The organism is Campylobacter concisus ATCC 51562 (genome assembly GCF_000466745.1).
In the GTDB taxonomy this organism is placed as follows: domain Bacteria; phylum Campylobacterota; class Campylobacteria; order Campylobacterales; family Campylobacteraceae; genus Campylobacter_A; species Campylobacter_A concisus_B.
Genome location: NZ_ANNI01000006.1, coordinates 1 through 55,937 on the forward strand (window position 1 = coordinate 1; position 55,937 = coordinate 55,937).

A 55,937-nucleotide genomic window follows, 5' to 3' on the forward strand; every position below is an offset into this window, starting at 1 on the left:
TGGCTCAATCGATCACTTGTTTAGATTTCAAAGATTGACTAATAGTTTAACAATTGTAAGTTAAAAGAACTTTCTGCTCTGCGTTTTGCAAAACAGAAAGTGAAGTATATAGAAGTGATGCTTAAATGCAGATAAAAATCAGGCTAATTTTTTAAAAACCCATAAAGAAATTTTGAAGTCCAACTTTTCCATTAAATATAATATCTTTTTTGCTTGGATCATATTTAAAATCGCTTATTACTTTTTTGTCCTCTTCTTTAAAATATCCAGCAGATATCAAAGTAGGCTCAACAAAAGCTACTTCTGGCACTAGTGTATCAAAAAAATTCGCTAGACTTTCGTCGACGCTTATTTTTCCACTAAGAGATAATTTATCAAAAATTTCTGACTGATTTGTTCCCTTTTTAAAGCCATTTACCGCTGCATCCAAATTTAGCTTTAAAGCCTTATCTCCTTTTTTAAGGCTTAATGTATCTATTTTTATGCTTGGATTCTTTTCTAAGATTTGATCTATTATCTCATCAAAATTTAATCCAGCTAAAACATTATAATTTTCTTCATTATTTAAATTATTAAGCTTGTCTAATACATTATTTAATACAGGCACATTGATATTTGCGATTTTGCTATCAAAGACAAAATCTGTATATTTTACTTTATCAACTGCTACTATACCTATTTTTATAACATCGTCCGATCTTCCAAGATCATTTGAGATTTCAAATTTTGAATCATACTTAAAGTCATCTATCAAGATATTACTTATATCATTAGATGCGAAAGACACCCTTTTAAATTTAACTTTTGCCAAATAAGGTACAAGCTGACTCTCTAAAATTTTTGAAAACTTAACCGGCTCTTTATAACTTGAGTCAATATAAAATCCTTCGATATTTAGATCAACTTTGTTGTACTCACTAAAATCTTTCAAAGCAATCTTATCTGCTTCAACCTTTAAGCTGTTTATACTATCTTTTGAATCAAGCGTCATACCAATCTTTATATCTTTTGTATTAATGGCAGTTTTTTGCTTATCATTAAATTCAATATTGCTAAATTTAATATCCACATCTTTATCGCCAGTTAAGCTAACTTTTGTTTTAGTTGTTGCAATGACATTTGATCCCATGAATGTTGCGATAATATTTTTAATCATATCGTTTTGAATAGAAATTTTTGAGTCTATCTCAAAGCCATCTATAAAAGCAAGCACTGTATGAGAAATTTCATTTTCTACTTTAAAAACCAAATCCTCATTTACATTTTTACCAAATATATTTTCAAAAAGATCTTTTGAAACACTAAAATCAAATGATCCTTTTGAGCCAAAAAATCCTTTTTTATAATTATTATTAGAAATTTTAAAGCCCTTAATATTGTTTAGATCATTCACTATCCTTTGATAGTTTTTCTCTACCTCATTTGAAGCAAAATAAACCGCTCCAATGGCTACCACGATAACTACGATTAAAGCAGATATCACCTTTTTCATGCTTTTCTCCTTTTTGTAATATGTTGTAAAAAAAACCAAATTCCAAGCAACAAACAAACCATAGCAAGAGGCATAATATATCCATGCTCGCCAAGATAGTCGCTTGCACCTACAAAATAATCACCCGCTTTAAAGCTGGCAAACCCAATAATGACCGCCCAAAGTACTGACGAGATCAAATTTATAATACTAAATTTATAAAATGAATACTTCGTAAGTCCAAGCGCGATAGGAACCAAAGTTTTAACTCCGTAGATAAATTTTTTGATAAATATTATCTTATCACCGTGTTTTTTGGCCAAAATTCCTGCATAAGCAAGCTTTCTTTTATGATTTTTGATATAAGGCATAAGTGAGTTTTTATTAAATCTTGCGACATAAAAAATTAGCGTGTCACCGATTGTATTTGCCACAGCAGCGACAATTATGCTAAGAGTGATGTCCATTTTGCCTGCAAAGCTTAATATCCCAGCGGCGATTAATGCAACCATACCGCCACCAAGGCTATAAAAAAACAATACAATATAGCCGTATGTTGAAACTGAGTTTATGATATCTTGCATTAATCTCCTAAAAGTTTAGATGCAGAGGCTATTAGCTGTTCATAGGCATAGCCATTTTGCTTTAAAATTTCTTCCTTTGCACTGATGACTGCTCCACCAAAGCTAGCTCCTGCAAAAAACCCATCATTTGCGGCATATGCGTAGATATCACTTGAAAATTTAAAATCGCTTACTTTACTGTAATTGCGTCCAATATCACCAAAAGCTACTGATAGCTTTGTATCAAGCGTGATCTTGGCATCTTTAATATCGTGGATAATGCTATCTTTAAATATAAAAAGTACAAGTGAACTATCTTCATAACCAAGCTGTATACCGATACTGCCGCCACTTATGCTAACTGGTAAAATTTCACTTGGCGAGTTAATGTTGCCAACAACCATGATGCCATCTCCGCCCATGCCACCAACTACAAAACCGACCTTTTTAACACTTGGAAAGATGATCGTCGCTTTTGACTGCTCGATTAGCTCTTTTATAGGAGCGTTTCTAGCGCCTCTCATCGTTGTTATAAACGAGTTTGCCGAGTCCAGCACGAGCTCCTCGCTGGCAAAGCCAAGTGAGAAAAATAATAAAATTGAAAAAAGAAATTTCATATTTTGCCGTTATTTTGCAAAATCAACAGCACGAGTCTCTCTGATGACGCTTACTTTTATCTCACCAGGATACTGCACCTTGCTCTCGATCTCTTGAGCTATCTCTTTTGCTACAAGCACTGCCTCGTCGTCGTTTATGAGTTTAGCATTTGCGATGACACGAATTTCACGGCCTGCATTTATCGCATAAGCTTGTTTGATGCCATCTTTACTTTTTGCGATGTTTTCGATCTCTTCGACACGCTTTAAGAAGCTCTCAAGCACCTCACGCCTTGCACCTGGACGAGCTGCACTTAGTGCGTCAGCTGCGCAGACAGCCGCACTTTCTATACTTGTTGCCTCTTCGTGGCCGTGGTGAGCGTAGATGGCGTTAATGACAACTGGATGCTCTTTGTAGCGTTTGCAAATTTCAGCTCCAAGATCAACGTGGCTGCCCTCATACTCGTGAGTTAGCGCCTTACCGATATCGTGAAGTATGCCAGCTCTTTTTGCAAGCTTCTCATCTCCGCCACACTCAGCTGCAATGATGCCAGCAAGGTGAGCCACTTCAAGGCTGTGTGCAAGGGCATTTTGTCCGTAGCTCGCTCTAAATTTAAGCTTGCCTATTAGCTTTACGATCTCTGGATGAATTTTATTTAGACCAAGATCCATGACGATGTTTTCGCCCTCTTCTTGTATACTTTGCTCAAATTCTTCAGTCACTTTTTTGTGAAGGTCTTCTATCCTTGCTGGCTGAATTCTTCCATCCTCCACCAAAAGCTCGATCACTCTTGTTGCGATCGCACGTCTGTAAAGATTGAAGCTGCTTAGTATGATCGCATGAGGCGTGTCATCAATAATAATATCAACGCCAAGCACCATTTCAAGGGTCTTGATGTTACGTCCCTCTTTGCCAATGATCCTACCTTTTAGCTCATCGTTTTTAATATTTACGACATTTATCAGACGCTCAGCCGCAAATTCTCCAGCAAATCTTGACGTAGCCTGCGCCAAAATGTAATTAACCCTCTTTTTGGCTTCTCTTTTTGCTTCTTCTTCGTATTTTCTAACGATATGAGCGATATCCGCACGAGACTTCTCCTCGACCTTTTTAAGTACGACCTCTTTTGCCTCTTCTTCTGTTAAGCCAGCAGCGTGCTCAAGTACTCTTATCGCTTCTTCTACCTTGTTTTGATAAGTCGCTTTTAAATTTAAGCCCTCTTCGTAAGTTATCTTTGCATCTTGCTTATCTTTTTCAAAAAGCTCTTTACTTTCGTTTAAAAGCTCTTGCTCATTTAGCAAAATTTTCTCTTTTTTGGTTAGTTCATCAAATTTACTCGCATACTCTTTTTGAAGCTTTGTTGTTTTGTCATCGTACCTTTTTTTAGCCTCAAATTCAGCCTCTTGTACTGAAATTTTAGAATTTTTAAGCGTTAGCTCAGCCTCATACTCGATAGCTTTTGCCTTTGCTTTTGCTTGTTCTAAGAATATGTTGTAGTTTGCATCATTTATCTTTTTAGCGTATAGATACCCTGCTCCAACGCCCGCCACACCGGCTCCTAAGCCTATTAAAACCTCTATCATTTATTCCTCTTTTTATATAATTTTTATTTGGGGTTATATAAAAGTCTGCTACCGCATCTTGTGCATTTGAAAGCACATCTTTGGTATAAAAGTCTTTTATCTCAAGAAAAACTATCCGTTTTGGCTTAATAGGCAAAGAGTCAAAAAATCTATCATAAAATCCTTTTCCATGCCCTATCCTAGCCATAGCTCCATCAACCCCAATCGCTGGAACTACTGCCATATCAAGTCTAACATTATCCATTTTTTTGCCAGATGACTGTCTGACATTAAATTTATAAGTTATAAATGGCAGTCGCAATCTTACCATCTTTAAGCTAAGACCTACCATAAAAGGGGCAAAAATTTCACATTTACGTGATAAATTTCGCCTTATTTTAAGCACATCGACTTCGTAGTTAAGTGGCAAATAAAACAGTACTTTCTTAGAATTTGTAAAATTTATCAATTTCAAAAGCGTTTTTGTAGCTTTATAGTGCGAGCATTTGGCCTTAAATTTAGTAAGTTTCATCAAATTTGCTCTTGCATTTTTTCTAAATTCATTTTTTTCTAAATTAACGCTCATTTTATGCTCTTTCTTGTATAATCCTGAAATCTTATTCAAAAGGAAATTTATGACATTAAAACGAGCAATTATAACATCACTTTGCATTTTTGCATTTTTTGGATGCGGCGACGAGAACAAGCAAAAAAAAGAGCAAAATACAAGCGAACAAACGCAAGGCAAAATTTTAGATAAAAATGCCAGCAAAGATGAAAATTTAAGCAAAGACTCACTCACTCCAAAAATGAGTGAAAGTGCCCAAGATAGCGAGATAAAAGAGATAAATCTAAAGCTGCTAAGTGGCACAACTATGCAGATTACAAAAAGAAGTAATGGCTTTGATGTAAAAGATGGTAAAAAAGCAACTCTTTACGTATTTTTCGCCACTTGGTGCCCACCTTGCAAGGCTGAGATCCCTCACTTAAATAACCTAAGCGAAAAATTTAAAAACGAACTAGATATCGTTGGTGTGCTACTTGAAGACAAAAGTGAAGATGAAGTAAAAGATTTTGCTCAAAAATATAAAATCAAATACGAAGTCGCGGTTGGCGAGGGAAATTTTTTATTTGAAAAAGCGATGGGCGGCATAAAAGGCTTGCCTGCGTCAGCACTTTTTAAAGCAAATGGCGACTACGTTCAAGGCTACATCGGTCTTGTGCCTGAAGAGATGCTTGAAAATGACATAAATAGGGCAACAAAATAATGCTTGATTTTCTAAAAAAAGGCCTTGAGAAGACTTTTGGAGCGATAAGCTCGGCTAAAAAGTCAAAAAAGATCGACAAAGAGAGCTTAGAAGAGATTTTACTAGAGGCTGACGTGGCTTACGAGATCGTGGAGGAGATTTTATACTACTTGCCACCACAAGATGAAGTGAGCAGAGCCGATCTAAGACGTGTTATGAGCAGCTATTTCATCTACGAAAATGAGCGCGTGATCGAGCCCGATAAGCCATTTGTCGATCTCATCCTTGGCGTAAATGGCGCTGGCAAGACGACAACGATCGCAAAGCTTGCAAATTTATATAAAAATAATGGTAAAAGCGTTATTTTGGGCGCTTGTGATACATTTAGAGCTGGAGCGATCGAGCAGCTACGCCAGTGGTCAATTAGGCTAAATGTGCCAATAGTCGCAACACAGCAAGGTCATGATCCTTCGGCTGTTGCTTACGATACGATCAGCTCAGCCCTTGCAAAAGGCATCGACCGAGTCATCCTTGACACAGCCGGCAGACTTCAAAACCAGACAAATTTAGCAAACGAGTTAGAAAAGATCGTTCGTATTAGCAAAAAAGCTTACGAAAAGGCGCCACACCGTAAAATTTTGATTCTTGATGGCACACAAGGCAATGCCGGAGTAGCGCAAGCAAAGGCGTTTAACGATATTGTCTCACTTGATGGCGTCATCATCACAAAGCTTGACGGCACTGCAAAGGGCGGAGCACTATTTGGTGTGGCAAGAGAGCTTGAACTACCTATATTTTATATAGGCGTTGGCGAGAGCATGGATGATGTCATCAAATTTAACCCAGACGAGTTTCTAGACGAGCTAATGGACGCTATTTTTGAGTAGAGTAAAAATTCTAAGCCGTTTTTGTTTTTTTGCCACTCTTTTGGCGATCGATTTTCTTGCATTTACTCCAAAAAGTCCTGCGATCATCGAAAATTCGTGGGACAAAGCAAACCATTTTTTAGCTTTTTGTGTCCTTTATCTCCTGCTTTATCTTGGCTATGAGTTTAAAATTTTAAAAAATTTAGCCCTACTTTTAGCCTTTGGTGTGCAAATAGAACTCGTTCAAGCATATTTTTACCAAACAGGAGCTTTAGCCTACTTGACATCGTGGCTGATATGATCGGAGCGGCTTTTGGAGTGATAGTAGTTGAAATTTTAAAAAGGATATTTTATGGCAAAAGCAAAGCCAGTTTTTGAGTGTCAAGCCTGCGGTAATCAGCAGAGCAAATGGCTAGGCAAATGCCCACAATGTGGGGCTTGGGATAGCTTTATCGAGCTTAGTCAGCAAGAGATAAAGATAAGTAAAGAGATAGCAAAAAGCACTAGCGCACCTAGCAAAGCCATAAGCATAGACGAAGTTGAAATTCAAAATTTTACGAGATTTAGCACCAAAGATAGCGAGCTAGACCTTGTTCTTGGTGGTGGCGTAGTCGAGGGCTCGCTAGTTTTAATAGGTGGCAGTCCAGGCATCGGTAAATCAACCTTGCTTCTAAAAATCGGCTCAAATTTAGCAAAAGACGGTAAAAAAACGCTCTATGTAAGCGGCGAAGAGAGCCAAAGCCAGATAAAAATGAGAGCTGATAGGCTAAATGCGGTGGATAAAAATTTATACCTGCTAACTGAAATTTGCCTAGAAGATATCCTGCTAGAAGTGCAAAAGAGCGACTACAAGGTGCTTGTAATTGACTCCATACAAACACTTTATAGCCAAAATATAAGCTCCGCTCCAGGCTCGATCACGCAGGTTCGCGAGATCACATTTGAGCTGATGAGACTTGCAAAGAGTCAAAATATCTGCGTTTTCATCATCGGACACATAACTAAAGAGGGCTCGATCGCAGGGCCTAGAGTGCTTGAACACATGGTCGATGTGGTACTTTATTTCGAGGGCGATGCGAGCAGAGAGTTAAGAATCTTGCGTGGGTTTAAAAACCGCTTTGGCTCGACAAGCGAGGTTGGTATATTTGAGATGAGCCAGCACGGACTAGTGAGCGCAAACGAGGTATCTAGTAAATTTTTCACACGTGGCGGGGCGATGAGTGGCAGTGCGATAACTATCATAATGGAAGGCTCAAGAGCGCTTAGCATCGAGATACAAGCACTTGTTTGCGAAAGCGCCTACCCAAAAAGAAGCTCGACTGGCTTTGAGAGAAACCGCCTGGATATGCTGCTAGCCCTACTTGAGCGAAAGCTTGAAATTCCACTTGGGCACTACGACGTCTTTATAAACGTTTCAGGTGGCGTTAAGATAAGCGAGACTGCGGCCGATCTAGCCGTCATAGCAGCGATAATCAGCAGCTTCAAAAACCGCCCTATCAGCAAGGATAGTATCTTCATCGGCGAGCTAAGCCTAAACGGCGAGATAAGAGAAATTTTCAACCTCGATCAGCGACTAAAAGAGGCAAAAACGCAGAAATTTAAAAATGCGATCATCCCAAACAAACCGCTTGACATGCAAGGTCTAAAGTGCTTTTACGCCAAAGATATCACGCAAGTACTTGAGTGGATGTAAATTTGTCTTGCCAGCTATTTAACATCAATACTTTGCTGGCTAGGCCATGTTTTTTGAAATTTATCTTTTGCATAAGTCTTAGGACATCTATGCTTTTTCTTTGAAATTTAAATTATAAAAATTCCATTCTTTGCTTATAAAATACCTATGCCCTCTTATCCACTTTAAGCTTTGCCACTTTTTCTAAAATTTCAAACATACTCTTGCCACTATCAAATTCACTCTTTATAAATTTATAAAGCTCTTTAAATCTCTCATCGGCTTCAAGCTTATAGGTGTGAGATTTTTTAGTAACTTGTATAGGTGTAAATTTCTTCTCTTTGGTATTGTCTTCTTTTTCAAGATTATCTGTATTCTGAATACCTTTTTCGTTTAGCTCTTTTAATATATTAACAGCATTTTTAACATCTTCGCCAGATAAAGTTAGATCAAACCGCTCTTTTAATGCATATTTAGCCCACTCCTCTTTAAACTCATCAACGCTCATATCGCTATCAAGCAGATCAATAGTCCTTGAGTTTTTAGTAAATAGCAAATCTTGATTGCCACGATATTCATTTAAAAATTCATTTACAGTGTATGGGGTATCTCTTAAAATTTTTGGCTTATCATTGTCTGGTTTTGCTTGCTGACCTTGTATATATTCTACAAATAAACCCTTACTTTCATTTATGAAATTTTTAAGATCTGATAGCTGCTCACTTGTAAAGTCAGGATCATAACCTCTAAGCTTTCCTATGATAGTGACTTTTGCGTCATCGCCCTTTGTAAAGCCAGATAGTGGATATATATGTCTATCATAAGACGCAGCTTGAGCTTTTCTATCAAGCCTTGCGTATTTAGGAAAGCTCATACCATATCCCATATCGTTACTAAGTATCTCGCTTATATCGTTAAATTTAAATCCCATCTCTCTTGCTATGTTCTCTCTTGAGAGATAGTTAGAAGTTGGGAGGTTATTAGAAATTTGCATTTTACTATCCTTAGTTTCTTTGGCTCCATTAAATCTTAATTAAAGATATCGTCTTTTCTTTAAAAAATTTTATAAAAATACGTTTTTTAAATTTATCAGAAGTAGCTAAAAGATATTAAAAAGCTTTGTAAAAATGCATAAATTTTAGACAATCATCACTGCAGCTACGGCAAATCCGCCATCGTGAGTTATGCTAAGGCTTGCTTCTTTGATATTAAAATTTGTATAAATTTTTGGGCTAAATTTTATCTTTGGTGCGTTTTTTGCGTCTTTGCTAAGCTCAATGTCCAAAAAGCCACACTCTTTGCTGATGCCTACACCAAGAGCTTTGCTAGCTGCTTCTTTGGCCGCCCAAAATCCAGCCAAAGTCGCATCATTTTTTGCTAGCGCGATCTCGTCATCACTAAGAAATTTTTTTAAAAAAAGCTCGCCATAACGAACTTTAAGTCTAGAAATTCTATCTATCTTAATGATATCAATACCTATCATTGCACCACAAAATCAGTAAAAAATATATTTTTGATGTAGCCATCATTTAGCACTTCATTTAGCTTACCGACGATCTCGTCTTTTAGCCTATCCTTGCCCTTTGCAGTGCTTACTTCTTCGTAGGTTTTTGATGAAAGTGTTCTTATAATAATATCTCTTAAAAGTGCTTTTTTCTTATCAAGCTCAGGAGTTAGCAACTCATCGCTTTGCTCCATATCGATCTTAGTTTTAAGAAATCTTGAGCCATTTTCGCTAAGCAAATTTACAATAAACTGATCAAGCGGATATATCGGCCCCATATTTGAATAGTCGTTGCTACCATGCTTTGCTTTATTTTGAGCTGGCATGGACTGCGTTTGAGTCTGAGCTGGTGTTTGCGCCATATTTGCCTCTTTTGGCTCATCAGAACTAAGCATCAAAAACGCGACTAGCCCTCCAATAACTAGCAGCAAAACAAATATCGCAATGATAATTATCATTAATGCACCATTGCCACCTTTTTTTGCCTTTTTCTCTTCAACTTCTTCAGCCATCTTTCCTCCTTTAAGTTTTGGCTATAATTATACAAAAAATTCGCAAAAATGAGAAAAAATGATACATAAAACAAATGCGGCTAGAGCTTTAGACAAGCTAAAAATTAATTATGAAATTTTAGAATATGAAGTCGATTTAAACGATCTTTCAGCCATTCACGTAGCAGCTAGCACCAAGCAAAATATAAAGCAAATTTATAAGACTATCGTTTGCGAGTGTGAGCCTAAAAATTTCGTTGTTGCTTGCTTACAGGGTGATTTGGAGCTTGATCTAAAAGCACTTGCTCACGCGTGTGACGCCAAACGCTGCGAACTTATAAATTTAAAAGACCTAGAAAAGATCACCGGCTACATCAGAGGTGGCTGCTCGCCACTTGCTATGAAAAAGCACTTTGCGACCTTCATCGACGAACGAGCAAAAGAGCAAGAGTATGTGCTAGTAAGCGCTGGAGTAAGAGGCAAGCAGATAAAGATAGCTCCAAACGACCTTTTAAAGGCTTGCGAAGCGGATTACGCTGATATCGCCAGGTTAGCTCTTTAAAAACTCTATAAATTTAAACTTCTCGCCCAAAAACTCAGGAGAAAGTAGAAATTTCGCCTGTTTTGCAGCGTTTTCGTAGGCTTGCTTGCTGCCTTTTTCAAGCACTAAAGATAAAATTTCATCCACGCCAAAGTCGCAAACCAAAGCTTCGTTTTGTTTTTTAAATTTAAGCATCTCAAAGCCAGCCTCACAAAAAGCCTCTTTTACTTGCTTAAAGCAAAGGCTATATGTTAGATCCGATCTTTTAAAATATGGCTCAAGGTCTGAAATTTCAAATAAAGAAAATACTTGATGGTCTTTAAAAATCCTTAGGCTAAACTCATTTTTTGGCTCAAATTCGCCGTAGTCAAAGCTTAAAAATCTCACCTTTTTTGCCACATTTGCAAGCTGGAGTGCAAATTTAGCGTAGCTAGTTGATATCTCGCCCTTTTTTATGCCAAATTTCTTTGCAAGAGCTAGCAAGTTTTGATCTGCTTTTTGCCAGTAAAATTTTAGATCATCATCCACAAAAAGCATATTTTGCCCATCTATAATTTCGCAGCTAAACGCGTCAAGTAGCTCATTTGAGATGATAAAAATTTCATCAAACGAGCACTCGCCCAAATTTTCATAGTGTTTTATTTTGATGTCATCGCCAAAGCGTTTTGCAAAAGTCTCAAGCTGTCTTTTACGTAAAATTTCATGAGGCTCGATGATGATAAGCTCTAAATTTGGCAAAATTTCTGGCTCAAGCGTAAAAATTCCTTGCGCAAAATCAGCTAGCATATCGCCAGAGTTTGCGCCAATCTCCATGACCTTACAAGAGCTAGAAATTTCGCCGTTTTTAAGTAGTTTTAAAAAGTAGTTTGCAAGGCAGGCGCCAAAGAGATAGCCAACGCTTACATTTGTATAAAAATCACCCTTTTTGCCGATATCTACGCCAAATTTATAGTAGTTTTCATTGACCCAGATATCAAAAAACTCGCTAAATTTCATAGATCAGGTAACTTCCAACCTCTATAAAATGCAAGCATCCTAACTGTAATGCCAGCAGCAAGCAAGAGCATAGTAAAAAATATATTGGTAAGGCCTAGATGATATAGCACAAAGTAAGCAAGCCCCACGCCAAGACTTATCGTGCCGTAAAGTCCGGTGCGTAAAAACCATGGAATTTCATTTAGCAAAATATCTCTTAAGATACCGCCACCAACGCCGTTAAAAAAGGCGATCATCATCACACCAAAGATATTGTAGTTGTACTCAATAGCAACCATTGCTCCAACGATCGAAAAACAAATAACATCGATCGCATCGGCGAAAATAAATACAAATTTTCGCTCCAAACCTTCTCTTTTTATATGCAAATTTGCCGCTCTTGAAACAATCAACATAAAAATAACAACACTTACTGGCATATAGTGCGTAAATGAATAAACTGCCCTGCCAACGAGCATATCACGCATGATACCGCCACCAAGTGCGGTCAAAAATGCAGACAAAAAGACTCCAAGCCAGTCGCACTCCTTTTTTACTGCAAATAAAAACCCGCTAAGTGCAGCTGATGCGATACCGACGTATTCGACAAAAAGTATTAAACTCATATTTTTTCCTTAAAAGGTCGCATTTTATAATGAACTCTCATAAAAAATCATTAATAATTTTTTTACCATTAGTTTATTTTAGGCTATAATAACGAAAAATTTAAGGAAGGAATTTTAATGAAAAGACTATTAATAATATTTCTTGCTGGTTTATTTTTCACGCCACACTTAAATGCTGATGTGGTCCAAAATCAAAAGCTAAAAAATGCAATAAATATTTTAAACGCTTTTGGTACAAGAAATTTAAAGCCAAACACTAAATTTGAAGGCATAAAAGCGATCGCCATAATCCCTGATGCGACAAAAGCAGGCGCTGTTGTAACTGGATCAACAGGTAAAGGCGTATTTATCGCTAAAAACGATGATGGTGAATGGTCAAGTCCATTTTTTGTAAATTACACATCTGGTAGCATAGGCTTGCAGCTTGGTTACAGCTCAGCTGATATGATCATTTTATTTAAAAATTCAGAAGCTTATGCAAATTTATTTAATGCAAAAGATACGATCAGCCTAAAAGCAGAAGCAACTGGTGGCGTTGGTAATGAGGTAGCGATCACAAGTGATTTGCCTGAAATTTCAGCATTTGCTGAGGAGCGTGGCAAGACAAGTGGTGCCTTTATAGGCGTTAGCTTAGATGTGGCAAGGCTAAAAATAAATAGACAAGACACAAATGATTACTATGAGCGAATGTATGATTTTGAAAATATCTACAACAATAGCCCAAAAGCTAGTAAATACACTCTAAAATTTAAAGAAATAATCTCAAAATATTTCTTATAGCTCAAATTTCTTAGCTCATTAATTGAGTCAAGAGCTCTTTTTATTTTTACTTTTTTGATTAATTTTATAGAAGTTATGGCTTAGCTTTTTGCTAAACCATAAATAGTGAAACAAAGCGTTTTTTAGGGATTGGAGAAAATTGAGTCATATACTCAAACGCTTCTTCGTAATCGCCATCTGTATATTGTGCAACTTGTTCGATAAGCTCATAAAGCTCCTCGTCATCCATAGAATCAAAACTGCCTCTATTTTCTAAAACCTCTAACAAAACGGCGTCTAATTCAAGCTCGTCGTAAGTCATTTTATTCCTTAATTTTGATTTAAAAAATGCGACACTATACCAAAACAATCTTATAAAATACTTTACTTGAAATTCGTAAGAAATTTTATGCTTTTTTTATAAGTAAAGTTGTAAAATCCTTATATTCATTATCATTTTGGTTAGGTTTTTGTGGATAATTTTGAACTATTTTATAAGCATTTTAAAGAGTTTTTAGAAGCCTTTGGGCAGAAAAGCTCAGAGTTAAAAGAACAAATTTTGCATGTACTTTTCATTAGCAACTCTCATCTAAGTGCTCAAGAAATTTCTTCAGAAATTTACAAAATACACAAGAATGAAATTTCAATGACATCAATTTACTCGTTTTTAAATTTTCTAGAAATGCATCATCTTGCAAACTGCTTTGAAGAAAATGGAGTAAAGAAATTTGAACTAAATTTAAAATCATCGCACGATCATTTGATATGTGAAATTTGTGAAAAGATAGTTGATTTTGAAGATGAGATAATAGAGCAAAGGCAAGAGCAAATTTGCAAAGAAAAAAATTTTAGCGAGCAGTCGCATACAATGATACTTTATGGTATTTGCAGTGATTGCCAAGAGAAAAATGAAAATTAAATTTTATCATTTCATTTTACTTTTTGATAATGAAAAACAAAAAAATTTCAGATTTATTTAAGCTGTGAAATAGATAATACGCAATTAAAAAAAGGATGAAAATGGATATAAAAACACAAACTTTAGCACAAGTTGCAAGCTATTTTTCAATGATAGCTCACACAAACGGCAGACTAAGAGTAAGAGTTAGCCCAAAGATAAAAGAGCTAAGTAGCAGCGTAAATTTAGCTAGCCTAGATGATGTGATAGCTCAGATAAATGGTATAAAAAATGTAAAATTTAACAAGCTAATCGGCTCTGTAACGATCGAATACGATCATGAAATTTTTCCAAAAAATCTTTGGGAAGATCTTTTAAAAGGGCAAAATTTAGAAGAGATTTCAACTAGAGTAAATGAAGTTGCAAAAGAAGTGAAATATGCTTAATGAACTTTTAAATGCATCATATACCAGCGAAAAGAACGCACTTAGCTTATATGAAAATTTAGCTTCATTTGGTGATGTTTTTAACGAGATCGCAAATATCAGAAAAAATGCAATCATCTTGATAGAAAAATTTGCGAGTGCTCATGATTATGAGCTTGCTTGCGAAAATGAAGCTATATTTTTGCCGGCAAAAAATAAAGAAGATGCACTGATACAAGCTTTAAACTACGAGCTAGAACTAAATAAAATGTATGAAAAATTTTGTGAAAGCTTAGATGATGAAGAGCTAAAAGATCTATTTTTTAGACTTTGGGCTACTTCAAATAACGAATATGTCGCCTCTTTAAAGCAACGCTTAAAAGAAATTTATAGTGGCTGTGAAATAAAAAGTGAGCTAAATTTAAATGAAATTTCACAAAATTTTGAGCAAAATGGCATAACAAATATTTTAGAAAACTATCAAAATGACTTTAATGAGATAACTAAAAGCTTGCAAAATATCGCAAGTGGCAAGGCTGATAAAAGTGAGTTAGCAAAGATAACCAATAATCCAAATTTCTCGTTTTTTAGCGGACTTGCGCTTGGGGCATTAGGCATTTCAGTAGTTAGCAAAAATTTTAATAAGGATGAAGAAAATGAATAATTTACAAAATCAAACAAAGAAAGGATTTAAAATGGCATTACCATTTTTAGCAGGTTTAGCAGTAGGCGGTTTAGCAATAGCTGCTTGGAATAAAAGAGATAAGATCAAAGAGTACGCCCAAGATGGCTTTGATAAAGGCAAAGAGGCCGCAAAAGATCTTTACAAAAAAGGTAAAAGTGTTGCAAAAGATGCAAAAGACTTTATAGTAAAAGAAGAGAAAAAAGCAAAACGCGGTGCTAAAAAAGTAGAAAAAGAGGCTGAAAAAGTGGTAAAGAAAACAAGAAAACCACGCGCTAAAAAGCCAGCCGCTCCAAAAGCTATCACACCAAACGATATAGCTTAAGGATAGAGAATGCAAGAAAATAGTCTTTTTACACTTTCAAGCACAAGGCTTCCATTTGATCACTTCATCAGCGGTGCTTTAATCGCTGGCATGGGTGCAGCTGCACTTGGCTTTAGCGACTATCTAAATAATAGAGCAACTAAAAAAGATGTCGCTAAAAAGATAGCAAAATACGCTGTAACAGGTGGTTTTGTAGGTGCTGTTGGTATTCATGCTTCAAATTTAATAGCACAAAAAAAATATCTAAATGCAGCAGCTTTTACAGCAGCTGGTATCGGCGGTCTTTTGATAGCAGAAAAACTAATAAAATTGGAGAGTAAATAATGAATAACCCTTACATCAATGAAGAAAACGTAGCAAGCGAAACTACAGCTAACAATGCAGCAGCTACTCAGCCAAGCGCAATTGATAACGCAATAAATAATGCAGCTCAAAATTTACCATTTGTACCTGAAAATTTTAATGCTGCTGGCTTTGTAAAAGGTCTAGTTTTAGGTGGTATCGCAGCTTATGTACTGACTAATCCAAAAGCGCAAGAGTGCGTATTTAAAGCGATTATCAAAGGTGGCGAGCTTATAAATGCTGGCATAGAAGAACTAAAAGAGCGTTTTGAAGATGTCAAAGCAGAACTTGACTCACAAAAATAAGATCACTCTAGCTCACAAGAGTAAAAATAGAGCGAGGTTTATTTGCGAGAGCCTAAACGCTAGAAGCGACGTCAGCGCTATCGAGGCTGCGATCTCGGAGCGAACTGATGCACTAAGTGTTCGTGTAAATAAATACGCAAAAAGTATCATCGTTGAATACAATAAAAACTACGATAAAATTTTAAACTTTATAAAGAGCTATGAATTTCCAACAAAGGCAAAAGATCCAAATTTGCCAAGCAAGGCAAATATCTATAAGGCTGCTGCTGCACTTGGTATAACACCATTTATGAGCAATAAAACTCTAAAATCAGCCGTGACTCTTTATGCCACAGCGCCAAATTTAATAGAAGGTGCAAAAGAGCTAAGGCATGAGGGCGTCACTTCAAAAGTGCTTGAGGCAACTGCTATTGGTACTAGCCTAGCAATGGGCGATCATTTAGCAGCAAATAGCACAAATTTGATGATAAATATCGGCGAATATATGGAAGAAAGTGCTAGCCACAGAAGTGATGATCTCATCAAAGAGCTAGCAAAACCAAATATCGAAGAAGTCTGGGTCGAGAGAAATTTAAATGGTGAAAAGACGCTTGAAAAAGTAAAAACCGAAAATTTAAAAAAGGGTGACATCGTAGTAGTAGGAGCTGGTGAGACGATAGGTGTTGATGGTTATATCGTTGAAGGTAACGCCGATGTAAATCAAGTCTCAATGACCGGAGAGGCTGAACCTATACCAAAAGCTAGAGGCGACCGTGTTATAAGTGGCACCGTGGTTGATGAAGGTAGGATAAAAATTTGGGCTGAAAATGTAGGTAGTGACACAGCGACAGCTAGGATCAAAGAATACATACAAACTTCACTCAATGAAAAATCAGCCATTGGTGTAAAAGCGTTAAAACTAGCTGATAAACTTGTGCCTGTTACACTCTCGCTTGCTGGACTTTCATATATTATAAATAAAAATATGAATAGTGTTGCTAGCGTACTTCAAGCAGACTACTCTTGCGCATTAAAGCTTGCTACACCAGTTGCTTTTAAATCAAGCATCTCAAAAGCTGGTAGAAACGGCATTCTTGTAAAAGGCGCAAAGGCGATTGAGGCTTTAAGCTCAGTTGATACTTTTGTATTTGACAAGACCGGCACTCTTACACATGGGCGCCTAAGCGTAGTTGAAATTTACTCATTTAAAGAGGGATTTTCTCAAAATGATATATTAAATTTAACTGCGAGTGCCGAGGAGCACTACTTTCACCCGGTGGCTGAAGCAATAGTTGAAGCTGCAAATAAGCGTGGTTTCCACCATATTCATCACGATGAAGTTGAATTTATTGTAGCTCACGGCGTAAAAACTGCGATGCACGGTAAAGAGGTGGTTATAGGCAGTAGACACTTTTTAGAAGATGACGAGATGATAAGTTTTAAAGCTCATGAAGCTTTAATAAGCAAAGCATTAAATAGCGGCTTAACCTTACTCTACGTAGGATATGATAAAGAGCTAGTCGGCGTCATCGCTATGAAAGATGATATGAGAGAAAACGCAAAAGATATGGTTAAAAAGCTAAGAAGCCTTGGCGTAAAAGAGGTCGTAATGCTAAGCGGCGACATCAAAAGCAAGGCTGAAGAAGTAGCACGTGAGCTAGGGCTTGATAGGGTCTATGCAGAGTGCTTACCAACAGATAAAGCAGCTATCATTGAAGAGTTAAAGAGCGAGGGTAAAAAAGTAGCCTTTGTGGGAGATGGCATAAATGATGCTCCAAGCCTAACTAAAGCAAATGTGGGCATAAGTATGCACAAAGGTGCTGATATAGCTAAAGCGACGGCTGATATAAGTCTTTTAAAAGATGATATCATGAGCGTAGCTCTCGTAAAAGAGCTTGCAAATAAAACAATGGATTTAATTAGCTCAAATTTCCGCTCAACAGTTGGCGTAAACACAGCTATACTAAGCGCTGCGACACTTGGTATGTTAAATCCAATAGCAACTGCCATGCTTCATAATGGCACAACGATTTGGCTTTTATTAAATTCAATGAAGGGCATAAAATTCAAATCGAAATAAATTTGAAAGGGTAGATGGTGCTTGATATTTTCTTAAATTTTTTAAACGGCAAAATGGACGTAGCCAACGACTTTTTATATGGATATTTTTTAGTCATTATTCTTGTGGCTACGGGAATTTATTTTAGTTATTTGACTCGTTTTGTGCAGTTTAGGATGTTTTTTGAGGCTTGCAGGGTCTTAGTAGAAAAAAAGGACAAGTACAATAAGCACCATTTAACACCATTTCAAGCACTTATGATCTCGACTGCTTCGCGCGTTGGCATAGGCAATATCGCTGGAATTTCAGCTGCCATCGTCGCGGGCGGTCCGGGTGCTCTTTTTTGGATGTGTTTGATGGCTTTTTTAGGATCAGCTTCAGCTTTTATAGAGAGTACGTTAGCGCAAATTTATAAGACAAAAGACGTTTTTGGATTTAAAGGCGGTCCAGCTTATTACATCAAAAATGGCCTTGGCATAAAGTGGCTAGCTTCGCTTTTTGCAGTGATCCTCATCATCACCTATGCGTACGGCTTTAACGGACTTCAAAGCTACACCATGACATCAGCCTTTGAAATTTACTATGACAAAGCTGGTAGCAACGTTAGCTTTGCACAAAGCGGCCTACCTGTTGGCATTGGTCTTATCCTTACTGCATTTGCGGCGGTTATGTTTTTTAGCAAAAGTCACATCATCGGCAAAGTAAGCTCATACATCGTGCCTTTCATGGCACTTGCCTACATCTCATTAGCACTTATCGCTATTGTTTTAAATTTCAAAGAAATTCCTGATGTTGTTAAGATGATCTTAGAAAATGCCTTTGATTTTAAAGCGATATTTGGCGGATTTGCCGGTAGTGTGATCGTAATAGGCATCAAAAGAGGCCTTTTCTCAAACGAAGCTGGCATGGGTTCAGCTCCGAACGCAGCAGCTGCAGCACATACTAGCCACCCAGTAAAACAAGGCCTAGTTCAAGCAATGGCAGTCTTTATAGACATGACCATATGTATAGCATCTGGTATGATCGTGCTATTTTCACAGGCCTATCTTATGAAGCAAACTGGCTCAAGTGGTGAGGTGCTAACCGCTCTCCCTCTCGTTCAAGCCGCGATGAAAGAGTATTTTGGTGAATTTGGAGTTCATTTTACCACTCTTGCGGTCGTACTTTTTGCCATCACTTCACTTATTGGCAACTACTACTATGCTCAGGCAAATATGAAATTTTTAACCAAAAACCACAAGCTTACATTGCTATTTAAGATAACGGCTGTCGTTATGATATTTATTGGTGCTCAGATGAATTTAAAGCTTGCTTGGAATATCGCTGATATCACAATGGCTGCAATGGCAACTATTAACATCATCGCTATATTCTTACTTTCAAAAGTAGTGTTAATAGCAGTCAAAGACTACGAAGCTCAAAGAAGGGTTGGGCTAAATCCAGAATTTGACCCAGAAAGTCTTGGCATCAAAAATACAAGTTGCTGGAATAAAAACTAAATGGAGAAGAATTTGAAAAACGAAACAAAAATAAGTGGCAAACTACTTGACATAAATACTCACAGAAAGGTAGCAAAGGTCGGTATGGGCGTTACTTTAGCGACAGTTTGCTTAACGGCACTTTGCATGAATGGCAGAGGTATGAAAAAATTACATACAGTTTCGGGCATTGCATTTACTTGCTTTGCTCTTTATCATGCTGGACTTTATGACAATGGAATCTTTAAAAAAATGATAATAAAAGCAAAAAACGAGGCAAAAAAGGCATAAAATGATACTTAGCGACGCAGAAATTCTAAGCTATATAAACGAAGATATACCTTACTTTGATCTTACTACGTCGCTTCAAAATATCGATAAAAAAGCCTCACTTGAAATTTATTCACGTGATGAGATTTGCGTTAGCTGCGTTGATGTAGCCGCAAGTGTTGCGAGGCTACTTGGGTGCGAGAGTGAAATTTTTGTGCAAAATTCTCAAATTTGTAAGGCTGACGATGTAATCATAAAAATTTATGGCAGCTACGAAGATGTGCATAAAGCTTGGAAGTTAGCTCAAGTCGCACTAGAATATGCCAGCGCCATCGCAACTTATACAAACAAAATGGTAAATGCCACAAAGTGCGTTAATGAAAAATGTGAAATTTTAGCAACCAGAAAGAGCTTTCCATTTGCTAAGAAATTTTGCGTAAAAGCGGTACTTGAAGGTGGCGGTAAAATGCATAGACTTGGGCTTAGCGATAGCATTTTATTTTTTAAAAATCATATAAAAGCTTATGCGAATTTTGATGAATTTGTATCTCTTTTGCCAGAATTTAAAGCCAAAATGGTTGAGAAAAAAATCTGCGTTGAAGCTGAAAATTTAGACGAAGCAAGCAAGCTTTTAAAAGCAAATTGCGACGTTGTGCAGTGCGATAAATTTAGTCCAGAGCTCATCGAAAATGTACTCTCTTTAAGAGATGAGATTTCGCCAAATACCATTATCCTAGCAGCCGGTGGTATAAATTTATCAAATGCAAAAGATTACGCAAATGCCGATGCGATAGTAACATCAGCGATGTATTCAAAAGGCGTTGCTGATATCAGCACCAGACTTGAGATTTTGTAAATTTTTACAACGACGATACAGCAAAACATCTATCAAAGTTAAAAATTTACAGAAAATGCATTTTGGCTCTGGAATTTGAACGATACGCAACAAAAAATTAACATTTTTTATTTCAAATTTATTTCATAGCTACAAGCAAAAATACAAACTAATAAAGTTAAATTTTCTAATTTGTTTTCTCTAAAAAATAAGGACACTTATGTCTTGCTTCACACCACGTGTATAAAACTCAATCAAATTTTAAAATTTACAAACAAGTATATCACGCTTTTAAATTCAGTAACAAACGATAACTAGTGAGTAAAATTTAGAATTTGCCTAGAAATTTTCAAATTCCAGGCAAATTTCACTCAAATTTACTCTCTAACAACATGTAAAAACTGCATGTGTTTGCGGTATTGCTCGATGACGTCGTTTATCAGCGTGGCTTCGCTCCAGCCAAGCACGTCGTAGTCCTGACCGCCCTCTTTTAGATAGACTTCAGCTCTATAGTAAAGATCATCGCCGTCAAGCTCTCTGGTGTAGTCTGGGCTCTGGCTTTTGGTGAGATAGACGCCATATCTAAAGTCCATCTCATCGCCAAGTCCAACGTTTAAATTTACAAAATTTTCACCATTTGTGACCTTTGCTTCAAGCCCATTTTTGGCAAATTCCTCTTTTAGCTCGTTAAACGCTTTTAGCACGACTTCGTTTAAAAATTTCTTGCCATCTTTCTTGCCTGGAAGCGTGATGATCGCACTTAGGCGCTCTTGCCATGGCTTTGAAAGATCGCTAAGAGGCATGTTACTAAAGTTATTTGTCTCTTTTTTGGTTAGATCCACACGTAGCGCCTTAAATAGCCCGTAAATAGCGCCAAGTAGCACGATCGCAAATGGCAGTGCTGTGGTGATAGTAAGCGCTTGAAGTGAGGCAAGTCCGCCGGCTAGCATCAAAAATGCCGCCACGACGCCCACCGTAACGCCCCAAAAGACCTTTTGCCAAACCGGCGTATCATCCTTGCCGTTTGAGCAAAGCATGTTCATCACGATCGCCGCTGAATCGGCCGAAGTGACGAAAAATATGACGATCATAAAGACCGCGATCGTGCTTAGCACGCCTGAAAAGCTAAATTTCTCCAAAAACATAAAGAGCGCCGAAGCCGAGTCGGAATTTACCGTGGTCGCAAGCTCGCTAAAGCCGCCTTGAACAAGCGCGATCGCCGAGTTACCAAAAAAGCTCATCCAAGCAAATGTAAAGCCCGTCGGCACGAAAAGCACGCCGATCACAAATTCTCTTATCGTCCTGCCCTTTGAAATTTTGGCGATAAACAGCCCCACAAACGGCGACCAAGATAGCCACCAAGCCCAGTATAGCAGCGTCCAACCGCCAAGCCAACTCTCATTTTGCCTCTCGTAGGCGTAGAGATTAAAGGTGTTTGAAATGAGCGTCGAGACGTAGTCGCCGCTGTTTTGTACAAACGACTTTAAAAGCTGCGTCGTATCGCCCAAAAACAGTATCAAAAACATAAAACATATAGCTAGCGCGATGTTTGCGTTTGACAAGATCTTGATGCCCTTATCGACGCCACTTGCCGCTGAGATGGTTGCAGCTAGGCAAAGCACTATTAAAAGCGTGATGTGCATGGTCGGCAGACCAAAAACGTGCGTAAGACCCGCATTTACCTGAAGTACGCCGTATCCCAGCGATGTCGCCACGCCAAAAAGCGTCGCCACAACGGCAAATGTATCGATAGCATTGCCGATCTTGCCATAAATTTTATCGCCAATGATCGGATAAAACGCTGATCTAAGCGTGAGTGGCAAGCCATGTCTATACGAGAAAAAAGCAAGTATTAGCGCCACGATAGCATAGACTGACCAAGCGCCCATGCCCCAGTGAAAGAACGTGATATTCATCGCAAGCTTTGCTGCAGCGACGCTTTGCGGGTCGCCAACTGGCGGGTTTAGATAGTGCATAAGTGGCTCAGCCACACCAAAAAATACTAGACCTATGCCCATACCAGCGGCAAAAAGCATAGAAAACCACGAGATATTTTTGTGCTCTGGCTTTACGTGATCGGCTCCTAGTTTGATCTCGCCAAGCTTGCTAAAGCCAAGGATGATGACACTAAGAAGTATGACGGCGACGGCTAGGATGTAAAACCAGCCAAATTTTGCCGAGATGTAATCTTGCATGCCCTTAAAAAATTCATTTGAGAAATTTGGAAATATCGCTGCAAATGCTGTTATTAAAACTATAACAACAAGCGATGGGATAAATACTGAATTGTTAAATTTTGATCTTTGAAATTTGATCATTTTTCCTCCTTTTTGTAATGTCAGCTTCTTTTCAAACTAACAAAAAAGAGTAAATAGGTCAAATTTTATCTTTAAATTTTTTATGAAATTTTAAGCTTCAGCCACCAAAAATAGCCACTTTGAAATTTATCTCAAGTCTCTTTCATCTCTCTTTGGTTTTGCAAGAGTTGTTAGCACTATGACGAAAAAAGCGATGCCAAATGTGATGTACAAGATGATCTTTGGCGAGTCAAACTCTATCCTAGATCTAGCGACCTCTTCTCCGCTTGCCTCCACTAGCTCGCCACGCTTTATCATCTCGCTGATATCTTTTGCGCTAAGCTCTTTAGACGGCCTTGTTAAAATTTCTATGACGCTAAGATCAGCCACCTCATAAACGCTATGTCTAATGCCATAAAATGGCTTTATACTGCTAAAAAAATAGACCTTCTCGCCATTTGCATAGACCGCGCCATACTCGCCATCTTTTACCAGTCCTATCTCGCGCCATAATGAGCTTGGGGCAAATTTATATAAAGAGACGGTTTGCGCCACTAAGTGTCTGCCGTGCTTTGAGCGCTGCCACTCTTCGCCTTGTTGTAAAAAATAGGCTGAAATTTCATCTACAAAAACGTCAGCATAGAGCCTTTTTAGCTCGCCTTTTAGCTGGTAGTCTGAAATTTTAGCCTGCTCGTTTTTACTGCCATCCCAAAAGTAAATTCCATCTTTGCTTGCAAAAAGAGGCCAAAACGAATGCACGTTATCCACGCTATAAATGGCGCTATAAGGCATATTTTGAGCGCTAAATTTATGCTCATTTGCAAATGCCGCCCCACTTTTTGGCTCAAAAAGATATTCTATATCGTGCTTAGCATCGTAGCATATCCGGCGTGTCTCATCTGAATATCTTGCATCAAGCCTATAAAAGCCCATAAACAAGCTTTTGCCATCTGTGTAATATCCGCTAGCAGCGCCACTTTCTGTCGTGATGTATCTTAGCTCACTAGGATCTGCGTCAAGCTTTTCGCCCTTATAGTAAAGCGTGCTACCGTCTCTTGCAAAGCCAGCGTCAAAGATAGGCTCTAAATTTGTGCTTTCAACCCTTTTTGTCCTGTAAAAATAAGGGCTATCATCGTAGCTTTTTATAAAGGTGTGAGCAAGGTTTTTCATAATAGAACTAAATTCGCTAAATCCTGGCTCTTTCTCGCTTCTAGTAGCGCAATAATAGCTTATCTTGCCATCGCTTATATAGCCATTGCCAAGCACTTTGGCACTTTTTGGATCAAGACCTGGTAAAATTTCTCTAGCGCAATAGATATGATTTTTATCAGCTCCCACGTTTGAGTAGTCGTATGCGTGTTTTAGCTTTAAGACCCTAAAACTAGCCTCATCGACGCCTTTTAGCTCATACTTGCCACTGCCTGAAATTTGGACGTAAATTTTACCCTCAGGCGAGCGGTAAAACTCGCTATTATCAATGTTTGCAAAGCTTCTTTGATACTCGCCCTCATGCCATAGATAAAGCATTGCCAAAACAAAAAATAGCGTCAAGATGACTAAAAAATAAACAAACCTAATAGTAATTTTTCTCATTATCTATAGTCATCCACCCTTTTTTTAAGCTCGCTTTTTTGCTTTTTGTTTTTAAAAATAGCGCCAACTACCGAGACTATAAATGCAATGGCAAGAAATATCCAGTAGGTATATTTTTGCGAGTAATCATCAAAGTCGCTTATCGCGTCGATCACCACCTCGCCCTCAGCTGGCACCATAGCGCCTTGATCTACCATTTTTACTATCTCATCTAGTTTTAAATTCTTAACATTTGGGCCATAAGGACGAGTGAGAATTTCAACCACGCCAAGGTCGTTTATATCATAAACACTGCTGTTAAAACGCCAGCCGTAGCCGACGTTATCAAAATAATAGGTCTTATCGCCGTTTGCATAGACCGCGCCATAGCCATCGTTTCTTACAAGCCCTATTTTTCGCCACTGCTCTTTTGTATCGAGCCTTACTATACACGTGTGGCGTGAGCTTAGGCTGTGGTTATTTTTTGTGTTGTGCCAAATTTCATAGGTTTTTAAAAAATATGTCTTGCCATCACTTATCACCACGTCGCCATATAGCGGCGTTATCTCGCCTTTAAACGGATCATCTCCGTCTCTTACAAACTCACCCTCATCTATGCTGTTATACCACTGCCACTTTCGCTCCCAGTGATAGATACCGCCTTTACCACGAAAGAGCGCATGATAGGAGTGCTCATCTTTTAGGTTAAAAAGTGGCTCGTATGGGGCAAATTTTGGATCAAATTCATGGTCATTTGCATAGACCATGCCAGAATTTGGCTCATAAAGATAGTGAATGCGCCATATCTCGCCAATATCACGCATTTGTGGGCTAAATTTGATCCCTAGTTTTGTGCTGTCATAATAGACATTTTCTCCGTCAGTCGTAAAATGCATGCTCTTTCTGCCAGATGCCTGCTCGATATAACGCATCTTGCTGGCATTTGCGCCATCTAGCTCTTTGCCCTCATGATAGACCTTCACGCCGTCGCTTGCATAGCCAAAGCCCAAGATCGCTGCTAAATTTGCGTTATCAACCTGCCTAAATTTATAGATATGAGTTTGCGCTTTGGGGGTGTTAAACATTTTGTGCGAGACGATGTCCCAAAACTCTTTAAGTGCGGATATTTCGAGGTTTGTCTCGCTTACGCTATCGCAAAAATATGTGATCTTGCCGTCACCAAAATAGCCATTGCCAAGCGCTCTAACGCCATTTGGATCAAGCCCGCTCATCACGAGATTACCGCAATACACCGCCTTATCGCTAGCGCCAACGTTTCTGTTGTCGTATTTGCCAGTGTCAATGTATCTAAATTTACTGGCCCTCACGCCTATTAGCTCAAATTTACCGCCACTTGGCACCATGGCATAGACCTTGTCATCTTTAACGTAAAAAAAGCTATTATTTAGCTCTTTACTATCGCCAATGTCGTCATCTAAAATAGAAACTAACCCAAAGATAAAAAAGTAGGTAGCAAAAAATATCACAACAATGGCGATCACTACAGAGATTAGCGGATGTTTTTTTAGCATTTTAGCCTCGTTTCAAACAAATTTAGCGACCTCATCAAGCCGCAAACCTTTCATACATTTAAATTTCAAAGTTCTATCCAAATATAAAATATCTAAATATCAAAAACTTAAGATATGCAAATTTACCCATCAAAAACAAAAAACAAGCGGCTACTAATGTAATAATAAGCCTAATAATATTAAATTCCAACGTAACCCCATAATAAATAAAAACTGACGCAATAAAGCAAAAATAAAAACAACCAAGCATGAAGATCAAATTTTTAATCCTTGCAAAAAGCCCTGACTCTTCGCTGCTTTTTGCGATTAGCCTAATGGTCTCTATCTTATTTAAAAACCCAACCTTTTTATATTTTATCTGGACCAGATCGCCTACTTCATATTTATATATTTTAGGCGAAAATGTCTCACTAAACCTCATCTTATCAACGATAATGCTAAGGCTTACAACAGAATTTTGCCTAACAACTCTCGTATTTAGCGCGCTTATCCTACCGATCTTTTTCAAGCTACTCTAGCTCCTCGGCGATCTCAAGCACTTCAAAATACTCATTTTCTAGGCTTTCAAGCTCAGCTTTTGCACTTTCTAGCTCTTCATAAAGCTTGGTTAGCCCCACTTCTTGATAAATTTTTGGATCACTAAGCCCCTCGTTTAGCTCAGCTACCCTTACTTCAAGGGCTGAAATTTTATCTGGATATGTGTTTAAAATTTGCGTTTGTTTGTAGCTTAGCTTTGCGCCGGTTTTGCTCTTTTGTTTGGCTTCATTTTGGCTATTTGAGAGCTCTTTTTCAAATTTATCAAGCTCTTTCATCTCATCTTCAAGCTCCAAATAGACGCTATACTCTTCATGCAAGACATTTATCTTTGTGCCCTCAAACGCCCAAAGCTTATTTGCCATCTTATCGACAAAATATCTATCGTGGCTAACGAGCAAGATAGCCCCCTCAAAGCTTTGCAGATAGTCTTCTAAGATATTAATAGTTGCGATATCAAGGTCGTTTGTCGGCTCGTCAAGCACCAGCACGTCGTAAGTTTTGGTAAAAAGCATCGCAAGTGCCACGCGGTTTTTCTCGCCGCCACTTAAAACGCCTATCTTTTTATCCAGAAATTCCTTTGGAAAGAGAAAATTTTTAAGATAGCCATAGACGTGCATATTTCGCCCACGAACCAGCACGTGATCACCGCCGTTTGGGCAAAATGTCTCTATAAGGCTCTTGTCATCATCAAGGACATTTCTAGCTTGATCAAAGTAGCCGATGCTCACCTCTCCTCTTTTTATCTCGCCGCTACTTGGTTTTTCAAGTCCTAGCAAAATTTTAAGTAGCGTGCTTTTGCCGCTACCATTTCGCCCGACTATGGCGATCCTCTCGCCTTGCAAAACTCTTGCGTCAAATTTTTCAAAAAGCACCTTACCATCTATGCTTTTGCTTAAATTTTTAAACTCAAAGAGCATTTTTTTGCGGTTTTGACTCTGCGTTTGGTTGAAATTTTTACTCGCACGCTCCAGCTCAAGCCTCACACGCCTTATCACGCCTGGGTTTTTCTTAGCCTCCTCGCGCATAGCAAGTACCCGCTCTTTTCTACCCTCGTTTCGCTTTAGCCTAGCTTTCACGCCGCGTCTTAACCACTCCTCTTCAGCCTTTAGCTGTTTTAGCAGCGTCTCATGCGACTTTGCAAGACTTGCTAAAATTTCCTCTTTTTTGGTTAGATAGTTTGCATATCCGCCCTCGAAATTTTTTAAGCCCGCATCCTCAACCTCAACGCACCTAGTTGCCAGTGCATCGATAAAATACCTATCGTGGCTTATAAAAACTATGCTTTGATTTGAGCTCTTTAGCATATCCTCAAGAAATTTGACCATGTAAACATCAAGGTGGTTTGTCGGCTCATCAAGCAGCAGCACATCTGGCTTTTTAAGGATGAGCGCACCCAGTGCCACACGGCGGATCTCGCCACCACTTAGCGAGCAAATAGGCCTGTTTTCATACTCTTTTAGCTTAAATTCTTGCAAAATTCTCTCGATCTTGTGCTCGATATTCCAGCCGTCTTTTGCCTCTATAAATTTCAAAAGTCTCTCTTGCTCTTTTAAAATTTCTTTGTTTTCAGGCTCATTTGCTAGTAAGACGCCACTTTTTTCATACTCGCTTATCGCGTCAAATATCTCTTTTAGCTCGTTATTTAGCGCATCTCTTACGCTAAATGTGGCGTTAAAATTTGGATTTTGCGCTAGCATCTCGACGCTTATTAAGTTTTGCACTATGCGTCTGCCACTATCTACTGCTATCTCGCCGGAGATGATCTTCATTAGCGTGCTTTTACCGCTGCCATTTTTACCGATGATCGCTATCTTTTCATTTTCATTTATACTAAAATTTACAGCGTTTAAAATCTCATTTGCGCCAAATTTTTTACTTACGTCTATCAGGTCGATTAATGCCATTTTTCTCTCAAATTTTAAATTTCTCGCGATTATATCAAAAGGGGGCTAAAACCTAATTTTGGCTATAATCGCCAAAATTTTTAAAATAATTAAGGAAAATTTAATGAACTTATCTATGAGAAAACTCGTAGTTCCGATATTTTTGGATATGTTTTTACACTTCATTACGCTCATCATCAACACCTACATGGTGACAAAAGTGAGCGTGCATCTAGTTGGTGCCATGGGTGCGGGCAATCAAGTGATGGATCTTTTTATGACCATTTTTAACTTTCTAAGCATTGGCTGTTCAGTCGTCGTCGCCCAAGCACTGGGAGCTAAAAAGAACAATCTTGCTTCAAACGTCATACACGCAAGCATCACGTCAAATACGCTCTTTGGTATCTTCTCGGCTATCGTCATCTACGTCTTTGGCTACAACATCTTAAATTTACTAAACGTGCCAAAAGAGCTTATAAATGATAGCTTCTCATATCTTCACATCCTTGGTTTTGCCTTACTTTTTGATGGTATCGGCATGGTGCTAGCAGCGGTACTTCGTGTTTATAACCTAGCAACTGCTGTTATGCTAACTTCGGTTTTAATGAACGTAATTACGATTTTAGGCAATGCTATCTCTCTTTTTGGCTGGTTTAATCTGCCAAATTTAGGCCTACAAGGAGTCGCTCTCTCGACACTTGTTGGCAGACTAGTAGGCATTTTTGTGCTAGCTTATATGCTAAGTCAAAAGGCAAAAGTTAAAATTTACTTTAAAAAGCTACTTGTCGTGCCATTTGAAATTTTAAAGAAAATCCTCTCAATCGGCCTTCCAAGCGCAGGCGAAAATTTACTCTGGATGGCGCAATACATGGTCGCTTTTGGCTTTGTGGCAAGCATGGGCGAGGCTAGCCTTAGCGTGCAGACCATTTACTTTCAGATCACGCTTCTTATCTTGCTTTGTGGAGCGAGCATTAGCGTGGCAAACGAGGTCATTGTAGGACATTTAGTTGGAGCAAGCGAGTTTAACGAGGCCTATACAAGGACATTTAGGGCACTAAGACTTGGAGTTTTTATAACGCTTGTAGTCGTGCTTATAGCTTATGCGCTAAAGCATCAAATCATGGACGCACTAAATTTAAATGAAAATTTACGTGCGATCATGCTACCACTTTTTACACTTTCGATATTTCTTGAAGCGGGCAGAACCTTTAACATAGTCATCGTAAACGCCCTTCGTGCAAGCGGTGATGCAAAATTTCCTCTTGCGACTGGCCTTATCTTCATGTGGGGGCTTTCACTGCCACTTGGATATTTTTTAGGTATCTATCTTGGCTGGGGAATTATCGGCGTTTGGATAGGATTTTGTGCTGATGAATGGCTAAGAGGCCTTGCAAATACGTGGCGTTGGAGAAGCAAAAAATGGCAAGAAAAACGCCTAGTTTAAAGCAAAAGAGCATAAATTTAGACTTTTATGGGCTAAGCGTTTTAATAAATTTTAAAACAAATGTAAAATCCATGCGTCTAAGAGTTGGCAAGGACGCTAAGATCACGCTATCTATGCCATTTTACAGCACACAAAAGATGGCTCTTAGCTTTCTTGAGATGCACAGAATTTGGCTTGAAAATACTTACAAAAAAGCTCTTTTGAATTTACCAAAAGATGATGAGATAAAATTTCTTGGGCAAGCTTATAAGATAAAATTTGATGAAAACTTTAAAGAGCCATTTTTTGATGGCGAGATTGTCTTTACGCCAAATTTAAAAAGCCTTGAGCGTTTTAAAAAAACAAGAGCAAAAGAGCTATTTTTAGAGCTTGTGAGCCATTTTCAGCCTTTTATAAACAAACCAATCAAGCGCATCGTCATACGAAATAGCAAAACTCGCTGGGGCAGCTGCAATCACAAAAAAGGCTATATAAACCTAAGCCTAAGACTCATAGAAAAGCCACTCTCAGCCGTGCGCTACGTCGTTCTTCACGAGCTAACACACCTACTCTATCCGCATCATCAAAAAAGCTTTTACGATTTTATAGAAAAAATCATGCCTGATTATAGAAAGCAAGAGCAAATTTTAAAAGCGTAATTATTTTTCATCAAGTAAGTGTAAATTTAATATGATAAAATTGCGAGAAATTTTACAAAAGGAAATTTAAATGAAAAAAATGATTCTTGTTTCGCTTTTAGCTGCTTGTGCTTTCGCAGGCGATTTTGAAGATGGCTTAAAAGCGTATGCTGGTTCAAATTTTAAAGAAGCTTTGGCTAAATTTGAAGCAGGATGTTTGGCAAATGACGTAAAATCTTGCGTAAAAGTTGGAGCGATTTACCAACTAGGAAAAACAGCTCTACCTAATCCAAGCAAGGCCTTAGAGTACTATAATAAAGCTTGCGAAGCTGGTGAGGTTGAAGGTTGCTCGGCAGCTGGTGGACTTTATCTAAACACTGAGCCGCAAAAAGCAAGAGAACTTTTTAACAAAGCTTGTGATAAGAATGATGGATATTCTTGTGAGATGGTAGGTTCTATCTTGATAGAAGCTAAAGAATTTAAAAAAGCTTATGAATTTTTAGTAAAAGGCTGCGAATTAGGTGATAAGATGTCTTGCGAATTTGCAGGCGATCTAAGACGCTCAAAACAACTATAATTTTTAGGCTTACGAGCCTAAAAATTTCTTAAAACAAAAAAATCCAAAAAACACTTATTTTAAATAGAAATTACTCAAAGTATAAAGGTGGCTCTAAAAATTTATATTAGAAATTTAGGCAAGAGTGCTCTTGCCTAAGATTAGATTATTTTTATTTGATCAAGTGGTTTATCTTTAATGCCCCATTGAGTCATAAAAACAAATCCATAAAGTACAGCAGCTACGATATAAGCAGTGTATTCGTTTGGTATAAGATTAAATTTCGCACATATATTTGGTACAAGAGCTAGTGGCACAACAGGGATCAAAAGAATACGCTCCCAAATTCTAAGCTTTGTGACATAGAAGCCTTGAAGTAAGCTTGAAAAAGCAAACATTCCTACGATCGCCATACCAAAGACAAGTAAAATTTCAAGCGGATTGCTCATCCAAACGATCCCTTTAGAGTCAAGCGGATCTCCCTCATTTACGCTTTCTATTAGCATAAGTTTGTTGTTAAAGAAAAAGGCAAATGGCAAGATCGCCGTTCTTAGATCATAAAAGAATCCTTGAACGCCAACGGTTATAGGATTTGCTTTAGCAATACCAGCTGCTGCATAAGCTGCGATACCAACTGGTGGCGTATCATCAGCTAAAATTCCAAAGTAAAATACAAAAAGATGCACAGCAATGGCTGGGATCAAAAAGCCATTTTTGTGCGCTAAAAATAAAATAACAGGTGCTACAAGACTTGAAACTACGATGTAGTTTGCCGTCGTTGGAAGGCCCATTCCTAGTATAAGTGACATCATTGCAGTAAGAAGCAATATCATAACTATATTATCACCAGCAAGTAACTCAACTAGATCTGAAAGTACTTGACCAAGACCAGTTAGAGAGATAGAACCCACGATAATACCTGCAAGTGCGGTTGCTATAGCGATCGTTGTCATACTTTTTGCGGCTGCAACCATCGCCCAAAATATATCTTCAAAGCCTATTAACACATCATTTATTCCAACTTTTTCGCCACTTGCTAGTTTTTTAACTGGCTCTTGAAAGATCATTATTAAAAATAAAAATCCAATCGCATTAAATGCTGCAGCGATGGCTGACTCTTTTGCGATTAATAGCGTATAAAGCAAAATCAAAATCGGAGTTATATAGTGAAGTCCGCTTACAAAAATTTTAAATCTTGAGTGAAACTCGCTTTGATTTATACCTTTTAAGCCAAGCTTCACGCTCTCTAAATGAACGATAAAAAATAGTGACAAATAGCAAGCAAAAGCCGGAATTACCGCTGCCATCATGACATTTGTATATGTCATGCCTAAAAACTCAGCGATAATAAAAGCAGCTGCGCCCATGATTGGAGGCATAAGCTGTCCATTTACGCCAGCTGCAACCTCGATGGCTCCAGCTTTTGTGCGTGAAAGACCAGCTTTCTTCATAAGTGGTATGGTAAATGTGCCAACGGTTACAACATTTGCAGTGGAGCTTCCTGAAACCATGCCAGTTAGACCACTTGCGATGACTGAGGCCTTAGCTGGGCCACCTCTATATTTTCCAAGAAGAGAGAAAGCTAAATTTATGAAATATTGCCCAGCACCTGCCCTCTCAAGTAATGAGCCAAAAAGTACAAAAAGATAGATAAAACTAACGCTAACTCCGATAGGCACACCAAAGATACCCTCTGTCGTTAAAAACATATGACCTGCGATCTTTTCAAAGCTGGCACCTTGATGAGCAATGATGTCTGGCATATAAGGGCCAAAGTGATCATATATCAAAAATAATATACAAATAATTGGAAGTGCTGGCCCCATTACGCGCCTGCCAGCCTCAAGCAAGACAATGATCGCTAAAAACGATATGACGATATCTTGCGTGATGTAGTCCCCTGTCCTATCAGCTAGTTCATAAAAATAAACCGCCGGATAAAGCACAGCAACAACGCCTACCACACAAAAGACCAGATCGTAAAATGGCAAACTAGAATGTGCTTTTTTATGAAAAGTGACTGGATAAAGCAAAAATACAAGACCAACCGCAAAGGCTAAGTGTATCGAGCGCGAAATGTTTGTATTTAGCGGAAAATAAGCTATATAAAGCTGAAAAACTGACCAAGAAAAGCATACGATCGCAATGAAATAGTTGTAAAAATTGCTATTTATCTCCCTTGTTTTTACTTCGACAAATTGTTCTTCGTTGTCTTTGACTTCGTTCATCTCTCTCCTTTAAAATTTAAATATATAAATTCAAAAGAATTTGTATATTTAAATTTTATCCAGAGGCAAAAGCCTCTGGAAATGGATTATTTTAAAATACCAGCCTCTTTAAATGCAGCCTCTGCAGCTGGGTGAAGCGGAGCTGAAAGACCTTGAACAAGATCTTCTTTGTTTACTGATTTTAGCGCTGGGTGAAGAGTTTTGTACTCATCAAAATTATCTAAAATAGCTTTTATCACAGCTTTTACAGCCTCATCTTTTGTGTCTTTATTGGTTACCAAAACAGCCTTTACACCGATAGTATTTACATCGTGATCAACGCCATCATATGAGCCTTTTGGAATCACACCTTTTGCGAAGTATGGCTTCTCTTTAAGAAGATTATCGATCTCGCTGCCTTCGATATTTAGGATATCAATCGGTAAAGATGTCGCAGCATCAGTGATGTTTGCAGTTGGGTGTCCGACAACAAAGCTATATCCGTCTATCTTTTTATCTTTTAGTGCGTGTGGGCATTCGCCAACTGTCAAAACGCCGTGGTAGCCTAGTTTTGAGACATCAAAGCCCTTTGCTTTAAAGACTTCAAGTGTACTCACTTCGTTGCCACTGCCTGGGTTTCCGACGTTGTATTTTTTACCTGCAAATGAAGCAAGATCACTTGTAAGACCGCTATCTTTTGCAACAACAAATGCAAGAAGTTCTGGATAAATAGCAACTACTGAGCGTAAATTTTCATCTTTTGCTCCGTCAAATTTGCCAGTGCCGTTAAATTTATCATAGACGACGTCGCTTTGAACAAAGCCAAATGTAAGCTCTTTTTTGAGGACGTTATTTACGTTGTAGACTGAGCCGCCAGTTGATTGGACTGAGCATTTTACATTAGTATTTTTGTTTGCTAAACGGCAAATCGCTCCACCTATCGGATAATAAGTGCCTGTCATGCCACCAGTACCGATACTGATAAATTCTTTTGCTGAAAGAGTTGTTGCTAAAAGCAAGCCAGCAAGTGCCAAAGAAGTAGTTTTCATCTAAGATCCTTTCAAGAAATTTAAGGCTATTTTATTCTATAAATTTAGCTTTTTACCTTATTTAATATGATATTTTCATGCCGTTTTGGCAAAGTTGCAACCATTCTACACAATCAAGACTTAAAAAAATATTTTCTTAAGATTAAATTTATATTTCTTTATCAGCCAAAATAAATTTGATAAACCGGCTATTTAAATATCATTTTTTATTGTATAATCCACCGCAGTTCTAAGTTTTAGAAAAACTGTTGCAAATTTACAACTAATCAATAGCTTTTATAAATGTTAATAACAATCAAATTTTGGAGGTTTTTATGAAAAAATCACTTATGTTGGCTGCTTCTATGCTGCTTTTATCTTTAAATTTCGCTTCTGGCGCAGACGAGAAAACGCAAGTTAGCTTTAGTGGCTCATCTACTCTAGCTCCAGTCATCGCTAAAATTTCAACCAACTTTATCGAAAAGTACGAGACTTGGGACAAGGTTGATAACTCTTTACCAAACAAAAACATCACCATCTTTGTCTCAGCTGGTGGCTCTGGTGCTGGCGTAAAAGCCGTGCTTGATCATGTCGCTGACTTTGGCATGCTAGCTCGCGATATAAAAGATAGCGAAAAGGCAAAGATCAAGGATATGAAAGCCTATACGCTTGGCATAGACGCACTTTGTGTGGCTGTAAACCCAGAAAATGAGGTGATAAAGCTAAAGGGCGGAAATTTAAGCAAAAATGAGATCGTCAAAATTTTCTCAGGCGAGTACAAAAAGTGGAGTGACCTTGACAAATCCCTACCAAATGACGAAATAGTCGTAGTTACAAGAGATCTTGGTGGCGGCGCTCACGAGGTATTTCAAAAAAAGATCATGAAAGATGTCAAAGTTAGTAAAAACGTCATCCAATCACCATCAATGGGCGCACTTGTCTCAAAAATCATCGAAAATAAAAACGCTATTGGCTATGCATCTTTTGGTATCACAAACCAAAACAAAGGCAAGCTAATACCACTAAACGTTGACGGTGTGGAGCCAACTGTTAAAAATATAGTTGATGGCAAATACTACATCTCTCGTCCGCTCATCATCGTAAAAAGTGGCGATCTAAGCAAGAGTGAGCAAATTTTTGTAGACGTGCTAAATTCAGCTGAAGGTCAAAAGACTATCGAAAAAATGGGATTTATACCAGTAAAATAGTCTAATGACAGGGCAAATTTTTAAAGGCGGGGTATATCTTTTCACACTTTTATCCGCCATACTTTTGCTTTTACTCGTGGGGTTTTTACTGATAAATTCCACGAGTTTTTTTGCAGAAGTAAGCCTTTTTGACTTCTTGCTAAACGGCGACTGGGACGTTAGCACAGAGCCTTTTAGCTTTGGGCTGTTTAATATCCTAATCGCAAATTTCGCAGTTGCGTTTTTAGCTTGTATATTTTCATTTTTTATCTCGCTTGGTATCACTATATTTATATGCTTTTTTGCGAGCGCCTGGCTTAAACACGTGCTAGACTGGATGATACGAATACTAGCTGGCATACCATCTATCATATATGGATTTTTCGCGCTTTACACGGTTGTAAAAATTTTAGAGTCAGGGCTAAAAATGTCCGCTGGTGAGTCAGTTTTGGCAGCTAGCCTCATCCTTAGCGTCATGATACTGCCATTTTTTACCTCGCACTTACTCCAAAGTGTTGATCTGCTAAAGCAAAATTTCAAAACAAACTCGGACGCGCTTGGCGTAAGCACAGGATATTTTATAAGAAAAATAATTTTTAGAAAATCCATAAAAACAAGCATTTCAGGCTTTATACTCGCATTTTCAAGGGCAGCTGGCGAGACGATGGCTGTGATGATGGTCATAGGCAACACTCCACTTTTTCCGCACCTACTCTCAAAAGCTCAGACCATACCATCTCTAATAGCCCTTGAAATGGGCATGAGCGAGGCTGGTAGCTTGCACTATCACGCCCTAATAGCAAGCGGATTTGTCCTGCTTGTTTTTATATTTTTGCTAAATATTTTTATCTTTAAATTTGAGAAAAACAATGAACGCTTTTAAAGATCATCTAGTCAAATTTTACGCCTATCTTTGCGTATTTATAGTCGTTGCGGTGATATTTTGGATATTTTATTTCATCTTTGCAAATGGTATCTCTCAGATAAATTTAGACTTTCTAACCAAAAATCCGCAAGGTTTAAATTTAGGTGAGAGTGGTGGCATAAGAGACGCTATCATAGGCTCATTTTTGCTAATGATACTATCCATGATATTTTCTGCGCTTCTTGGCGTTAGCTGCGCCATTTATAGGCAAATTTACTGCACTTCTAGCACAATCAAACTTGGGCTTAAATTTATCATCCAAACGATGGCCTCCATACCCTCTATATTGCTTGGGATGTTTGTTTATGGGCTTTTTATCGTTAGTCTTGATATCCCTAAAAGCCTACTAACAGCTAGTATTACGCTTGCTTTGATGGTCTTTCCATTTGTTGAAGTAAGCGTTGAAAAGGTGATCTCTCAGATTGATGAAAAGATGTTAAGAGATAGCTTCGCGCTTGGCGTTGATAAAAATTTCATGGCTAGAAAGCTTGTTTTGCCAACTATTAGAAAAAATATAATATCTATTTTAATACTTGCTGGCAGCTACGCCATAGGGGCAACTGCACCGCTACTTTTAACTGGAGTCGTCTTCATGGCAAAGGCAGAAGGCCTGCTCTCGCCAGTCATGGCACTGCCTTTTCACCTGCATATGCTCCTAAGCCAGTCAGTCGCAACGCAAAATGCCTACGCCACGGCGCTCGTGCTCATTTTTATACTGATAATTTTGCACCTGCTTTCAGCCGTAGTTTTATTTGATATAGGAGAGAAAATTGCTAGATATTTTAAACATAAAAGATCTTAGTATCTCTTACCAAGATAATGAAATTTTAAAAGATCTAAATTTAAGCGTCGCCGAAAACGAGATCATCTGCCTAATGGGCAGCTCAGGATGTGGCAAATCGACATTTCTATCAGCGCTAAATGGCTTTTTAGAGCAAAAAGGCGGCAGATATAGCGGAGAGATACTATTTAAAGGTGAAAATATCAAAAATAAGGGCGAAATTTGGCTAAGACGAAAACTAGCCATACTCTTTCAAGATGCCACACTCTTTCCCTTTAGCGTAGAAAGAAATTTGACCTATGCGATGGAATTTTATGAAGGCAGCATAAAAGATAAGCAAAAAAGAGTAGAAGAGCTCTTAAAAAGCGTAAATTTACTGGGCGAAATAAGTGACCTTGATATGCCAGCTAGCAAGCTCTCTGGCGGTCAAAAGCAAAGACTTTGTATCGCAAGGATGCTAACTACAAAACCTGAAGTGCTCATGCTTGACGAGCCTTGCTCATCGCTTGATATGAAAAATATTTTGATCGTAGAAGATCTTTTAAAAAGCTTGTCGCAAAGATACACCATCATCATAACCACGCACAATGAAGAGCAGGCAAAAAGGCTTGGCGGCAGGATAGTTCGCATAGTGGATAAGAAATTTGCATTTTAAAAGAGCTAGAAATTCTAGCTCTAAATTTAGTCGATAAATCTTTTTATGATATTTGCGTAGGCATCGATCCTGCGGTCTCTTAAAAATGGCCAAATTCTTCGCACTTCTTCGCTTCTTTTCATATCTATTTCAACGATCTTGCATAACTCATCTGTGCTATTTGCACGGAAAAGCTGCTCGCCTTGTGGCCCAAAAACAAAGCTATTTCCCCAAAATTTGATCCCATCCATCACGCCGCTATCATCTTTTTCAAAGCCCACACGATTTACTGCGACCACTGGCAGGCCATTTGCCACACTGTGGCCTCTTTGCACTGCCACCCACGCTTCAAGCTGTCTTGACTTTTCATCGTCGCTATCGTCCTCAAACCAGCCAATAGCCGTTGGATAGATGAGAATTTTCGCCCCTTTTAGCGCCATTAACCTTGCTGCTTCTGGATACCACTGATCCCAGCAGACCAAAACGCCAAGCTTACCAAGGCTAGTTTCAACTGGCTCAAAGCCAATATCACCAGGCGTAAAGTAAAATTTCTCATAAAATCCAGGGTCATCAGGGATATGCATTTTTCGGTATTTGCCAGCCACACTGCCGTCACACTCGAAGACAAAGGCGGTGTTGTGATAAAGTCCGTCAGCCCTCTTTTCAAAGAGCGAAGTGACTAAAACCACGCCATTTTCTTTTGCCACCCTGCCCCAAAAAGCGACGTCTTTTTGCCAGTCGTTTGCATGATCAAAGAAATTTGTATCCTCGCTTTGGCAAAAGTACTGCGTCTGGTGCAGCTCTTGGCAGACGACTAGATCAGCACCGCCTTTTTTTGCCTCGGCAATTAGCTCAAGTGTCTTTGCGATAGTCGCCTCTTTTGTGCCTTTAAATTCTTGTTGAAGTAGCGCTACTTTCATCTCATTTCCCTTCTTTGTCGTTGTATGGGTCTAAATGCGTGGTTATCTGCCACGAATAATCCCTAAATTTCTCTCTTATCTCAGCTTCAAGCGAGTCGGCCACTTCGTGCGCGTCGTAAAGCGAGATATCTTTGTCAAAAACTAAATGCAGCGTTAAAAATATGGCATTTGCGCTCTGCCTTGTGTTTAGATAGTGAAAATCAGAAATTCTTTCTTTTGCCTTTATCATTTTGATGATCCCCTCTGTGACTTCAGGGCTTGCTGCATGATCCAACAAGATACCAAAGGCGTCTTTACCTAAATTTATAGCACTTTGAGCGATGTAGCCACTTATCACGATACCAAAGATCGCATCAATCATCACAAATCCGCTAAATTTAATGATAAGTAGCGAAATAATGACTGCTAGGTTGCTAAAAAGGTCGATCTTATAGTGCAACGCGTCTGCTTTTATGATAAGGTTTCCGCTTTTTTTAGAAATTTGGTTTAAAAATAGCACCAAACATAACGTCACTATGACCGAAAACACCATCACACCAAGGCTTAAGCCAAGGTCTATCTCTAAATTTGGCTCGCTAAATTTTTTAATACTCTCATAAAATATATATCCAGCAGCCACAACGATGATGACACACTCAAATAGCGCTGCTAACGCCTCTAGCTTTGTGTAGCCAAAGTTAAATCTCTCATCGGCTTGCTTTCTTGACTTTCTAAGCGCAAATAAATTTAAAAGCGAAACGATAAAATCAAGCATCGAGTCAATTGCCGAGCCAAGCACAGCGACCGAGCCGCTAAAAAGCCCAGCTGTAAATTTCACAAGTGCGAGCAAAAAGGCGCAAGCTCCAGCTGCGATAACAGCCTTATTTTCGCCCTGCGTGCACTCCTGCTTATTTATACGGTTAAACTCATAATCAAACGGACTTGACAAGACTAAGACCTTTTATATCTATTTTGGCTTGAGCAGTGAAGCGAGCCATTTTGACGCACAAAAACTAGCGAATTTACACCGATGATCTTTCTATCTGGCAGTGCCTTGGCTAGTAAATTTAGCACCTTTTCATCGTTTTCGTCATTATATGTTGGCACGATTAGCGCACCATTTATAAAGATAAAGTTTGCATAGGTGCAGCCAAGCCTTTTGCCATCATAAAATTTAGGTTTTGGTAGTGGCAAGGCAAGTAGCTTAAAGCCAGTTTTTTTAAGCTCATCCTCCATCTTTTTAAGCTCATCAAAGTGCTCATCGCTCTTGTCATCACAAGCTGCGTAAGCTATCGTATCAGGCGTGATAAAACGCGCTAAAGTGTCGATGTGACTATCAGTATCATCGCCTCTTATAAAGCCATTTTCAAGCCAAATGATACGCTTTAAGCCAAACAAACTCTTTAGCTTCTCCTCGATCTGCTCTTTGCTAAGAGCCTTGTTTCTATTTTCATTTAGCAGGCATTTTGAAGTGGTTAAAAGCACGCCATCTCCGTTAAACTCGATGCTCCCGCCCTCTAGTATCATATCAACTGGCTCAAGCTTGGTTTTGTAAATTTTAGCTACCTCCAAATTTATCGCATCATCTTTTGAACTCTTAAATTTACCGCCCCAAGCGTTAAATTTAAAGTCGTAGCTCTTTATGCCATCTTCAGCACAAACGTCGATCATGCCGTAGTCTCTGATCCAAGTATCATCAGTCTCAAGCTTAACAAACTCTACATTTTTAAATTTCTTAAATCTAGCAAAATTTGCCTCATCAGGGCAGATGAGCACTACCTTTTCAAACGGCGTAATAGCAGCCACTAGCTCTTCATAACTAGCTAAAATCTCCTCTAAATAAGGCTCCCAGTCGCTCTTACTATGTGGCAGCGACAAAAACAAAAGCTCCTGCTCTTCCCACTCTGCGTAAGCTCTCACGCTCTCTCCTTATAAATTTTATAAATTCCATAAATTGTAATGATTATCCAAAAGACCTCTATCAAAAATGAGCCAAGGTTAAAGTGCACAAAAAGCGAGATGATAAGTAGCACCGCACCTACTAAATTTATTATCTGATAGGCTAGATCGCGGCTATTTAGGCGGCCGATTTGAAGTAAAAAGTAGCCCAACACGATGCAAATCATCCCTAAAAAGCCGATGATCTGAAAAAGATCGATCAAATTTTATCCTTTTTGCAAGCTTAAATTTAAAGCAAGATCATATCTAATTAGTTTTAAATTTATGATTATAAGATAAAATAACTCCATTTTTCAGATTGGATTAAAGTTTTATGGATTTTGAGTTTATTGAGAAATTTTATCCGCTTTATGTTAAAGCCGGAGTGCTTACCTGTGAGATCGCCTTTTTAGGGATCATTTTTTCTATTTTGATCGGTATTTTTTGTATGGCCATGAAATTTTACAAGCTAAAATTTCTATCAAAAGTAATTGATTGCTACGTCGAGCTCTCAAGAAATACACCACTTCTTATACAGCTTTTCTTTTTATATTATGGCTTGCCAAAGCTTGGAGTGTCGATGGGCGGCTTTACCTGTGCGGTCGCTGGTCTTAGCTTTCTTGGTGGTAGCTATATGAGTGAGAGCTTTAGGCTTGGCTTTGAGGCGGTTAGAAAGTCGCAGATCGAAGCGGGACTAAGTATCGCACTTAGTAAAAATCAGCTCCTAAGGTATGTTATCTTGCCTCAAGCATTTAGTGTAGCAGTGCCAAGCATCAGTGCAAATATTATCTTTTTACTAAAAGAGACAAGCATCGTTAGTATCGTGGCACTTGCTGATCTAGTTTACGTCGCAAAGGATCTCATTGGGCTTTATTACAAAACAGATGAAGCGCTTTTTATGCTAGTAATTAGCTATCTCATCATCATCTTGCCAGTCTCGCTGGTGCTTAGCTATGTCGAAAAAAGGGTGAGAAATGCAAGGAGTTAGTATTTTATTTGACACGCAAAATTTACTAAGGCTCTTTGAAGGTCTAGTCGTTAGCACAGAAATTTCATTTATCTCTATTTTTATCTCTATAATCGGTGGCTTAGTGCTTGGCGTGCTTATGAGCATGAAAAACAAATTTATCTATTTTATTTTAAAAATTTGCCTAGAAATCGTTCGTATAATGCCTCAGATCGTTTGGCTATTTTTATTTTATTTTGGTGTCAGCAAGGCGTTTGATATTCACATTTCAGCATTTACAGCCTCACTCATCGTCTTTAGCTTGTGGGGAATTTTTGAAATGATGGACATCGTGCGTGGCGCAATAACATCAATACCAAAACATCAATTTGAATCAGCCGCATCACTTGGGCTTAGTAGATTTCAAATTTACTCTCACGTCATCATCCCACTTGCCACAAGAAGGCTAGTGCCTGGAGCAGTAAATTTACTAAGTCGTATGATAAAAACGACCTCTATAGTCGTGCTAATTGGCGTTGTAGAGGTTGTCAAAGTCGGTCAGCAGATCATCGAGCGAAATGTATTTACAAATCCTATGGCGCCATTTTGGATATACACGCTCATATTCTTTTTATATTTTGTGATCTGCTATCCAGTCTCAAAACTATCAAAAAAACTAGAAGAAAAATGGAGCTAAAATGAGCGAAAACATATTAGAACTTAAAAAAATAAATAAATTTTATGGAGAGCTTCACGCCTTAAAAGATATAAATTTAGAGGTAAAAAGCGGTGAAGTGGTCGTACTTCTTGGCCCATCAGGCTGTGGCAAAAGCACAACTCTTAGATGTATAAACGGCCTTGAGAGTATCGCTAGCGGCGAGATAATAATTGATGGCGAAGTAATTGATGCTAAATTTAATGATTGGCAAAGGATCCGCCAAAAAGTCGGCATGGTCTTTCAAAGTTATGAGCTATTTGATCATATGAACGTCATAGACAACGTCCTTCTTGGACCTTTGAAGGTGCAAAAAAGAGATAGAGCCGAGGCTGAAAAAACGGCTGATATGTGGTTAAGCAAGGTTGGACTTCTTGATAAGAAATTTGCCTATCCAAAGGAGCTAAGCGGCGGCCAAAAGCAACGCATAGCAATAGTAAGAAGCCTTTGTTTAAACCCTGAAATTATGCTATTTGATGAGGTTACGGCTGCGCTTGATCCAGAGATCGTTAGAGAAGTGCTTGACGTGATACTAAATTTAGCCAAAGATGGAATGACGATGCTAATAGTCACCCATGAAATGAGCTTTGCAAGGGCGGTTGCAAACAAGATCGTATTTATGGATGCTGGGGCGATCGTGGAGATCAGCGAGCCGGAGGAATTTTTTACCAACCCAAAGAGCGATCGCGCGAAGAAATTTCTAAATTTATTCTCGTTTTAGAAAAAATAAGAGATAATTTGCCGTTTTTTCAAAATGCGTTTAGAGCGAAATTTTAACGCTCTTATTTATTTAACTTTTTACAAGGAGAAAGAGTGAGAAAATTTAAATTTTTCTTATTAGCATTAATCGCTACCGTCTTTCTAACGGGTTGTGGTAATGACAAAGGTGCCGACACGGCAAAAGCTGCTTCAAACGAAGCTGATGCGATCGCAAAGATCAAAGAGCGCGGATATGTAAGAATTGGCGTTTTCAGCGACAAACCACCATTTGGCTATGTCGATAAAGACGGCAAAAACCAAGGCTATGATATTTACTTTGCAAAACGTATCGCAAAAGATCTACTAGGCGATGAGAGCAAGGTAAAATTTGAGCTAGTAGAGGCTGCTGGTAGAGTTGAAGTTTTAGTAGCTGATAAAGTAGATATCACGCTTGCAAATTTCACAAAAACACCTGAGCGCGCACAAGTTGTTGATTTTGCGCTTCCATACATGAAGGTTTCGCTTGGCATCGTAAGCCCTGAAGGTGCAGTGATAAAGAGCATCGATGAGCTAAAAGATAAAACCCTAATCGTAAATAAAGGCACAACCGCAGATGCGTTTTTTACAAAAAATTATCCTGACATTAAGCTTGCAAAATACGACCAAAATACTGAAACATTTGCAGCTTTGGTTGATAAAAGAGGTGCCGCACTAGCACATGATAATGCCCTACTTTTTGCCTGGGCAAAAGAGACTCCTGGTTTTGTTGTAGGCGTTGAAGCGCTTGGTGATGTGGATGTGATAGCACCAGCTGTTAAAAAAGGAAACAAAGTTTTACTTGACTGGCTAAACAATGAGATCATTGAGCTTGGAAAAGAAAATTTCTTCCACAAAGACTATGATGCTACACTAAAACCGATCTACGGCGATAGCGTCAATCCAGAATCACTTGTCGTTGAAGGCGGCAAACTTTGAAAATTTAATGGCGTAAATCTTTACGCCATCTCTCTTTTTTTTAAATTTAACAAATACGTTTGTAAAAATTTTTGCCGGTAGGTTACACTGCATAAAATCCATAAAGGACGGATATCTTACATACCTGAGCAGTAAGCTAGTAGATGAACCCTTGCAACAATGAACTGAACGCCGATATTAGATAGACTACTTGTGGATTTAAATTGCATTATCCGCATGAACATTCAAAAAGGCTAAGGCGCATGTATTTTATAAATTTAAATTCTAGATAATATGTATATAGAGCCCACAAAAAAAGAAACCCACGAAAGCTAGGCGAGAAAGATACAACTTAGTTTTTAAATATTTAAATAAAATTCTAAAAGGCATTTTGGAGTAAATTTAGCCCAAAATGCCTTTGCAAGCTACATTAAGCTCTTTAGTAGATTTGTTACTTTTTGCTCGATCTCTTCTAAAAATTCCTTGCTCTTTGCCTCAAATCTAGTAACAATAACTGGCGTTGTATTTGACGCGCGTACCAGCGCCCAGCCATTTTCAAACTGAATCCTTATACCATCAATATCAATGATATTTTTTATCTTTGGCAGGTCGCAACTCTCATTTTTCACACAATCTTTTAGCTTGGCAACTATCTTAAATTTAGCCTCATCAGTCGTCTTTACCTTGATCTCATCGGTGCTAAAGACAAGTGGCATCTTATCAAGCTCGCCATCAAGGTCAAAACCCTTGTGAACTAGCTCAAGCACCCTCATCATCGCGTAAAGCGCATCGTCAAAGCCAAAATATCGCTCTTTAAAAAAGATATGACCGCTAACTTCAGCCGCTAGATCTACGTTTAGCTCTTTCATCATTTTTTTGATGTTGCTATGCCCAGTCTTGCCCATGAAAACTTCGCCTATTTTTGCAATCTCATCATACATGTTTTGCGAGCATTTAACCTCACCAAGCACCTTTGGATGTTTCATATTTAGTGCATAAAGATAGGCTAGCTCATCGCCTTTTATATCTCTTTTTGGAGTTATAACTGCGATCCTGTCGCCATCTCCGTCAAAGCCAAATCCAAGGTCAAATTCCTTCTTTTCAATGAGCAAAAACAGCTCTTTTAAATTCTCTTTTTCGCTTGGATCTGGATGGTGATTTGGGAAATTTCCGTCTGGATCTTCATATAAAATTTTTGCATTTAGCCCAAGCGCTTTAACGATTGGCACCAAACTCACGCCAACAGCGCCATTTGCACAGTCGATGATAAAAGGCTTTTTGAAATTTTTAAGCTCACTAAACTCTTTTACAAAAAACTCAACATATTTTTCTAAGATATTAAATTTCTCACAGCTCTCATTGTCTGCGATCTGCTCACCAGAGGCGATTATCTCGTTCACCTTATCTTTTAAAATTTGCAGATCTTTGCCAAAGAAGCTATCTTTTTTAATGGTAATCTTAAAGCCGTTGTACTCTTTTGGGTTGTGAGAGCCCGTGATCATGATGTTTGCGTCGAAATAATCAGCATAAACGCTAAAGTAGCCAACAGGAGTTGGTAGCAAGCCGATGTTATAAATTTTAAAGCCACCAGCCTTGTTTAGACCGCTTAGCAGATACCTAAAAAGCGTGCTAGCACTTAGTCTTGCATCAAAGCCAATGCTTAAAGTTTTCACGCCAAATTCGTTAAATTTCTTACCCAAAGCAAGCCCTATAGCCTTGACGCTGTCCTCCGTCAAGTCTTTTTCAAAAATACCGCGTATGTCATATTCTCTAAAAATTTCATCATATTTCATTGTAAATTCTCCCTAAAAGAAAGCAAAATGATACAAGAATAAATTTAAAAAGGAGTAAATAATTTTATAAATTTAGTGAGATTAAAGTTTAAATATAAATTCGAGCTAGAAGGCTCTAGCTCGAAAAGGGCTGCTACATCATGCCGCCCATACCACCCATTCCGCCCATGTCAGGCATTGCAGGCATTGCTTTTTCTTCTTTTATCTCGCTGATAGTTGCCTCAGTTGTTAGTAGTAAGCTAGCCACGCTAACAGCGTTTTGAAGCGCAACTCTCTCAACTTTAACTGGATCGATAATGCCAGCTTCAAACATATTTACATATTCGCCAGTTGCAGCGTTAAAGCCAAAATTTGCATCTTTGTTTGTCTCAACTGCGTTTGCTACTACGCCAGCGTCAAAGCCAGCGTTCTCAGCGATTTGGCGAAGTGGAGCACGAAGCGCTCTTCTAACGATCTCAGCACCGATTGCCTCATCGCCTTGTAAATTTAAATTTACGCTCTTTGAAGCAAGGATAAGAGCTGAACCGCCACCTACTACGATGCCCTCTTCTACAGCTGCACGAGTAGCGCTTAGAGCGTCATCTACGCGGTCTTTTTTCTCTTTCATCTCAGTCTCAGTCGCAGCACCTACTTTAATAACTGCCACGCCACCACTTAGTTTTGCAAGGCGCTCTTGAAGTTTTTCTTTGTCATAGTCACTTGTTGTCTCAGCGATTTGCGCTTTGATCTGAGTTATTCTAGCGTCGATCGCTGACTTCTCGCCCGCACCATTTACGATAGTTGTGTTATCTTTATCGATAACTACGCTTGAAGCTTGTCCAAGGTCATTTATAGTAGCGCTCTCAAGTGTTCTACCTAGCTCTTCGCTAATGACTTCGCCACCTGTTAAGATAGCAATATCTTCAAGCATCGCTTTTCTTCTGTCGCCAAAGCCAGGAGCTTTTACGGCTGAGATGTTTAGCACGCCACGAAGTTTATTTACAACAAGCGTTGCAAGTGCCTCGCCTTCGATATCTTCAGCGATGATTAGAAGTGGTTTGCCACTCTTTTGTACTTGCTCAAGCACAGGGAGTAGATCTTTTAAATTTGTGATCTTCTTGTCAAATAGCAATATGAATGGATTGCTTAGCTCTACTTGCATCTTTTCAGGGTTTGTGATGAAGTATGGGCTTAGGTATCCGCGGTCAAACTGCATACCCTCAACAACGCTTAGCTCGTCTTGGATAGACTTTGCCTCTTCTACTGTTATGACGCCATCTTTGCCAACTTTCTCCATCGCATCAGCGATTAGTTTGCCGATGCTCTCATCTGAGTTAGCAGAGATAGTAGCGATCTGAGCGATCTCTTTTGAACCTGATACTTTTTTAGAGATATTTTTTAGTGCATCTATAAGAGCTGCTACTTCTTTATCCATACCGCGTTTTACTTCGATAGGATTTGCGCCAGCAGTTACGTTTCTAAGACCCTCTTTAAATATCGCGTGAGCTAGCACAGTCGCTGTTGTAGTGCCGTCGCCCGCTTGGTCGTTTGTCTTGCTTGCTACTTCTCTAACTAGGCTTGCACCCATGTTTTCGATAGTATCTTTTAGCTCAACTTCTTTAGCCACGCTAACGCCGTCCTTTGTGATGTTTGGAGCACCAAAGCTCTTTTGGATAAGGACATTTCTGCCTCTTGGTCCCATTGTCACTTTCACAGCGTCATTTAGTTTTTTTACGCCCTCGTATAGGCGGTTTCTTGCATCATCAGAGTAAAAAATTTCTTTTGCCATTGTCTTTCCTTTTTTAATTATTTAATCACGCCTAAAACATCATCAATGTTTAAAACAAGATATGTTTTATCATCTAAATTTATCTCAGTGCCACCGTATTTTGCAAATACAACTTTATCACCAACTTTTACGCCCTCTACTTCAGCCCCGACTGCTTTTACCTCACCGCTTAAAGGTTTTTCTTTTGCGTTATCAGGTATAATAATGCCCGAAGCTGTGGTCTTTGTCTCCTCTACGCGTTCGACTAGAACACGCTTGCCTAATGGTTGAAAGTTCATTGTTCATCCTTTTGGTTTAATTGTCTTTTTTAGCACTCTTTATTTTTGAGTGATGAGATCCTAGCACTTTTTTCTAAAAAAGTCAATAATTTATAGTTAAATTTTATTAAAACTTTAGTCACTTACACTAAAGTTTTATGATATGTAAAACTAATATAAAGGAATTTTATGAAAAAAATAGCCTATTTAGTAGCGGCTTTGGCGCTGATAATCCTTTGCATTTTTGGCTTTATCTTTAGCTCTTTTGGTAATAAATTTATAGCCAGCAAAATAGAAAAAGAGGCGCTCGCTCACGGTATAGATGTGAAATTTAAAGATTTTAGCTTAGGATTTAGCACACTAAATTTAGAAGCGATTGTGATGAATGCCATAAATTTAAAGGCAAATGGCGATCTATCCTTGCTTGCTCAAAGTATGAGCTTAAACATAGATATAAACACTGACAAGGCAAAGGCTAGCGAGCTTGGACTAAAAAAAGACGTCGCTCTTAAAGCAAATGTGGCTGGTAAATTTAGTGACATCAAGCTAACGGCCACTGGCACTGCGCTTGGCTCAAATATAAATTTAAATGCAAATTTAAAAGACTATCTGCCAAAAGCTCTAAATCTTGACGCTAAAAACATCGAGCTTTCTGAGATCTCAGCTCTTGCGCAAAAGCCAAATTTAGCTAGCGGTAAGCTTGATCTAACGAGCAATATGCAAGGAGTTGATGAGAAAAATGAACCCATCATTAACGCTCAAATTTTAGCAAGCGATGCAGCGATAAACAAAGAAATTCTTAAAAATGAATTTGGGCTAAATTTAGCAAAAGATATAAACTTTAAAGGCGGTGTAAACGCTAAATTTGCAAATGAAAAAGTGAGCGCAAAAACCATCATCATCGCACCTGAAGCCACTTTAAAAGCAAACGAGACGACCTATGATCTAGCTAACAAAAATTTAAAGAGCGATTTTTTGCTAAACGTGCCTGATCTTGCCCTTTTTGGCAAGCTCTTAGGCGAGCAACTAAGCGGCGCTGTGGATGCAAACGGCGAAATTACAATGCAAGAAAATGCTCTTAAAAACCTAAAAGCTGAGATAAACGGGCTTGGTGGAAAGATAAATGCAAATTTCGATAGCAAAAACTTAGCACTAAATGCAGCTAACATCAAGCTAAAAGAGCTTCTAGCGCTTGCCTTGCAGCCTAGCTACGCAGACGGGCAGATAAATTTAAACGCAAATTTTAGCGGTTTTGACGAGCTAAAAAAGCTTGCAGGCGAGGCTAAATTTGAAATAAAAAACGGTCTTATAGATAAAGGGCTTGCAAAGCTTAAAAACGCAGCTAAATTTGAGCTAAAAGGCGGTGCCACCGCAAAAAATGAACTTGTGAATTTTGACGCAAACGTGCTTAGTGACCTTGGCGAGCTAAAGGATGTAAAGGGCGTTTTTGACATAAAAAACAGCCAAATTTTTAGCAAATTTGCCCTGCTCATTAGCGACCCCGAGAAATTTAAAGCGGTTAGCGGCTTTGAGGTGGGCTCAAAGATGGCGCTTGCGGGCGATGTGAAGGTTAAAGCAAGCAAGATAGATGAGCTAAATTTAGGCGGCGATGCCTTTGCTGGCAAGCTAAACGCCACCATAAAAAATGAAAATCTTGATCTTAGCCTAAAAGAGGCACAGCTAGGAGAAATTTTAGCACTTAGTGGCAATGACAGGCTGGCAAACGCTAAGGCAAATGTCCAAGCAAAGGGGCAAAATATCTTTAGTAAAAGTCCAAGCGTCACCGCAACGATCGCTTTAAATGATGGCAAATTTAACGCCGCAGCGCTTAGTAAAATGCTTGATAAAAAATTCCCTGAAAATGAGAAATTTAGCTCAAATTTGAGCCTAAACTATAAAGGCGAAATGGCAAAATTTAGCGGCGACTTTCTTAGCTCGCTTGCTGATATAAAGGGCATAGATGGCAGCTTTGACGTGGGTAAAAGCACACTAAACTTAAAGCTTCAAGCGGTAGTTTCAGAGTTAAACAAGCTTGCATTTTTAGCTGGTCGCGAGCTTCACGGTAAATTTGCAGCCCTCGTAACGGCAGAAGGCAAAGTGGATGATCTAAGCGTGAAAGCCACTTCAGATGATCTATTTAAGGGCAAACTAGAGGCAAACTACAAAGGTGGCGCGCTTGATGCGGTGCTAAAAAACTTCGAAGTCAATGGACTAACGCAGACTTTAGGGTTAGATCATCTTTATGATGGCAACGGCGATGCTAAATTTGACTACGAAACAAAGCAAAAGCTCGGCAAATTTGACATCTTACTAAAAGAGGGTCACCTAGCCAGCACAAATCTCACAAACAGCATCAAAACCTTCACCGGCAAGGACATCACAAAAGAAATTTACAAAGACGGCAAAATTTATGGCGATATAAAGGGCGACAATGTCGTTTTTAACGTAAATTTAAGCTCGCCAAAGAGCGACATAAAGGTTGCAAACGGCACTTATAACACAGCTACAAAAATGCTTAACGCGCCGCTTGTTTGCAGGCTCGAAAAGACTGACCTAAACGTGCAAATCTCAGGCATTACAGACAAGCTAAAATACGACGTCAGATCGCAATATCTTGAGAATAAGGTCAAAAAAGAGATAGGTAGATTTTTAGACAAAAAACTAGGCGGCAAAGATGATGAAGGCGCAAACGGCGAAAAGCAAAATTTAAAGGGGCTTTTAAAAGGGCTATTTTAGATGAAAAAGGCGGAAAATTTAAAGTATCTAATGGGGCTTGGGCACTTTTTGTAGCGACATAAACCAAAGTGCCCTTGGCGCGATGCTAGTACTTGGCGAGTGATAGCGCTCAAATTTGATGCGAAATTTAGCTTGCGCTACGCAAGTATAATTTAATGCTTGCGGTAGTAAAATTTTGCAAAATTATGTTTATAGGAGAAGCGATGAAAAAGCTGATTATTTTTATGATTGCGCTACTATTTTGCGGGTGCGGCATAGCGTCAAAGGGCGATGGGGCCTCAAGTAATATGAATTTTCATATAGCAAAGAGGGTAGCCATAGATATGTCGGGCGGCTGGATTGATTTTAATAAAGAAAACTACGATAAATTTTGGAGAAATATACGAAGTTCTGGAAATGAAAAATATAGATTGGACTGGATTAAAGCTGATTCTTATTCGATGGTAAATTTAAATATAGAGTTTTTGAAATCTGCCCTTGAAACTTATAAGAGTAAAAATGTGATTAAAACAGCTGATTTTGCGTCCTACGAGAAAAATATCGAAAATTTAGTTCCAACCGTATCTGGTTATAATACTGAACAAGAATATAAGTCAAAGATGATAATAAAGCAGGCTATAACAATATACAACAAGCAGCTTGAGGTTTTTAAAAACGGGAGCGAATTCGATATCTATCTTTATGTTATGCGAGTTTCAAATATTAGCGATAACGGCGTGAGTATATTGATTGACTTTGTGGGAATAAATGCTGTCGGCGAGAATAAAAACGATATAGAAAAACACTTGAATAGAGCATATGAATTAAAGCAAAATCTAGATAGTCTTTTTGATAAAAACTATCGTTGGTAATGTATAAATTTTAGCAAAATGAACGACCAAATTTACCTCATCGGCGATGTGCACGGCTGTTATAAAACCCTCTGCGCACTTATAGATCGCTTGCCGCGCGGCGCTGATTCTAAAATTTGCTTCGTGGGCGATCTGATAGACCGCGGGGAGGGGAGTTTTGAGGTCGTGCAGTTAGCGATGTAGCGCGGTTACGCGGCCGTGATGGGCAATCACGAATACCGCCTTTTGCAACACAAGGATGCATTTTTGTGCGGCGAAATGCCTAATGATCCGCGCTGGTTTTTCCTAAACGGCAGTGTGCAGACTTTCGCATCCTACGCCAAAGCCGACCGCGTCCAGAAACTCGCGCACATAGAGTTTTTGTCAAATTTGCCGCTTTATTTGGAATTTCATGAGTTTAAAAACGCGCAGGGCAGGCGGCTCGTCGTATCACACTCGGCGGCCGGGCGGATGTGGCCGCTGCGCAGCTCGGACGGCGATAGTGCGGCGGAGTTTAGGCGGCACGTACTTTGCGGGTAGGGGCGATTTTAGCCAAAACGATGGCGTCTTTAACGTCTACGGCCATACGCCGATCGCGAGCCCCGATATCACGGAATTTGGTGCAAATATCGACACGGGCTGCATCTATAGGCACGGCTTTGGCCGTCTTTGCGCGCTTGAGTTTCCGAGTATGCGAGTCTTTTTGCAGGATAATATCGAAGAGGGCGGGTGAGATTACTGGGCTAAAATTTCATCGTAGCTTTCTTTGATATTAACTATTTTATTATCTATAAAATCACAACTTAGGCGCAAAATTTTACTATTCGAAAACATCTCTCTGACATGCGCCGCTAGGATACCTGCATCTTTGTCGCTTGAGCAAGGTATCCTAAAAATAATTTCCGTTTCTATATCGTCTACAAAATTTGTTTTTTTGTTTAGATTTTGATATAAATTTCTTGTTGTGATTCTGACTGCAGAGCCATAGTACTTGCCGTCAAGCGCACACTCTGCTAACGTTTTTATTAAGCCGCCTTTTATATCAAAGACAGAAACAAAACCACGTTTTACAATTTTTATCTCTTCTTTTGTCATTTATGGACTCCTTTTTTGATTAAAATTTTGCTTTTTTACAAATACGTCATATTTTAGTAAAAATTGGCTAAATAAATTTTTGTGCCATTTTTAAAATTTGGCATTTTTAAGATATGGGTCTCGGTGAGTAAAATTTGAAACCGAAATTTACAAATTTAACTTCAAATTTGAGCGTAAAACGATAAGGCGAAGTATTTTTCGTCAGACGAGGCAGCGGCGAGGGAGGCGAGGGAGCGGACTAGCCGTCCGCGACCGAAGCCGACTGAGCCGGTAACGAAGTATGGCGGAAAAAGACAAGCCGTCAAATTTAAAGCTTGCGGATTTTGGCGATCTCGTCGCGCAGTGCCGCCGCCTTCTCAAACTCCAGCTGCGCCGCCGCTTCAAGCATCTGCTTTCTTAGTTCTTTTACTATCGCGGCTCGCTCGCTAGCTGGCATCTTCTCTAAATTTTTACCACGCTTATAATTTTCACCATCATCCTCGACATGCAGGCTCTCTTCGATATTTCTGCTGGCAGAGTGTGGTGTGATGCCATGAGCTTTATTGTATTCATCTTGAAATTTACGCCTAGCTGTCGTCGTATCGATCGCCTCTTTCATCGAGTGCGTGATCTTTTTGGCAAACATTAGCACCTTGCCATTTACATTTCTAGCCGCACGCCCCATCGTCTGTATAAGGCTCGTGGTCGAGCGCAAAAAGCCCTCTTTATCGGCGTCCATTATGGCTATCAGGCTCACTTCAGGCAGGTCGAGCCCCTCACGGAGCAAATTTATACCTATTAGCATGTCAAATTCGCCACTTCTAAGCCCCCTAATGATCTCATTTCGTTCGATCGCGTCGATGTCTGAGTGCATATACTTGACCTTTACGCCAAGCTCAATGTAGTAGCGGCTTAGCTCCTCGGCCATCTTTTTAGTTAGCACCGTAACTAGCACGCGCTCACCTCTTGCGATGACTGCCTTTGCCTCGTCAAATAGCGCCTCAACCTGGTTGTCGCTATCTTTTATTTCGATCAAAGGATCAAGCAGCCCAGTAGGACGCAAGATTTGCTCATAGACGTGGCCCTCGCTGATACCAAGCTCGTATTCGTTTGGCGTGGCTGAAACAAAGAGAAATTTCGCCTTTTTGCTTATGAACTCATCAAATTTAAGCGGCCTGTTATCAAGTGCTGACGGCAAGCGAAATCCATACTCCACAAGCACCTCTTTACGGCTCCTATCGCCTGCGTACATGCCCCTAAACTGCGGCAAACTCACATGACTCTCATCGACGATAACCAGATAGTCTTTGCCACTTATCTCAAAATAGTCAAACATCGAGTACGGCGTCTCTCCGGGCTTTTGACCAGTTAGGTGGCGTGCGTAGTTTTCGATGCCTTTGCACATACCCGTACTTGCCATCATCTCAAGGTCAAACTCCACCCTTTGCTTTAGCCTCTGTGCCTCTACTAGCTTGCACTGCTCATTAAACTCTTTTAAGCGCGCATCTAGCTCCTCTTCGATCTCTTTCATCGCGATCTTTAGCCTATCAGCACCCACGATGAACTGACTTGTCGCATAAAGCGTAAATTTAGAGATATCCTTTAACCTTTTGTTATCAAGCACGTCAAAATGATACATCGCATCGATCTCATCGCCAAAAAACTCAACCCTTAGGGCTTCGTCGTTGTAATACGCTGGATAAATATCAACCACATCGCCATTTACACGAAAATCACCCCTATCAAAGTAGTTGTCATTTCTCTTATAGCCCATATCCACAAGCTGCTCTAAAAGCTTTCTTTGGCTTATCTTCTCACCCACGCTAAGATATGCCACCATACCCTTATACTCGCTTGGATTACCAAGGCCGTAGTTTGCAGAGACTGAGGCGACACAGATGACGTCGTCAAAGCTTAGTAAGCTAGCCGTTGCAGAGAGGCGCAGGCGCTCAAGCTCCTCATTTACCGAGCTATCCTTTTCTATGTATAGATCGCTTCTTGGGATGTAGGCCTCTGGCTGGTAGTAGTCATAGTAGCTTATGAAGTACTCGACATGGTTTTTTGGGAAAAAGCCCTTAAATTCGCTGTAAAGCTGCGCGGCAAGGGATTTGTTATGCGTCATTATAAGCGTTGGCATGTTTAGCTCGCGTATGACATTTGCCATGGTAAAGGTCTTGCCAGATCCTGTAACACCTAGAAGAGTTTGGTATTTATTGCCTGATTTTATACTTTTTACTATCTCTTTTATCGCTCTTGCTTGGTCGCTACTTGGGCTAAATTTAGATGAAATTTCAAATTTACTCATTGATTGCCTTTAAATTTGGGCGAATTTTATAGCAAAGATAGTGCTTTGTCAAATGAGAATTTTAATAAGAATTTAGCCTCTGCGTGTTAGAATACGAGCTTAATTATTATTTTAAAGGAACTTTTATGTTTGAAGATAATGCGATCTTAACCACACTAAGCGATAAAGTAAATGACCTAATCACAAAATATGACGAACTTTGCAAAACGAACGAAGAGTTACGCAACGAGATCGTAACTTTAAAAGCACAAAATGAGGCGAAAAGCAATCAAATCATGCGTTTAGAAGAGGATCTTGACAAGAAAAATACCGAAGCTGACGATGTAATGAGAAAAATCGAAGCTGTCCTTGGCAGATAAGCTTGGCTAAAATATGAAAAAAATCACGCTCACTATATCATCTCGCGACTACACGATCACGCTTGATGATGATTTTGCTAAATTCTTTGAAAATGACTGGCAAAATTTAATGGGCGGACGCCAATTTATCGAGCCAAAAGAGCTTTTAAACGCCTTTATAGAAAAATGTTATGAAAACTACGCCGTGATAAAGGCAGTAAAAAATTTAACTGGCAACGTTGATGAGATATTAAAGCGAGAAGAGAGATGAAAAGACGAGCTTATACTTTGCTTGAGCTGATATTTATAGTAGTTATACTAGGTATTTTAAGCACAGTCGCTATACCTAGGCTATTTTTTTCTAGAAGTGACGCTACTATCTCAAATGCAAAAACTCAACTTGCTGCCATAAGAAGCGGAATTTCACTAAAATACAACGACAACATCTTGCAAGCAAAGCCAGAATTTCCACAAAAACTAGATGATGGCGATCCAAGCAAACTCTTTAAAAATGTTATAAATATACCGATAAAAGATAGCGGCAACAAAAATGGCTGGCACAGAATAAGCGATGACAAATATACATTTAGGTTAGATGGCAAAGTAGCAAATTTCAAATACGACAAAAATACTGGTGATTTTGGTTGCAGTGATGAAAATGAAATTTGCAAATCACTTCAGTAATGCATTATTACATACTCGCATTTTATGGGCTAAATTTAGCCCCGCTCACTTATGAAAGCGATCAAAAACTAGAAAAATTTCAAGGCGTAAAGGCTTCTTTAAGAGGCAAAATTCTTACTGCTTTTATAATAAAAGAGACTGGCAAACCAGAGTTTAAAACAAGTAAAATTTTAGAAATTTTACCGATTAATCTAACTTCAATGCAAAGCGAATTGGCAATATTTATCTCAAAATATTACACATGCGAGCTTGGAGTCAGCCTAAATTTATTTGAACCAAATGACACTATTGCAGTAGATCAAATTTATGAAAATCAAAATTTTAATGTA

Annotated in this window: 62 protein-coding genes (1 of these 62 running past the window's edge); 35 read left to right on the forward strand and 27 right to left on the reverse strand. The window is 38.8% G+C overall.

Annotated features, from left to right (window positions below):
* Window positions 1–151: 151 nt before the first annotated feature.
* The 5 genes from ATCC51562_RS05360 to ATCC51562_RS05380 are packed head-to-tail and all read right to left on the reverse strand — an operon-like array spanning window position 152 to window position 4,779.
* Complete coding sequence (locus ATCC51562_RS05360; protein WP_021091253.1) at window positions 152–1,492, reverse strand: DUF945 family protein; 1,341 nt, start codon at window positions 1,490–1,492, stop codon at window positions 152–154.
* The gene (locus ATCC51562_RS05365) at window positions 1,489–2,055 is read right to left on the reverse strand and encodes a DedA family protein (RefSeq protein WP_021091280.1); all 567 of its coding nucleotides are present in this window, start codon (window positions 2,053–2,055) and stop codon (window positions 1,489–1,491) included. The genes ATCC51562_RS05360 and ATCC51562_RS05365 overlap by 4 nt, the downstream gene beginning before the upstream one ends.
* The gene (locus ATCC51562_RS05370; protein WP_021091215.1) at window positions 2,055–2,651 is read right to left on the reverse strand and encodes a lipid-binding SYLF domain-containing protein; all 597 of its coding nucleotides are present in this window, start codon (window positions 2,649–2,651) and stop codon (window positions 2,055–2,057) included. Before ATCC51562_RS05370 ends, ATCC51562_RS05365 begins: the two co-directional genes overlap by 1 nt.
* A gap of 9 nt (window positions 2,652–2,660) precedes the next feature.
* A complete protein-coding gene (gene rny / locus ATCC51562_RS05375) occupies window positions 2,661–4,214 on the reverse strand; it encodes a ribonuclease Y (protein ID WP_035167447.1) in 1,554 nt (517 codons plus the stop codon).
* Window positions 4,147–4,779, reverse strand: coding sequence for a 5-formyltetrahydrofolate cyclo-ligase (locus ATCC51562_RS05380; RefSeq protein ID WP_021091277.1), 633 nt, complete (start codon window positions 4,777–4,779; stop codon window positions 4,147–4,149). The genes rny and ATCC51562_RS05380 overlap by 68 nt, the downstream gene beginning before the upstream one ends.
* Window positions 4,780–4,828: 49 nt before the next feature.
* Here ATCC51562_RS05380 and ATCC51562_RS05385 point away from each other — a divergent pair, with 49 nt between their 5' ends.
* The 4 genes from ATCC51562_RS05385 to radA are packed head-to-tail and all read left to right on the forward strand — an operon-like array spanning window position 4,829 to window position 7,999.
* Window positions 4,829–5,461, forward strand: coding sequence for a TlpA family protein disulfide reductase (locus ATCC51562_RS05385; RefSeq protein WP_021091216.1), 633 nt, complete (start codon window positions 4,829–4,831; stop codon window positions 5,459–5,461).
* The gene (gene ftsY / locus ATCC51562_RS05390; protein WP_021091255.1) at window positions 5,461–6,327 is read left to right on the forward strand and encodes a signal recognition particle-docking protein FtsY; all 867 of its coding nucleotides are present in this window, start codon (window positions 5,461–5,463) and stop codon (window positions 6,325–6,327) included. Before ATCC51562_RS05385 ends, ftsY begins: the two co-directional genes overlap by 1 nt.
* Entirely contained in the window at window positions 6,320–6,607 is a 288-nt protein-coding gene (locus ATCC51562_RS05395) for a hypothetical protein (protein WP_235044186.1), read from the forward strand. Before ftsY ends, ATCC51562_RS05395 begins: the two co-directional genes overlap by 8 nt.
* Before the next feature lie 51 nt (window positions 6,608–6,658).
* Window positions 6,659–7,999 (forward strand): DNA repair protein RadA, encoded by a 1,341-nt coding sequence (gene radA / locus ATCC51562_RS05400; RefSeq protein WP_021091266.1) that lies wholly within the window; start codon window positions 6,659–6,661, stop codon window positions 7,997–7,999.
* 145 nt (window positions 8,000–8,144) lie between these two features.
* Here radA and ATCC51562_RS09810 read toward each other — a convergent pair whose 3' ends face one another.
* The 3 genes from ATCC51562_RS09810 to fliL form a co-directional block, all read right to left on the reverse strand.
* Window positions 8,145–8,972 (reverse strand): hypothetical protein, encoded by an 828-nt coding sequence (locus ATCC51562_RS09810; RefSeq protein ID WP_021091256.1) that lies wholly within the window; start codon window positions 8,970–8,972, stop codon window positions 8,145–8,147.
* A gap of 144 nt (window positions 8,973–9,116) precedes the next feature.
* Window positions 9,117–9,461 (reverse strand): holo-ACP synthase, encoded by a 345-nt coding sequence (gene acpS, locus ATCC51562_RS05410; protein WP_021091262.1) that lies wholly within the window; start codon window positions 9,459–9,461, stop codon window positions 9,117–9,119.
* Complete coding sequence (gene fliL, locus ATCC51562_RS05415) at window positions 9,458–9,994, reverse strand: flagellar basal body-associated protein FliL (RefSeq protein WP_021091240.1); 537 nt, start codon at window positions 9,992–9,994, stop codon at window positions 9,458–9,460. Before fliL ends, acpS begins: the two co-directional genes overlap by 4 nt.
* Before the next feature lie 58 nt (window positions 9,995–10,052).
* Here fliL and ybaK point away from each other — a divergent pair, with 58 nt between their 5' ends.
* Window positions 10,053–10,535: a Cys-tRNA(Pro) deacylase gene (ybaK, locus tag ATCC51562_RS05420; RefSeq protein ID WP_021091254.1), complete on the forward strand. Its 483-nt coding sequence runs from the start codon at window positions 10,053–10,055 to the stop codon at window positions 10,533–10,535.
* Here ybaK and ATCC51562_RS05425 read toward each other — a convergent pair.
* On the reverse strand, window positions 10,524–11,510 hold the full coding sequence (locus ATCC51562_RS05425) for an SAM-dependent methyltransferase (protein WP_021091222.1): 987 nt from the start codon (window positions 11,508–11,510) through the stop codon (window positions 10,524–10,526). The genes ybaK and ATCC51562_RS05425 overlap by 12 nt on opposite strands.
* Complete coding sequence (locus tag ATCC51562_RS05430; protein ID WP_021091244.1) at window positions 11,507–12,115, reverse strand: trimeric intracellular cation channel family protein; 609 nt, start codon at window positions 12,113–12,115, stop codon at window positions 11,507–11,509. The genes ATCC51562_RS05425 and ATCC51562_RS05430 overlap by 4 nt, the downstream gene beginning before the upstream one ends.
* A gap of 117 nt (window positions 12,116–12,232) precedes the next feature.
* Between ATCC51562_RS05430 and ATCC51562_RS05435 the strand changes: the two genes are divergently transcribed.
* Entirely contained in the window at window positions 12,233–12,895 is a 663-nt protein-coding gene (locus ATCC51562_RS05435) for a lipid-binding SYLF domain-containing protein (RefSeq protein WP_021091205.1), read from the forward strand.
* A gap of 91 nt (window positions 12,896–12,986) precedes the next feature.
* Here the strand turns inward: ATCC51562_RS05435 and ATCC51562_RS05440 are convergent, their stop codons facing one another.
* The gene (locus tag ATCC51562_RS05440) at window positions 12,987–13,196 is read right to left on the reverse strand and encodes a hypothetical protein (protein WP_002942234.1); all 210 of its coding nucleotides are present in this window, start codon (window positions 13,194–13,196) and stop codon (window positions 12,987–12,989) included.
* Between the two features lie 150 nt (window positions 13,197–13,346).
* Between ATCC51562_RS05440 and ATCC51562_RS05445 the strand changes: the two genes are divergently transcribed.
* From ATCC51562_RS05445 to modD, 10 genes are all read left to right on the forward strand, one after another.
* A complete protein-coding gene (locus tag ATCC51562_RS05445; RefSeq protein ID WP_021091224.1) occupies window positions 13,347–13,793 on the forward strand; it encodes a Fur family transcriptional regulator in 447 nt (148 codons plus the stop codon).
* Between the two features lie 101 nt (window positions 13,794–13,894).
* Window positions 13,895–14,218, forward strand: a complete 324-nt coding sequence (locus tag ATCC51562_RS05450; protein WP_021091233.1) for an HMA2 domain-containing protein — start codon at window positions 13,895–13,897, stop codon at window positions 14,216–14,218.
* Window positions 14,211–14,861: a ferritin-like domain-containing protein gene (locus ATCC51562_RS05455; protein ID WP_021091272.1), complete on the forward strand. Its 651-nt coding sequence runs from the start codon at window positions 14,211–14,213 to the stop codon at window positions 14,859–14,861. Before ATCC51562_RS05450 ends, ATCC51562_RS05455 begins: the two co-directional genes overlap by 8 nt.
* Window positions 14,862–14,892: 31 nt before the next feature.
* Entirely contained in the window at window positions 14,893–15,204 is a 312-nt protein-coding gene (locus ATCC51562_RS05460) for a hypothetical protein (protein ID WP_051288446.1), read from the forward strand.
* Window positions 15,205–15,213: 9 nt separating this feature from the next.
* Window positions 15,214–15,528, forward strand: coding sequence for a hypothetical protein (locus ATCC51562_RS05465; RefSeq protein WP_021091246.1), 315 nt, complete (start codon window positions 15,214–15,216; stop codon window positions 15,526–15,528).
* Window positions 15,528–15,851: a hypothetical protein gene (locus ATCC51562_RS05470; RefSeq protein ID WP_021091241.1), complete on the forward strand. Its 324-nt coding sequence runs from the start codon at window positions 15,528–15,530 to the stop codon at window positions 15,849–15,851. The genes ATCC51562_RS05465 and ATCC51562_RS05470 overlap by 1 nt, the downstream gene beginning before the upstream one ends.
* The gene (locus tag ATCC51562_RS05475; protein WP_021091251.1) at window positions 15,835–17,910 is read left to right on the forward strand and encodes a heavy metal translocating P-type ATPase; all 2,076 of its coding nucleotides are present in this window, start codon (window positions 15,835–15,837) and stop codon (window positions 17,908–17,910) included. The genes ATCC51562_RS05470 and ATCC51562_RS05475 overlap by 17 nt, the downstream gene beginning before the upstream one ends.
* Before the next feature lie 14 nt (window positions 17,911–17,924).
* Window positions 17,925–19,388, forward strand: coding sequence for an alanine/glycine:cation symporter family protein (locus ATCC51562_RS05480; RefSeq protein ID WP_021091229.1), 1,464 nt, complete (start codon window positions 17,925–17,927; stop codon window positions 19,386–19,388).
* Window positions 19,389–19,658, forward strand: coding sequence for a hypothetical protein (locus ATCC51562_RS05485; protein WP_035167449.1), 270 nt, complete (start codon window positions 19,389–19,391; stop codon window positions 19,656–19,658).
* Between the two features lies 1 nt (window position 19,659).
* Window positions 19,660–20,493 carry a ModD protein gene (modD, locus tag ATCC51562_RS05490; RefSeq protein WP_021091274.1) on the forward strand — a complete coding sequence of 278 codons (834 nt, stop codon included), beginning with the start codon at window positions 19,660–19,662 and terminating at the stop codon, window positions 20,491–20,493.
* Between the two features lie 356 nt (window positions 20,494–20,849).
* On the opposite strand, the gene ATCC51562_RS05495 is transcribed toward modD, so the two are convergent.
* The 5 genes from ATCC51562_RS05495 to abc-f all read right to left on the reverse strand — a co-directional run bounded on the left by ATCC51562_RS05495 (window position 20,850) and on the right by abc-f (window position 28,314).
* Complete coding sequence (locus tag ATCC51562_RS05495) at window positions 20,850–22,790, reverse strand: BCCT family transporter (RefSeq protein ID WP_021091248.1); 1,941 nt, start codon at window positions 22,788–22,790, stop codon at window positions 20,850–20,852.
* 126 nt (window positions 22,791–22,916) lie between these two features.
* The gene (locus tag ATCC51562_RS05500) at window positions 22,917–24,362 is read right to left on the reverse strand and encodes a DKNYY domain-containing protein (protein ID WP_021091208.1); all 1,446 of its coding nucleotides are present in this window, start codon (window positions 24,360–24,362) and stop codon (window positions 22,917–22,919) included.
* Window positions 24,362–25,873 (reverse strand): DKNYY domain-containing protein, encoded by a 1,512-nt coding sequence (locus ATCC51562_RS05505; RefSeq protein ID WP_021091257.1) that lies wholly within the window; start codon window positions 25,871–25,873, stop codon window positions 24,362–24,364. The genes ATCC51562_RS05500 and ATCC51562_RS05505 overlap by 1 nt, the downstream gene beginning before the upstream one ends.
* 73 nt (window positions 25,874–25,946) lie before the next feature.
* On the reverse strand, window positions 25,947–26,381 hold the full coding sequence (locus tag ATCC51562_RS05510; RefSeq protein WP_021091263.1) for a hypothetical protein: 435 nt from the start codon (window positions 26,379–26,381) through the stop codon (window positions 25,947–25,949).
* A gap of 1 nt (window position 26,382) precedes the next feature.
* Window positions 26,383–28,314 (reverse strand): ribosomal protection-like ABC-F family protein, encoded by a 1,932-nt coding sequence (gene abc-f, locus ATCC51562_RS05515; RefSeq protein ID WP_021091271.1) that lies wholly within the window; start codon window positions 28,312–28,314, stop codon window positions 26,383–26,385.
* A gap of 103 nt (window positions 28,315–28,417) precedes the next feature.
* Here abc-f and ATCC51562_RS05520 point away from each other — a divergent pair, with 103 nt between their 5' ends.
* From ATCC51562_RS05520 to ATCC51562_RS05530, 3 genes are all read left to right on the forward strand, one after another.
* A complete protein-coding gene (locus ATCC51562_RS05520) occupies window positions 28,418–29,737 on the forward strand; it encodes an MATE family efflux transporter (protein ID WP_021091265.1) in 1,320 nt (439 codons plus the stop codon).
* Window positions 29,713–30,375: a M48 family metallopeptidase gene (locus ATCC51562_RS05525; RefSeq protein ID WP_021091231.1), complete on the forward strand. Its 663-nt coding sequence runs from the start codon at window positions 29,713–29,715 to the stop codon at window positions 30,373–30,375. Before ATCC51562_RS05520 ends, ATCC51562_RS05525 begins: the two co-directional genes overlap by 25 nt.
* A 70-nt stretch (window positions 30,376–30,445) precedes the next feature.
* Entirely contained in the window at window positions 30,446–30,931 is a 486-nt protein-coding gene (locus ATCC51562_RS05530; RefSeq protein ID WP_021091236.1) for a tetratricopeptide repeat protein, read from the forward strand.
* Window positions 30,932–31,071: 140 nt separating this feature from the next.
* Here ATCC51562_RS05530 and ATCC51562_RS05535 read toward each other — a convergent pair whose 3' ends face one another.
* Together ATCC51562_RS05535 and ATCC51562_RS05540 are read right to left on the reverse strand one after the other, a co-directional pair.
* Window positions 31,072–33,138, reverse strand: coding sequence for a TRAP transporter permease (locus ATCC51562_RS05535; RefSeq protein ID WP_021091239.1), 2,067 nt, complete (start codon window positions 33,136–33,138; stop codon window positions 31,072–31,074).
* 86 nt (window positions 33,139–33,224) lie between these two features.
* Window positions 33,225–34,166, reverse strand: a complete 942-nt coding sequence (locus ATCC51562_RS05540) for a TAXI family TRAP transporter solute-binding subunit (RefSeq protein ID WP_021091209.1) — start codon at window positions 34,164–34,166, stop codon at window positions 33,225–33,227.
* 314 nt (window positions 34,167–34,480) lie between these two features.
* Here ATCC51562_RS05540 and ATCC51562_RS05545 point away from each other — a divergent pair, with 314 nt between their 5' ends.
* The 4 genes from ATCC51562_RS05545 to ATCC51562_RS05560 are packed head-to-tail and all read left to right on the forward strand — an operon-like array spanning window position 34,481 to window position 37,693.
* Window positions 34,481–35,353: a phosphate ABC transporter substrate-binding protein gene (locus tag ATCC51562_RS05545; RefSeq protein WP_021091223.1), complete on the forward strand. Its 873-nt coding sequence runs from the start codon at window positions 34,481–34,483 to the stop codon at window positions 35,351–35,353.
* A gap of 4 nt (window positions 35,354–35,357) precedes the next feature.
* The gene (gene pstC / locus ATCC51562_RS05550) at window positions 35,358–36,215 is read left to right on the forward strand and encodes a phosphate ABC transporter permease subunit PstC (RefSeq protein WP_021091245.1); all 858 of its coding nucleotides are present in this window, start codon (window positions 35,358–35,360) and stop codon (window positions 36,213–36,215) included.
* Entirely contained in the window at window positions 36,202–37,059 is an 858-nt protein-coding gene (locus ATCC51562_RS05555) for a PstA family ABC transporter permease (protein ID WP_021091214.1), read from the forward strand. Before pstC ends, ATCC51562_RS05555 begins: the two co-directional genes overlap by 14 nt.
* Window positions 37,028–37,693 (forward strand): phosphate ABC transporter ATP-binding protein, encoded by a 666-nt coding sequence (locus ATCC51562_RS05560; RefSeq protein ID WP_021091225.1) that lies wholly within the window; start codon window positions 37,028–37,030, stop codon window positions 37,691–37,693. The genes ATCC51562_RS05555 and ATCC51562_RS05560 overlap by 32 nt, the downstream gene beginning before the upstream one ends.
* 26 nt (window positions 37,694–37,719) lie before the next feature.
* Here ATCC51562_RS05560 and ATCC51562_RS05565 read toward each other — a convergent pair whose 3' ends face one another.
* Genes ATCC51562_RS05565 through ATCC51562_RS05580 form a run of 4 tightly spaced genes read right to left on the reverse strand, consistent with a single transcriptional unit; the run spans window position 37,720 to window position 40,733 of the window.
* Complete coding sequence (locus ATCC51562_RS05565; RefSeq protein ID WP_021091204.1) at window positions 37,720–38,592, reverse strand: carbon-nitrogen hydrolase; 873 nt, start codon at window positions 38,590–38,592, stop codon at window positions 37,720–37,722.
* Window position 38,593: 1 nt separating this feature from the next.
* Window positions 38,594–39,520 (reverse strand): cation diffusion facilitator family transporter, encoded by a 927-nt coding sequence (locus ATCC51562_RS05570; protein ID WP_021091268.1) that lies wholly within the window; start codon window positions 39,518–39,520, stop codon window positions 38,594–38,596.
* 2 nt (window positions 39,521–39,522) lie between these two features.
* Complete coding sequence (locus ATCC51562_RS05575; RefSeq protein WP_021091228.1) at window positions 39,523–40,491, reverse strand: agmatine deiminase family protein; 969 nt, start codon at window positions 40,489–40,491, stop codon at window positions 39,523–39,525.
* Window positions 40,488–40,733 (reverse strand): CBU_0592 family membrane protein, encoded by a 246-nt coding sequence (locus ATCC51562_RS05580; protein WP_021091247.1) that lies wholly within the window; start codon window positions 40,731–40,733, stop codon window positions 40,488–40,490. Before ATCC51562_RS05580 ends, ATCC51562_RS05575 begins: the two co-directional genes overlap by 4 nt.
* Window positions 40,734–40,843: 110 nt before the next feature.
* Here ATCC51562_RS05580 and ATCC51562_RS05585 point away from each other — a divergent pair, with 110 nt between their 5' ends.
* From ATCC51562_RS05585 to ATCC51562_RS05600, 4 genes are all read left to right on the forward strand, one after another.
* Window positions 40,844–41,497 (forward strand): amino acid ABC transporter permease, encoded by a 654-nt coding sequence (locus tag ATCC51562_RS05585; RefSeq protein ID WP_021091220.1) that lies wholly within the window; start codon window positions 40,844–40,846, stop codon window positions 41,495–41,497.
* The gene (locus ATCC51562_RS05590) at window positions 41,484–42,152 is read left to right on the forward strand and encodes an amino acid ABC transporter permease (RefSeq protein WP_021091249.1); all 669 of its coding nucleotides are present in this window, start codon (window positions 41,484–41,486) and stop codon (window positions 42,150–42,152) included. Before ATCC51562_RS05585 ends, ATCC51562_RS05590 begins: the two co-directional genes overlap by 14 nt.
* Window position 42,153: 1 nt before the next feature.
* Window positions 42,154–42,891, forward strand: coding sequence for an amino acid ABC transporter ATP-binding protein (locus tag ATCC51562_RS05595; protein WP_021091230.1), 738 nt, complete (start codon window positions 42,154–42,156; stop codon window positions 42,889–42,891).
* A gap of 92 nt (window positions 42,892–42,983) precedes the next feature.
* The gene (locus ATCC51562_RS05600; RefSeq protein ID WP_021091264.1) at window positions 42,984–43,844 is read left to right on the forward strand and encodes a cysteine ABC transporter substrate-binding protein; all 861 of its coding nucleotides are present in this window, start codon (window positions 42,984–42,986) and stop codon (window positions 43,842–43,844) included.
* Between the two features lie 404 nt (window positions 43,845–44,248).
* Here the strand turns inward: ATCC51562_RS05600 and ATCC51562_RS05605 are convergent, their stop codons facing one another.
* The 3 genes from ATCC51562_RS05605 to groES all read right to left on the reverse strand — a co-directional run bounded on the left by ATCC51562_RS05605 (window position 44,249) and on the right by groES (window position 47,662).
* Window positions 44,249–45,616, reverse strand: a complete 1,368-nt coding sequence (locus ATCC51562_RS05605; RefSeq protein WP_021091275.1) for a phosphomannomutase/phosphoglucomutase — start codon at window positions 45,614–45,616, stop codon at window positions 44,249–44,251.
* Window positions 45,617–45,749: 133 nt separating this feature from the next.
* Window positions 45,750–47,384: a chaperonin GroEL gene (groL, locus tag ATCC51562_RS05610; protein WP_021091250.1), complete on the reverse strand. Its 1,635-nt coding sequence runs from the start codon at window positions 47,382–47,384 to the stop codon at window positions 45,750–45,752.
* 17 nt (window positions 47,385–47,401) lie between these two features.
* Complete coding sequence (gene groES, locus ATCC51562_RS05615; RefSeq protein ID WP_021091238.1) at window positions 47,402–47,662, reverse strand: co-chaperone GroES; 261 nt, start codon at window positions 47,660–47,662, stop codon at window positions 47,402–47,404.
* Window positions 47,663–47,830: 168 nt separating this feature from the next.
* Here groES and ATCC51562_RS05620 point away from each other — a divergent pair, with 168 nt between their 5' ends.
* The 4 genes from ATCC51562_RS05620 to ATCC51562_RS09820 all read left to right on the forward strand — a co-directional run bounded on the left by ATCC51562_RS05620 (window position 47,831) and on the right by ATCC51562_RS09820 (window position 51,940).
* Complete coding sequence (locus tag ATCC51562_RS05620; protein WP_021091213.1) at window positions 47,831–50,377, forward strand: hypothetical protein; 2,547 nt, start codon at window positions 47,831–47,833, stop codon at window positions 50,375–50,377.
* A 203-nt stretch (window positions 50,378–50,580) separates the two neighbouring features.
* A complete protein-coding gene (locus ATCC51562_RS05625; protein WP_021091227.1) occupies window positions 50,581–51,228 on the forward strand; it encodes a hypothetical protein in 648 nt (215 codons plus the stop codon).
* A gap of 48 nt (window positions 51,229–51,276) precedes the next feature.
* The gene (locus tag ATCC51562_RS09815) at window positions 51,277–51,411 is read left to right on the forward strand and encodes a hypothetical protein (RefSeq protein WP_235044187.1); all 135 of its coding nucleotides are present in this window, start codon (window positions 51,277–51,279) and stop codon (window positions 51,409–51,411) included.
* A 298-nt stretch (window positions 51,412–51,709) separates the two neighbouring features.
* On the forward strand, window positions 51,710–51,940 hold the full coding sequence (locus ATCC51562_RS09820; protein WP_234400590.1) for a hypothetical protein: 231 nt from the start codon (window positions 51,710–51,712) through the stop codon (window positions 51,938–51,940).
* A gap of 2 nt (window positions 51,941–51,942) precedes the next feature.
* Here the strand turns inward: ATCC51562_RS09820 and ATCC51562_RS05635 are convergent, their stop codons facing one another.
* The gene (locus ATCC51562_RS05635) at window positions 51,943–52,302 is read right to left on the reverse strand and encodes a hypothetical protein (protein WP_021091218.1); all 360 of its coding nucleotides are present in this window, start codon (window positions 52,300–52,302) and stop codon (window positions 51,943–51,945) included.
* A gap of 307 nt (window positions 52,303–52,609) precedes the next feature.
* Entirely contained in the window at window positions 52,610–54,586 is a 1,977-nt protein-coding gene (gene uvrB / locus ATCC51562_RS05640; protein WP_021091234.1) for an excinuclease ABC subunit UvrB, read from the reverse strand.
* A gap of 125 nt (window positions 54,587–54,711) precedes the next feature.
* On the opposite strand from uvrB, the gene ATCC51562_RS05645 reads away from it, so the two are divergent.
* The 4 genes in view from ATCC51562_RS05645 to ATCC51562_RS05660 are tightly spaced (at most 13 nt apart) and all read left to right on the forward strand, a layout consistent with a single transcriptional unit that may run on beyond the window.
* Window positions 54,712–54,945, forward strand: coding sequence for a cell division protein ZapB (locus tag ATCC51562_RS05645; protein WP_021091279.1), 234 nt, complete (start codon window positions 54,712–54,714; stop codon window positions 54,943–54,945).
* 13 nt (window positions 54,946–54,958) lie between these two features.
* On the forward strand, window positions 54,959–55,195 hold the full coding sequence (locus tag ATCC51562_RS05650; protein WP_021091252.1) for a hypothetical protein: 237 nt from the start codon (window positions 54,959–54,961) through the stop codon (window positions 55,193–55,195).
* Window positions 55,192–55,608, forward strand: a complete 417-nt coding sequence (locus ATCC51562_RS05655; protein WP_021091219.1) for a type II secretion system protein — start codon at window positions 55,192–55,194, stop codon at window positions 55,606–55,608. Before ATCC51562_RS05650 ends, ATCC51562_RS05655 begins: the two co-directional genes overlap by 4 nt.
* Window positions 55,608–55,937: the 5' end (the start) of a primosomal protein N' gene (locus ATCC51562_RS05660; protein WP_021091235.1), read on the forward strand. The gene runs 1,524 nt beyond the window's last position; only the first 330 of its 1,854 coding nucleotides appear in the window; its start codon is at window positions 55,608–55,610; its stop codon lies off the right edge, out of view. Before ATCC51562_RS05655 ends, ATCC51562_RS05660 begins: the two co-directional genes overlap by 1 nt.

Excerpts from the sequence above, each read along its gene's own strand:
- ATCC51562_RS05360 (WP_021091253.1), bottom strand. The coding sequence starts at position 1,492 with ATGAAAAAGGTGATATCTGCTTTAATCGTAGTTATCGTGGTAGCCATT.
- ATCC51562_RS05365 (WP_021091280.1), bottom strand. The coding sequence starts at position 2,055 with ATGCAAGATATCATAAACTCAGTTTCAACATACGGCTATATTGTATTG.
- ATCC51562_RS05370 (WP_021091215.1), bottom strand. The coding sequence starts at position 2,651 with ATGAAATTTCTTTTTTCAATTTTATTATTTTTCTCACTTGGCTTTGCC.
- rny (WP_035167447.1), bottom strand. The coding sequence starts at position 4,214 with ATGATAGAGGTTTTAATAGGCTTAGGAGCCGGTGTGGCGGGCGTTGGA.
- ATCC51562_RS05380 (WP_021091277.1), bottom strand. The coding sequence starts at position 4,779 with ATGAGCGTTAATTTAGAAAAAAATGAATTTAGAAAAAATGCAAGAGCA.
- ATCC51562_RS05385 (WP_021091216.1), top strand. The coding sequence starts at position 4,829 with ATGACATTAAAACGAGCAATTATAACATCACTTTGCATTTTTGCATTT.
- ftsY (WP_021091255.1), top strand. The coding sequence starts at position 5,461 with ATGCTTGATTTTCTAAAAAAAGGCCTTGAGAAGACTTTTGGAGCGATA.
- radA (WP_021091266.1), top strand. The coding sequence starts at position 6,659 with ATGGCAAAAGCAAAGCCAGTTTTTGAGTGTCAAGCCTGCGGTAATCAG.
- ATCC51562_RS09810 (WP_021091256.1), bottom strand. The coding sequence starts at position 8,972 with ATGCAAATTTCTAATAACCTCCCAACTTCTAACTATCTCTCAAGAGAG.
- acpS (WP_021091262.1), bottom strand. The coding sequence starts at position 9,461 with ATGATAGGTATTGATATCATTAAGATAGATAGAATTTCTAGACTTAAA.
- fliL (WP_021091240.1), bottom strand. The coding sequence starts at position 9,994 with ATGGCTGAAGAAGTTGAAGAGAAAAAGGCAAAAAAAGGTGGCAATGGT.
- ybaK (WP_021091254.1), top strand. The coding sequence starts at position 10,053 with ATGATACATAAAACAAATGCGGCTAGAGCTTTAGACAAGCTAAAAATT.
- ATCC51562_RS05425 (WP_021091222.1), bottom strand. The coding sequence starts at position 11,510 with ATGAAATTTAGCGAGTTTTTTGATATCTGGGTCAATGAAAACTACTAT.
- ATCC51562_RS05430 (WP_021091244.1), bottom strand. The coding sequence starts at position 12,115 with ATGAGTTTAATACTTTTTGTCGAATACGTCGGTATCGCATCAGCTGCA.
- ATCC51562_RS05435 (WP_021091205.1), top strand. The coding sequence starts at position 12,233 with ATGAAAAGACTATTAATAATATTTCTTGCTGGTTTATTTTTCACGCCA.
- ATCC51562_RS05440 (WP_002942234.1), bottom strand. The coding sequence starts at position 13,196 with ATGACTTACGACGAGCTTGAATTAGACGCCGTTTTGTTAGAGGTTTTA.
- ATCC51562_RS05450 (WP_021091233.1), top strand. The coding sequence starts at position 13,895 with ATGGATATAAAAACACAAACTTTAGCACAAGTTGCAAGCTATTTTTCA.
- ATCC51562_RS05455 (WP_021091272.1), top strand. The coding sequence starts at position 14,211 with ATGCTTAATGAACTTTTAAATGCATCATATACCAGCGAAAAGAACGCA.
- ATCC51562_RS05460 (WP_051288446.1), top strand. The coding sequence starts at position 14,893 with ATGGCATTACCATTTTTAGCAGGTTTAGCAGTAGGCGGTTTAGCAATA.
- ATCC51562_RS05465 (WP_021091246.1), top strand. The coding sequence starts at position 15,214 with ATGCAAGAAAATAGTCTTTTTACACTTTCAAGCACAAGGCTTCCATTT.
- ATCC51562_RS05470 (WP_021091241.1), top strand. The coding sequence starts at position 15,528 with ATGAATAACCCTTACATCAATGAAGAAAACGTAGCAAGCGAAACTACA.
- ATCC51562_RS05480 (WP_021091229.1), top strand. The coding sequence starts at position 17,925 with ATGGTGCTTGATATTTTCTTAAATTTTTTAAACGGCAAAATGGACGTA.
- ATCC51562_RS05485 (WP_035167449.1), top strand. The coding sequence starts at position 19,389 with ATGGAGAAGAATTTGAAAAACGAAACAAAAATAAGTGGCAAACTACTT.
- modD (WP_021091274.1), top strand. The coding sequence starts at position 19,660 with ATGATACTTAGCGACGCAGAAATTCTAAGCTATATAAACGAAGATATA.
- ATCC51562_RS05495 (WP_021091248.1), bottom strand. The coding sequence starts at position 22,790 with ATGATCAAATTTCAAAGATCAAAATTTAACAATTCAGTATTTATCCCA.
- ATCC51562_RS05500 (WP_021091208.1), bottom strand. The coding sequence starts at position 24,362 with ATGAGAAAAATTACTATTAGGTTTGTTTATTTTTTAGTCATCTTGACG.
- ATCC51562_RS05505 (WP_021091257.1), bottom strand. The coding sequence starts at position 25,873 with ATGCTAAAAAAACATCCGCTAATCTCTGTAGTGATCGCCATTGTTGTG.
- abc-f (WP_021091271.1), bottom strand. The coding sequence starts at position 28,314 with ATGGCATTAATCGACCTGATAGACGTAAGTAAAAAATTTGGCGCAAAT.
- ATCC51562_RS05520 (WP_021091265.1), top strand. The coding sequence starts at position 28,418 with ATGAACTTATCTATGAGAAAACTCGTAGTTCCGATATTTTTGGATATG.
- ATCC51562_RS05525 (WP_021091231.1), top strand. The coding sequence starts at position 29,713 with ATGGCAAGAAAAACGCCTAGTTTAAAGCAAAAGAGCATAAATTTAGAC.
- ATCC51562_RS05530 (WP_021091236.1), top strand. The coding sequence starts at position 30,446 with ATGAAAAAAATGATTCTTGTTTCGCTTTTAGCTGCTTGTGCTTTCGCA.
- ATCC51562_RS05535 (WP_021091239.1), bottom strand. The coding sequence starts at position 33,138 with ATGAACGAAGTCAAAGACAACGAAGAACAATTTGTCGAAGTAAAAACA.
- ATCC51562_RS05540 (WP_021091209.1), bottom strand. The coding sequence starts at position 34,166 with ATGAAAACTACTTCTTTGGCACTTGCTGGCTTGCTTTTAGCAACAACT.
- ATCC51562_RS05545 (WP_021091223.1), top strand. The coding sequence starts at position 34,481 with ATGAAAAAATCACTTATGTTGGCTGCTTCTATGCTGCTTTTATCTTTA.
- pstC (WP_021091245.1), top strand. The coding sequence starts at position 35,358 with ATGACAGGGCAAATTTTTAAAGGCGGGGTATATCTTTTCACACTTTTA.
- ATCC51562_RS05555 (WP_021091214.1), top strand. The coding sequence starts at position 36,202 with ATGAACGCTTTTAAAGATCATCTAGTCAAATTTTACGCCTATCTTTGC.
- ATCC51562_RS05565 (WP_021091204.1), bottom strand. The coding sequence starts at position 38,592 with ATGAAAGTAGCGCTACTTCAACAAGAATTTAAAGGCACAAAAGAGGCG.
- ATCC51562_RS05585 (WP_021091220.1), top strand. The coding sequence starts at position 40,844 with ATGGATTTTGAGTTTATTGAGAAATTTTATCCGCTTTATGTTAAAGCC.
- ATCC51562_RS05590 (WP_021091249.1), top strand. The coding sequence starts at position 41,484 with ATGCAAGGAGTTAGTATTTTATTTGACACGCAAAATTTACTAAGGCTC.
- ATCC51562_RS05595 (WP_021091230.1), top strand. The coding sequence starts at position 42,154 with ATGAGCGAAAACATATTAGAACTTAAAAAAATAAATAAATTTTATGGA.
- ATCC51562_RS05605 (WP_021091275.1), bottom strand. The coding sequence starts at position 45,616 with ATGAAATATGATGAAATTTTTAGAGAATATGACATACGCGGTATTTTT.
- groL (WP_021091250.1), bottom strand. The coding sequence starts at position 47,384 with ATGGCAAAAGAAATTTTTTACTCTGATGATGCAAGAAACCGCCTATAC.
- groES (WP_021091238.1), bottom strand. The coding sequence starts at position 47,662 with ATGAACTTTCAACCATTAGGCAAGCGTGTTCTAGTCGAACGCGTAGAG.
- ATCC51562_RS05620 (WP_021091213.1), top strand. The coding sequence starts at position 47,831 with ATGAAAAAAATAGCCTATTTAGTAGCGGCTTTGGCGCTGATAATCCTT.
- ATCC51562_RS05625 (WP_021091227.1), top strand. The coding sequence starts at position 50,581 with ATGAAAAAGCTGATTATTTTTATGATTGCGCTACTATTTTGCGGGTGC.
- ATCC51562_RS05635 (WP_021091218.1), bottom strand. The coding sequence starts at position 52,302 with ATGACAAAAGAAGAGATAAAAATTGTAAAACGTGGTTTTGTTTCTGTC.
- uvrB (WP_021091234.1), bottom strand. The coding sequence starts at position 54,586 with ATGAGTAAATTTGAAATTTCATCTAAATTTAGCCCAAGTAGCGACCAA.
- ATCC51562_RS05645 (WP_021091279.1), top strand. The coding sequence starts at position 54,712 with ATGTTTGAAGATAATGCGATCTTAACCACACTAAGCGATAAAGTAAAT.
- ATCC51562_RS05650 (WP_021091252.1), top strand. The coding sequence starts at position 54,959 with ATGAAAAAAATCACGCTCACTATATCATCTCGCGACTACACGATCACG.
- ATCC51562_RS05655 (WP_021091219.1), top strand. The coding sequence starts at position 55,192 with ATGAAAAGACGAGCTTATACTTTGCTTGAGCTGATATTTATAGTAGTT.